General features: G+C 36.9%; 56 protein-coding genes and 1 pseudogene (2 of these 57 running past the window's edge). 42 read left to right on the top strand and 15 right to left on the bottom strand.

What is annotated here, in order from left to right; all coding sequences use genetic code 11:
* A protein-coding gene (locus J2Z82_RS01445) for a spore germination protein (RefSeq protein WP_209479010.1) crosses the window boundary here: on the bottom strand, nucleotides 1-1,284 show its 5' portion. 225 nt of this gene lie to the left of the window's left edge; the window shows 1,284 of its 1,509 coding nt (coding positions 1-1,284); it begins with the start codon at nucleotides 1,282-1,284; the stop codon falls past the left edge of the window.
* A 258-nt stretch (nucleotides 1,285-1,542) separates the two neighbouring features.
* Between J2Z82_RS01445 and J2Z82_RS01440 the strand changes: the two genes are divergently transcribed.
* Entirely contained in the window at nucleotides 1,543-1,788 is a 246-nt protein-coding gene (locus J2Z82_RS01440) for a hypothetical protein (RefSeq protein WP_209479009.1), read from the top strand.
* Between the two features lie 703 nt (nucleotides 1,789-2,491).
* Here the strand turns inward: J2Z82_RS01440 and J2Z82_RS01435 are convergent.
* The gene (locus J2Z82_RS01435; RefSeq protein ID WP_209479008.1) at nucleotides 2,492-3,451 is read right to left on the bottom strand and encodes a methyl-accepting chemotaxis protein; all 960 of its coding nucleotides are present in this window, start codon (nucleotides 3,449-3,451) and stop codon (nucleotides 2,492-2,494) included.
* Between the two features lie 466 nt (nucleotides 3,452-3,917).
* On the opposite strand from J2Z82_RS01435, the gene J2Z82_RS01430 reads away from it, so the two are divergent.
* The 5 genes from J2Z82_RS01430 to J2Z82_RS01410 all read left to right on the top strand — a co-directional run bounded on the left by J2Z82_RS01430 (nucleotide 3,918) and on the right by J2Z82_RS01410 (nucleotide 10,766).
* Nucleotides 3,918-5,666 (top strand): ABC transporter ATP-binding protein, encoded by a 1,749-nt coding sequence (locus J2Z82_RS01430; protein WP_209479007.1) that lies wholly within the window; start codon nucleotides 3,918-3,920, stop codon nucleotides 5,664-5,666.
* Nucleotides 5,666-7,699 carry an ABC transporter ATP-binding protein gene (locus tag J2Z82_RS01425; RefSeq protein WP_209479006.1) on the top strand — a complete coding sequence of 678 codons (2,034 nt, stop codon included), beginning with the start codon at nucleotides 5,666-5,668 and terminating at the stop codon, nucleotides 7,697-7,699. The genes J2Z82_RS01430 and J2Z82_RS01425 overlap by 1 nt, the downstream gene beginning before the upstream one ends.
* Nucleotides 7,700-7,723: 24 nt before the next feature.
* Nucleotides 7,724-8,539, top strand: coding sequence for a S1C family serine protease (locus J2Z82_RS01420; RefSeq protein WP_209479005.1), 816 nt, complete (start codon nucleotides 7,724-7,726; stop codon nucleotides 8,537-8,539).
* A 338-nt stretch (nucleotides 8,540-8,877) separates the two neighbouring features.
* Nucleotides 8,878-9,603, top strand: a complete 726-nt coding sequence (gene sigI / locus J2Z82_RS01415; protein ID WP_209479004.1) for an RNA polymerase sigma factor SigI — start codon at nucleotides 8,878-8,880, stop codon at nucleotides 9,601-9,603.
* Nucleotides 9,603-10,766, top strand: coding sequence for an anti-sigma-I factor RsgI family protein (locus J2Z82_RS01410; protein WP_209479003.1), 1,164 nt, complete (start codon nucleotides 9,603-9,605; stop codon nucleotides 10,764-10,766). Before sigI ends, J2Z82_RS01410 begins: the two co-directional genes overlap by 1 nt.
* Before the next feature lie 32 nt (nucleotides 10,767-10,798).
* Here the strand turns inward: J2Z82_RS01410 and J2Z82_RS01405 are convergent, their stop codons facing one another.
* On the bottom strand, nucleotides 10,799-11,035 hold the full coding sequence (locus J2Z82_RS01405) for a YhdB family protein (RefSeq protein ID WP_209479002.1): 237 nt from the start codon (nucleotides 11,033-11,035) through the stop codon (nucleotides 10,799-10,801).
* Nucleotides 11,036-11,194: 159 nt separating this feature from the next.
* Here J2Z82_RS01405 and J2Z82_RS01400 point away from each other — a divergent pair, with 159 nt between their 5' ends.
* From J2Z82_RS01400 to J2Z82_RS01365, 9 genes and pseudogenes are all read left to right on the top strand, one after another.
* Complete coding sequence (locus J2Z82_RS01400) at nucleotides 11,195-11,878, top strand: YhcN/YlaJ family sporulation lipoprotein (RefSeq protein WP_209479001.1); 684 nt, start codon at nucleotides 11,195-11,197, stop codon at nucleotides 11,876-11,878.
* A 283-nt stretch (nucleotides 11,879-12,161) separates the two neighbouring features.
* A pseudogene (locus J2Z82_RS01395) lies at nucleotides 12,162-12,734 on the top strand (class I SAM-dependent DNA methyltransferase); the annotation flags it as partial.
* Nucleotides 12,735-12,815: 81 nt separating this feature from the next.
* Nucleotides 12,816-13,283, top strand: a complete 468-nt coding sequence (locus J2Z82_RS01390) for an S-ribosylhomocysteine lyase (protein WP_209479169.1) — start codon at nucleotides 12,816-12,818, stop codon at nucleotides 13,281-13,283.
* Nucleotides 13,284-13,596: 313 nt separating this feature from the next.
* Nucleotides 13,597-13,728: a hypothetical protein gene (locus J2Z82_RS19505; protein WP_280922957.1), complete on the top strand. Its 132-nt coding sequence runs from the start codon at nucleotides 13,597-13,599 to the stop codon at nucleotides 13,726-13,728.
* A 76-nt stretch (nucleotides 13,729-13,804) separates the two neighbouring features.
* Nucleotides 13,805-15,175, top strand: coding sequence for a dipeptidase (locus J2Z82_RS01385; protein WP_209479000.1), 1,371 nt, complete (start codon nucleotides 13,805-13,807; stop codon nucleotides 15,173-15,175).
* A gap of 23 nt (nucleotides 15,176-15,198) precedes the next feature.
* Complete coding sequence (locus tag J2Z82_RS01380; protein WP_209478999.1) at nucleotides 15,199-15,957, top strand: (S)-benzoin forming benzil reductase; 759 nt, start codon at nucleotides 15,199-15,201, stop codon at nucleotides 15,955-15,957.
* A gap of 85 nt (nucleotides 15,958-16,042) precedes the next feature.
* Entirely contained in the window at nucleotides 16,043-16,171 is a 129-nt protein-coding gene (locus J2Z82_RS19500) for a YjcZ family sporulation protein (protein ID WP_209478998.1), read from the top strand.
* A gap of 182 nt (nucleotides 16,172-16,353) precedes the next feature.
* Nucleotides 16,354-17,106 (top strand): type I methionyl aminopeptidase, encoded by a 753-nt coding sequence (gene map / locus J2Z82_RS01370; RefSeq protein WP_209478997.1) that lies wholly within the window; start codon nucleotides 16,354-16,356, stop codon nucleotides 17,104-17,106.
* Nucleotides 17,107-17,128: 22 nt separating this feature from the next.
* On the top strand, nucleotides 17,129-17,902 hold the full coding sequence (locus J2Z82_RS01365) for a cobalamin-binding protein (RefSeq protein ID WP_209479168.1): 774 nt from the start codon (nucleotides 17,129-17,131) through the stop codon (nucleotides 17,900-17,902).
* A gap of 260 nt (nucleotides 17,903-18,162) precedes the next feature.
* Here the strand turns inward: J2Z82_RS01365 and nhaC are convergent, their stop codons facing one another.
* Nucleotides 18,163-19,524, bottom strand: coding sequence for a Na+/H+ antiporter NhaC (nhaC, locus tag J2Z82_RS01360; RefSeq protein WP_209478996.1), 1,362 nt, complete (start codon nucleotides 19,522-19,524; stop codon nucleotides 18,163-18,165).
* A gap of 461 nt (nucleotides 19,525-19,985) precedes the next feature.
* Here nhaC and J2Z82_RS01355 point away from each other — a divergent pair, with 461 nt between their 5' ends.
* The 3 genes from J2Z82_RS01355 to J2Z82_RS01345 are packed head-to-tail and all read left to right on the top strand — an operon-like array spanning nucleotide 19,986 to nucleotide 21,585.
* A complete protein-coding gene (locus tag J2Z82_RS01355) occupies nucleotides 19,986-20,714 on the top strand; it encodes an AzlC family ABC transporter permease (protein WP_209478995.1) in 729 nt (242 codons plus the stop codon).
* Nucleotides 20,711-21,004, top strand: a complete 294-nt coding sequence (locus J2Z82_RS01350; RefSeq protein WP_209478994.1) for an AzlD domain-containing protein — start codon at nucleotides 20,711-20,713, stop codon at nucleotides 21,002-21,004. The genes J2Z82_RS01355 and J2Z82_RS01350 overlap by 4 nt, the downstream gene beginning before the upstream one ends.
* Before the next feature lie 50 nt (nucleotides 21,005-21,054).
* The gene (locus tag J2Z82_RS01345) at nucleotides 21,055-21,585 is read left to right on the top strand and encodes a GNAT family N-acetyltransferase (protein WP_209478993.1); all 531 of its coding nucleotides are present in this window, start codon (nucleotides 21,055-21,057) and stop codon (nucleotides 21,583-21,585) included.
* A gap of 818 nt (nucleotides 21,586-22,403) precedes the next feature.
* Here the strand turns inward: J2Z82_RS01345 and J2Z82_RS01340 are convergent.
* The gene (locus tag J2Z82_RS01340; protein ID WP_209478992.1) at nucleotides 22,404-23,270 is read right to left on the bottom strand and encodes a cation diffusion facilitator family transporter; all 867 of its coding nucleotides are present in this window, start codon (nucleotides 23,268-23,270) and stop codon (nucleotides 22,404-22,406) included.
* A 352-nt stretch (nucleotides 23,271-23,622) separates the two neighbouring features.
* Here J2Z82_RS01340 and J2Z82_RS01335 point away from each other — a divergent pair, with 352 nt between their 5' ends.
* The 6 genes from J2Z82_RS01335 (at nucleotide 23,623) to J2Z82_RS01310 (ending at nucleotide 29,300) form a co-directional block, all read left to right on the top strand.
* Nucleotides 23,623-24,822 (top strand): MFS transporter, encoded by a 1,200-nt coding sequence (locus J2Z82_RS01335; RefSeq protein WP_209478991.1) that lies wholly within the window; start codon nucleotides 23,623-23,625, stop codon nucleotides 24,820-24,822.
* 86 nt (nucleotides 24,823-24,908) lie between these two features.
* Complete coding sequence (locus J2Z82_RS01330; RefSeq protein WP_209478990.1) at nucleotides 24,909-25,142, top strand: IDEAL domain-containing protein; 234 nt, start codon at nucleotides 24,909-24,911, stop codon at nucleotides 25,140-25,142.
* 105 nt (nucleotides 25,143-25,247) lie between these two features.
* A complete protein-coding gene (locus tag J2Z82_RS01325; RefSeq protein ID WP_209478989.1) occupies nucleotides 25,248-26,714 on the top strand; it encodes a methyl-accepting chemotaxis protein in 1,467 nt (488 codons plus the stop codon).
* Between the two features lie 120 nt (nucleotides 26,715-26,834).
* The gene (locus J2Z82_RS01320; protein ID WP_209478988.1) at nucleotides 26,835-28,133 is read left to right on the top strand and encodes an MFS transporter; all 1,299 of its coding nucleotides are present in this window, start codon (nucleotides 26,835-26,837) and stop codon (nucleotides 28,131-28,133) included.
* A 13-nt stretch (nucleotides 28,134-28,146) separates the two neighbouring features.
* Nucleotides 28,147-28,299, top strand: a complete 153-nt coding sequence (locus tag J2Z82_RS01315) for a hypothetical protein (RefSeq protein ID WP_209478987.1) — start codon at nucleotides 28,147-28,149, stop codon at nucleotides 28,297-28,299.
* A gap of 170 nt (nucleotides 28,300-28,469) precedes the next feature.
* Nucleotides 28,470-29,300, top strand: coding sequence for an MBL fold metallo-hydrolase (locus tag J2Z82_RS01310; RefSeq protein WP_209478986.1), 831 nt, complete (start codon nucleotides 28,470-28,472; stop codon nucleotides 29,298-29,300).
* A gap of 252 nt (nucleotides 29,301-29,552) precedes the next feature.
* On the opposite strand, the gene J2Z82_RS01305 is transcribed toward J2Z82_RS01310, so the two are convergent.
* Nucleotides 29,553-30,467, bottom strand: coding sequence for a zinc dependent phospholipase C family protein (locus J2Z82_RS01305; RefSeq protein WP_209478985.1), 915 nt, complete (start codon nucleotides 30,465-30,467; stop codon nucleotides 29,553-29,555).
* Between the two features lie 335 nt (nucleotides 30,468-30,802).
* Between J2Z82_RS01305 and fumC the strand changes: the two genes are divergently transcribed.
* The gene (gene fumC, locus J2Z82_RS01300) at nucleotides 30,803-32,188 is read left to right on the top strand and encodes a class II fumarate hydratase (protein WP_209478984.1); all 1,386 of its coding nucleotides are present in this window, start codon (nucleotides 30,803-30,805) and stop codon (nucleotides 32,186-32,188) included.
* 156 nt (nucleotides 32,189-32,344) lie between these two features.
* Complete coding sequence (locus J2Z82_RS01295; protein ID WP_209478983.1) at nucleotides 32,345-32,548, top strand: alpha/beta-type small acid-soluble spore protein; 204 nt, start codon at nucleotides 32,345-32,347, stop codon at nucleotides 32,546-32,548.
* Between the two features lie 130 nt (nucleotides 32,549-32,678).
* Here J2Z82_RS01295 and J2Z82_RS01290 read toward each other — a convergent pair whose 3' ends face one another.
* The gene (locus J2Z82_RS01290) at nucleotides 32,679-33,776 is read right to left on the bottom strand and encodes an ABC transporter ATP-binding protein (protein WP_209478982.1); all 1,098 of its coding nucleotides are present in this window, start codon (nucleotides 33,774-33,776) and stop codon (nucleotides 32,679-32,681) included.
* A 233-nt stretch (nucleotides 33,777-34,009) separates the two neighbouring features.
* A complete protein-coding gene (locus J2Z82_RS01285) occupies nucleotides 34,010-34,882 on the bottom strand; it encodes a PucR family transcriptional regulator (protein WP_209478981.1) in 873 nt (290 codons plus the stop codon).
* A gap of 157 nt (nucleotides 34,883-35,039) precedes the next feature.
* Between J2Z82_RS01285 and J2Z82_RS01280 the strand changes: the two genes are divergently transcribed.
* Nucleotides 35,040-35,402 (top strand): YlbF/YmcA family competence regulator, encoded by a 363-nt coding sequence (locus tag J2Z82_RS01280; protein WP_209478980.1) that lies wholly within the window; start codon nucleotides 35,040-35,042, stop codon nucleotides 35,400-35,402.
* Nucleotides 35,403-35,974: 572 nt separating this feature from the next.
* Entirely contained in the window at nucleotides 35,975-36,745 is a 771-nt protein-coding gene (locus tag J2Z82_RS01275; RefSeq protein ID WP_209478979.1) for an enoyl-CoA hydratase, read from the top strand.
* 115 nt (nucleotides 36,746-36,860) lie between these two features.
* Here J2Z82_RS01275 and J2Z82_RS01270 read toward each other — a convergent pair whose 3' ends face one another.
* Nucleotides 36,861-37,046, bottom strand: coding sequence for a YhzD family protein (locus J2Z82_RS01270; protein ID WP_209478978.1), 186 nt, complete (start codon nucleotides 37,044-37,046; stop codon nucleotides 36,861-36,863).
* A gap of 82 nt (nucleotides 37,047-37,128) precedes the next feature.
* Between J2Z82_RS01270 and J2Z82_RS01265 the strand changes: the two genes are divergently transcribed.
* From J2Z82_RS01265 to J2Z82_RS01235, 7 genes are all read left to right on the top strand, one after another.
* The gene (locus J2Z82_RS01265; protein ID WP_209478977.1) at nucleotides 37,129-38,028 is read left to right on the top strand and encodes an ABC transporter ATP-binding protein; all 900 of its coding nucleotides are present in this window, start codon (nucleotides 37,129-37,131) and stop codon (nucleotides 38,026-38,028) included.
* Nucleotides 38,021-39,268, top strand: coding sequence for an ABC transporter permease (locus J2Z82_RS01260; protein ID WP_209478976.1), 1,248 nt, complete (start codon nucleotides 38,021-38,023; stop codon nucleotides 39,266-39,268). The genes J2Z82_RS01265 and J2Z82_RS01260 overlap by 8 nt, the downstream gene beginning before the upstream one ends.
* Before the next feature lie 68 nt (nucleotides 39,269-39,336).
* The gene (locus J2Z82_RS01255; protein WP_245250983.1) at nucleotides 39,337-40,617 is read left to right on the top strand and encodes a metallophosphoesterase family protein; all 1,281 of its coding nucleotides are present in this window, start codon (nucleotides 39,337-39,339) and stop codon (nucleotides 40,615-40,617) included.
* 1 nt (nucleotide 40,618) lies between these two features.
* Complete coding sequence (locus J2Z82_RS01250) at nucleotides 40,619-43,585, top strand: ATP-binding protein (RefSeq protein ID WP_209478975.1); 2,967 nt, start codon at nucleotides 40,619-40,621, stop codon at nucleotides 43,583-43,585.
* An 84-nt stretch (nucleotides 43,586-43,669) separates the two neighbouring features.
* The gene (locus J2Z82_RS01245; RefSeq protein WP_209478974.1) at nucleotides 43,670-44,221 is read left to right on the top strand and encodes a GbsR/MarR family transcriptional regulator; all 552 of its coding nucleotides are present in this window, start codon (nucleotides 43,670-43,672) and stop codon (nucleotides 44,219-44,221) included.
* 90 nt (nucleotides 44,222-44,311) lie between these two features.
* Nucleotides 44,312-45,259 (top strand): 3'-5' exoribonuclease YhaM, encoded by a 948-nt coding sequence (yhaM, locus tag J2Z82_RS01240; RefSeq protein WP_209478973.1) that lies wholly within the window; start codon nucleotides 44,312-44,314, stop codon nucleotides 45,257-45,259.
* A 70-nt stretch (nucleotides 45,260-45,329) separates the two neighbouring features.
* A complete protein-coding gene (locus J2Z82_RS01235; protein WP_092493593.1) occupies nucleotides 45,330-45,527 on the top strand; it encodes a sporulation YhaL family protein in 198 nt (65 codons plus the stop codon).
* Nucleotides 45,528-45,570: 43 nt separating this feature from the next.
* On the opposite strand, the gene J2Z82_RS01230 is transcribed toward J2Z82_RS01235, so the two are convergent.
* A complete protein-coding gene (locus J2Z82_RS01230) occupies nucleotides 45,571-46,458 on the bottom strand; it encodes a peptidylprolyl isomerase (protein WP_209478972.1) in 888 nt (295 codons plus the stop codon).
* Between the two features lie 743 nt (nucleotides 46,459-47,201).
* Nucleotides 47,202-47,747, bottom strand: coding sequence for a DUF3267 domain-containing protein (locus J2Z82_RS01225; RefSeq protein ID WP_209478971.1), 546 nt, complete (start codon nucleotides 47,745-47,747; stop codon nucleotides 47,202-47,204).
* 186 nt (nucleotides 47,748-47,933) lie between these two features.
* Between J2Z82_RS01225 and J2Z82_RS01220 the strand changes: the two genes are divergently transcribed.
* Nucleotides 47,934-48,275, top strand: a complete 342-nt coding sequence (locus J2Z82_RS01220) for a DUF1878 family protein (RefSeq protein ID WP_245250982.1) — start codon at nucleotides 47,934-47,936, stop codon at nucleotides 48,273-48,275.
* A 10-nt stretch (nucleotides 48,276-48,285) separates the two neighbouring features.
* Here J2Z82_RS01220 and J2Z82_RS01215 read toward each other — a convergent pair whose 3' ends face one another.
* A complete protein-coding gene (locus J2Z82_RS01215; protein WP_209478969.1) occupies nucleotides 48,286-48,759 on the bottom strand; it encodes a GbsR/MarR family transcriptional regulator in 474 nt (157 codons plus the stop codon).
* 354 nt (nucleotides 48,760-49,113) lie between these two features.
* Here J2Z82_RS01215 and J2Z82_RS01210 point away from each other — a divergent pair, with 354 nt between their 5' ends.
* From J2Z82_RS01210 to J2Z82_RS01195, 4 genes are all read left to right on the top strand, one after another.
* A complete protein-coding gene (locus J2Z82_RS01210) occupies nucleotides 49,114-50,313 on the top strand; it encodes a quaternary amine ABC transporter ATP-binding protein (protein WP_209478968.1) in 1,200 nt (399 codons plus the stop codon).
* Entirely contained in the window at nucleotides 50,306-51,160 is an 855-nt protein-coding gene (locus tag J2Z82_RS01205; RefSeq protein WP_209478967.1) for an ABC transporter permease, read from the top strand. The genes J2Z82_RS01210 and J2Z82_RS01205 overlap by 8 nt, the downstream gene beginning before the upstream one ends.
* Nucleotides 51,161-51,227: 67 nt before the next feature.
* Nucleotides 51,228-52,136: a glycine betaine ABC transporter substrate-binding protein gene (locus J2Z82_RS01200; RefSeq protein WP_209478966.1), complete on the top strand. Its 909-nt coding sequence runs from the start codon at nucleotides 51,228-51,230 to the stop codon at nucleotides 52,134-52,136.
* A 65-nt stretch (nucleotides 52,137-52,201) separates the two neighbouring features.
* On the top strand, nucleotides 52,202-53,152 hold the full coding sequence (locus J2Z82_RS01195) for a glycine betaine ABC transporter substrate-binding protein (protein ID WP_209478965.1): 951 nt from the start codon (nucleotides 52,202-52,204) through the stop codon (nucleotides 53,150-53,152).
* 34 nt (nucleotides 53,153-53,186) lie between these two features.
* On the opposite strand, the gene J2Z82_RS01190 is transcribed toward J2Z82_RS01195, so the two are convergent.
* Both J2Z82_RS01190 and J2Z82_RS01185 read right to left on the bottom strand, forming a co-directional pair.
* Nucleotides 53,187-53,546 (bottom strand): YtxH domain-containing protein, encoded by a 360-nt coding sequence (locus tag J2Z82_RS01190; RefSeq protein WP_209478964.1) that lies wholly within the window; start codon nucleotides 53,544-53,546, stop codon nucleotides 53,187-53,189.
* A gap of 220 nt (nucleotides 53,547-53,766) precedes the next feature.
* A complete protein-coding gene (locus J2Z82_RS01185) occupies nucleotides 53,767-54,192 on the bottom strand; it encodes an HIT family protein (RefSeq protein ID WP_209478963.1) in 426 nt (141 codons plus the stop codon).
* A gap of 475 nt (nucleotides 54,193-54,667) precedes the next feature.
* Here J2Z82_RS01185 and J2Z82_RS01180 point away from each other — a divergent pair, with 475 nt between their 5' ends.
* Complete coding sequence (locus J2Z82_RS01180; protein ID WP_209478962.1) at nucleotides 54,668-55,411, top strand: ABC transporter ATP-binding protein; 744 nt, start codon at nucleotides 54,668-54,670, stop codon at nucleotides 55,409-55,411.
* Entirely contained in the window at nucleotides 55,404-56,615 is a 1,212-nt protein-coding gene (locus J2Z82_RS01175; RefSeq protein WP_209478961.1) for an ABC transporter permease, read from the top strand. Before J2Z82_RS01180 ends, J2Z82_RS01175 begins: the two co-directional genes overlap by 8 nt.
* Before the next feature lie 34 nt (nucleotides 56,616-56,649).
* Here J2Z82_RS01175 and J2Z82_RS01170 read toward each other — a convergent pair whose 3' ends face one another.
* Nucleotides 56,650-57,671: the 3' portion of a M20 family metallopeptidase gene (locus J2Z82_RS01170; RefSeq protein WP_280922956.1), read on the bottom strand. The gene runs 145 nt beyond the window's last position; 1,022 of the gene's 1,167 nt are visible here — the last part of the coding sequence; the start codon falls outside the window, past its right edge; its stop codon occupies nucleotides 56,650-56,652.

Here is a 57,671-nt window from a genome sequence, read left to right as displayed (position 1 = left end):
GCCGATTAGACCAAACATTCCTGCAAGTAAAATCATAGGGAAGCGAATAACCCTTACTGTAGTTCCCATTTCATAACTTGGAGCAGTGAACGATGCAAGTGCGCTGAAGGCGATTACGATAATAAGAATGCTGCTTGTCAATCCTGCTTGCACTACAGCTTGCCCAATTATTACTCCGCCCACAATACCAATTGTCTGACCGACTTTAGACGGCAGTCTCGCCCCTGCCTCTCGCAATAGTTCGATTAGAAATTCTAAAAATAAGGCCTCAATTATCGGTGGAAATGGTACGATGGCTCTTGATTGCCCTATAGTTATAAGCTCCCGAGGTGGAATAAGCTCATAGTGATAGGTTACTGCTGCAACGTAAAGTGGTGTTAGAATAAATGAGATAAACATAGCAATAAAACGCAGAATTCGTAGAAAGGATCCGGCATTCCAGCGCATATACATATCCTCTGTTGATTCCAAAAAACTAAAAATAGTAGAAGGTGCCAAAATTGCTTGTGGATTATTCTCAACTAACACACCTATCCGACCTTGTGAGACAGTGTAACTAAATCGATCTACAAGCTCGGTTAAGTAATATTGCGGAAAAATAGTAGAGGAGGAGTCCTCAATAAGTTGAGACAGTACATGGGAGTCATCAACTTTATCAAGGTCCAGATCCTGTAACCTTTGGCGCATTGTATTTATATGTTTATCGTTTACTATGGATTTCATATAAATTATTCGAACTTCTGTTTTAGCTCTCTTTCCTATCATTATCTTTTCCAGTACAAGATCTGTAGACCTAATACTCCAACGTACAACATTTAAATTTGTAATGAGTGACTCGCTAAAAGCAATCTGGGGACCTAATACAACAGATTCGTTTTCAGACTTTGAAATATCCCTTGATTCCTTTCTAACTATTAAGTAGAAAACAGCTTTATCCTCGTCTTCTACATATACAAAAACGTTACCTATCAATAAATCTTCAAGGATTTCTTCAAATGTATCTGTTGTAGACCCACCGCCTATAGGAATTTCGTTGAGGATGTTAGGGGTACTCAAATCGCTAATATTCAATAAAGGCTTTAATAAAAAGTTATCAAGTCTTTCTGTTTTAACTTGATAGGATAAATAAAATACACAAACATTTTTTCCACCGATTTCAAAAGTAGAAAAAATCAAATCTGGATTCTTCTCAAATTTATCTTTTAGAAGCTTTTCAAGTTTATCAATTTTTATAGGGAATATTGATTGAGTTTGTGTGTTTCGACGACGACGATTTTTTCTCATATGTACCTCCTGATGAAACAATTACTGAATGTTAGTATGTGAAAATATCGGATAAAATATTATAGCCATTGAAATATTTAAAAAGAGATGTGGCGGAGTGTTGTCTTAACAAGGTAATTGACCTATGCCTTCAAATGTATACAGGACTTTCAGCACGCAATAAGACTATAGTCTTATTTTTTAAAAAATTCAAAAATTTTATTGTTTGATTGTGTCGATTAGTGTAGAATGACCTTATTAGTCATAAGGGGTGAGTAAATGGGAGAATTTATTCGAAATTGCCGGTTATGTATGAAGCAAATGGAATCTGGCCCGTTTATGATGTGTACGACATGTTTGGTCGAAAGTGATCGAATAAGAAGTTTTATTTCAAAAAAGCCATATGTTTCAGTTGAAGAGATTTCGTTGGCCACAAATGTATCAGTGGAAAAGGTAGAACGAATGGTCGACCTTGGCGTTAATAAAAGTAATTATAAAAGAAAAAGTAAACTCAATAACATGTAGGAACTATAAACCAAATTTCGCGAGGAGAGGTTGGACATAACTAAAACTTTTATCCTAAAGACGAATAATAAGGATAGGTGTTTAGAGTGTTCATTTTAATGGTTGGATCTAATACGTAGTTGATATAAACTGCGACGTACTATTTAAAAAATTTGAGTGCTATGATGCCGCTTCGGAAATACACTTCGCTTTCCGTGGGCGGCTGATGAGCCTCCTTGCTCCTACGTCGCTGCGTAGTCTCATCTAGGCCTCAGCTCCCACAGGAGTCTACGTGTATTTCCTCCGCTGAATCGCTATAGAATAAATTTGTGACAGCACTAAAGTAGTCCGGGTGAGTGGAGGGAGGTGACTCCTGCGGGAATAGCACGTTCCGAAGACCCCACAGAGTGGTTTTCTCGAGGAGGCTGAGGTCGTGCCCGCGGAAAGCATCCGCCCGTAGCGAACCCCGGACGGCGGGACGAGAGTTTATAGATTTTATTCCTGCAGTTACTTCGTAGTTTATACCTAATCAGCAACATTAGAGAACTAGGCATTCACCAAGCTTTTGGTGAATGCCATAGTTGCACTTATGCAGTAAGAAAGTAGTTATACTTAACTGCAAAAAAAATCCGAACTAATTCGAATTCTATTTCAAGAATTTTGAATCATAGTTCGGATTTTACTTTGACTAAAACCCACTTTTGTCCGGGGCTTCTTATTGAGTTTACGAGGCTGAAGCTCCTTTAATTCCTTTAACCCCTGATGCTAGTTGCTCATCAACAACTTTTGCATCTTCAATATGCTGTGTTATAACTTGTTTAATCGTATCAAAGGAATCGTTTGTTTCCTCAATGTACCTTACCATTTCTTCTGTGAGTTCATTTTGATTATTTATATTTTGCAATACGTCCTGTGTGTTTGATTTAACAGTCTTTACGATTGAAGCCATTTGTTCTAACATATCCACTGTCTTGTTACTAATCTCTGTTGATGATCGCAATGTTTTCTGATTCTCATATGTGTCCTGTTCCGCTTCTTGGATTTTATGCTGAATCGTCGTTGTCACTTCATCAATGTGATGGGTGCTTTCTGCTGTGTTTTCTGCAAGCTTTCTAACCTCTGAAGCTACAACTGCAAAACCCTTCCCGTGTTCACCAGCACGTGCAGCTTCAATAGAAGCATTTAAGGCTAAAAGGTTTGTTTGATTCGCTATTTCACTTATTACTTGAACGACTTCCTTAATCGTATTGGAATGTTCTCCTAACTCTTGCATACTTCCAGCAGTTTTTGTCATCTGTACTTCTAAACGGCTCATAAGTTTTTGATTTTGCTCCATAATTTCTTGATACTCCTCTGATTGCTTCGAGAGAGTGTCAGAGGAATCAACAAGCCCATTCCCCTCTTCAACTAAACGTTTGGAATGTTTACTTGATTGTTCTCCAAGTGACTGAACTTCGTCAAATCGCTGTTTTATTCGAACAACTAAATTTTCCAGGTCGTAGTGCTGGCCATTCACATGTTCGTGCTGGTTGATTGTATGTAATAAATCTTCTTCAAATTGGTTTAAAAAAAGTGAGCTATCCTTCTTGATTTGTGCTTTTTCCTGCTCCAATTTCTGTATTTTTTGATTTGCTGTGTTCAATTGTTCTTCAAGATTATTGCGCTTTTTAGTTTTACCTAACAATGCTATTCCCCCTGCTGTTAATAGTGGCTGTTTTCTAAAAGCTTGTTGTGTCGCAGTTTTTCGAAATACCAACAACCGTTTAGAAAACAGCATATGCTTTTATATCGACTTTTCGGAGTGTTGTGTGAAGAACCTGGAAGGGAAAATAAAAAATATTTAAAAAAGTAATTGACTTTAAATTTTCTTAATACTATAATTATTGAGTATCTTAAAAAAGAGAGGAGGTCATATCGATGGAAAATAAAATGGTTCATGTAAAACAAAACTTTATATTTGGTGTGACCTTCTGGGCGGTAAAGAATTAACTAGCTATAATATTTTATTTTATAGTTATGAGGTCACGCATGTCTGTGGCCTTTTTGTACTATATGAGGGATATGATTTATCCCTTAAAGCACATGCCATAGGCGTGTGCTTTTTTAATTGCTCAGAAGGTTGCTGTTAGAGAGAGAAGTAGGTGATTAATATGTTTCAGGTTTTTAAGAAATTAGATTGGTTTTTTAAGCATTATTGGAAGAGGTATACATTTGCAATTATAGCCTTAATTATTTCGAGTGCAATTGGTTTGATTCCGCCAAAACTGGTAGGGTATATAATCGATAAAATACAATTTGAAACGTTAACAATGCAGTTATTAGTAATGGTTGTTGCAGGCTATTTAATTTTAACAATCGTTCATTATGGAATTTCATTTTTATGGGATTATACATTGTTTGGTGGAGCAGTCATTTTGGAGAGATGGACGCGGAGTAAGATGATGGATCATTTTCTGAAAATGTCGCCAACGTTTTATGGGAAATACCGTACGGGTGACTTGATGGCACGTAGTACAAATGATCTTAAGACAATTAACCTTACGGCAGGATTTGGTGTTCTGACACTTGTAGATTCAAGCATATTTATGTTGATGATAGTTGGAATGATGGGCTTTACGATAAGTTGGAATTTAACCCTGGCTGCCCTGTTTCCGTTACCTATCATGGCGATTGTTATGAATAAATATGGTGCTGCCATCCATGCTCGTTTCACCAAGGCACAGGAAGCATTTAGTGAAATGAATAATGAAGTGCTTGAATCGATTCGTGGTGTTCGTGTAATTCGTGCGTTTGTACAGGAGGAACAAGATGAGAAGCGGTTCTATTCCAGAACAAATGACGTCTATGAAAAGAACATAGAAGTAGCAAAGATAGATGCTTTATTTGAACCTACAATGAAAATTCTAGTTGGCCTATCTTATACGATTGGGTTAGGATATGGAGCATTGCTCGTATTTGAAAATAGGATAACGTTGGGTGATTTGGTCACGTTTAATGTTTATCTTGGAATGTTAATTTGGCCAATGTTCGCTGTCGGAGAGCTAATTAACATATTGCAGCGAGGAAATGCGTCGCTTGATCGTGTTAATAATACATTGGAATATCAAGCAGATATCACGAATCCTGAATATCCAAAAAACGTTCCTGCTATTGATACGATTGATTTTGAGGATGTCTCTTTTTCCTATCCATCAACTACTAATAATCAGTTGAACGATATTTCATTAAATGTGAAAAAAGGGCAGACGATTGGAGTTGTTGGTAAAACAGGAGCAGGTAAAACAACGCTATTTAAACTAATGCTTAGACAATATCCAGGTTTAGTTGGTGCCATAAAAATGTCCGGTATTGATATCAATTCAATAGATTTGGATAAAATTCGGGCATGGATTGGTTATGTGCCACAAGATCAGATGATGTTTTCAAAGTCCATTCGTGAAAACATTCAATTTGGTAAAGAAGATGCAACAGATAAGGAGATATACCGCGTGATGGAGCTTGCACATTTCCTGGAAGATATCAAGCAACTTCCAAATGGGCTAAATACGCAAGTCGGTGAAAGTGGAGTCACTTTATCCGGTGGTCAAAAGCAAAGAGTTGCATTAGCACGTGCTTTTATTAAAGACCCGGAAATTTTAATATTGGATGACTCGATGTCTGCTGTGGATGGAAAAACAGAGGCGAAAATAATCGAGCATTTACGTGATGAACGTAAAAATAAAACAACATTTATTGCTGCACATCGTATGTCGGCTGTAACACATGCAGATCATATTATTGTGCTTGAAGATGGAAAGATTGCAGAAGAAGGAACACATGAGGAATTAATGAAGATAAATGGCTGGTATAAAGAACAATACCAGCAGCAACAATTAGCAGACGGGGAGGTGTCCTCCTAATGAAATCAAAATCATCAACTGAAAAGCGACTGTTTCAGTATGCGTTACATTTCAAAAAAGGTATACTGATCGGATTAGCTTGTCTGATCGTTGCTGTTGCGCTTGAACTTGCTGGGCCATTAATTGCGAAAACGGTAATTGATGAACATATCCTGGGGGTAGAAGGTAAATGGCAGAAGGTAGAAAACAACGATGATAAATATACAGTTTCCTACAATGGTGAATTGTATAAACGGGCTGATCGTATAGAAAATTCGGATCATGAATTAGGTAGTGCTACTGTTTTTCAAGTAAGCCGCGATTATTATTTTGTAAATGAAACTGTTCCGTTACAAGGTAAGCGTAGTGCAGAGGGTGAAAAGATCACCATCACTACGGCAGATGAAACGCTGACATATGAAGGTGAGAAACTTTCCATGTCAGAAATATACCCGTTTTTCAAGCCTGAACAAGGACCAATTATATTTCTATTGGTTTTATATATGGTTTTACTTGTTATCGCAGGGTTCTTTCAATTTTATCAGACATTTCTATTACAGAAATCGTCAAATCAGATTGTGCAAAAAATGCGTAATGATATTTTTGCGCATACACAACGAATCCCAATTAACTATTATGTGGAGCAATCTGCCGGGAAGATTGTGGCACGTGTTACGAATGATACGGAAGCAATACGTGATTTGTACGAAAGAGTCTTATCAATTGTTGTAACAAGTATTATATATATGACAGGAATTTTCGTGGCGTTATTTATTCTGGATGTAAAGTTAGCCGCAATGTGTTTAGTGCTTGTTCCTTTAATTATTGGATGGATGAAACTATATAAACATTTTGGAACGAAATATAACAGGGTTGTTCGTGCTACGATTAGTGAGATTAATGGAAACATCAATGAGGCAATTCAGGGAATGCCAATTATTCAAGCATTCAGCAGGGAGAAGAAGACGAAGGACGATTTCGAAGTATTGAATGAACGACACTTTACTTATCAACGTAAACTGGTTAAGTTAAGTGCGTTAACGTCATATAATCTTGTAACAGTTTTTCGTAATTTGGCATTTGTTGGCTTTATTTGGTATTTCGGCTCCTTTTCATTAGAACCGGGAAGTATTATTTCAATCGGAGTGCTTTATGCATTTGTTGATTATTTAACTAGGCTGTTTGAGCCGATGGAGGATATTGTCAATCAGCTTCCATTAATCGAACAGGCGCGAGTTGCCGGAAACAGGGTATTTGAATTACTGGACCATGACGGTGAGAAGGTTATCAATGATAGCGTGGATCGATATCAAGGTAATATTTATTTTGATCATGTATCGTTCGCGTATAACGATGTGGATTATGTGTTAAACGATATATCTTTTGAAATAAAATCAGGGGAAACAGCAGCATTTGTAGGGCATACGGGATCTGGAAAAAGTTCGATTATGAATTTACTTTTCCGATTTTATGACCCGCAAAAGGGAACAATTACAATTGATGGGCATTGTACACAAGAATGGTCACGACAACAAGTTAGAGGGCACATGGGAATAGTGCTCCAAGATCCATTTTTGTTTTCCGGAACAATCCTTTCAAATGTCACGATGAGCGATCCTGGAATTACTCGAGCTAGCGCAGTTAGTGCGTTAAAAGCCGTTGGAGCAGACCGTTTCATAGAAAAACTCCCTGATGGATACGATGAAAAGGTGTCTGAAGGAGGTACGACTTACTCGCTTGGTGAGCGTCAATTAATTTCCTTCGCTCGAGCACTTGCTTTTGATCCGGCAATTCTTATATTGGACGAAGCAACAGCTAATATTGATACCGAGACAGAAAGTATCATTCAAAATGCCTTGGAGGTTTTAAAAAAGGGAAGAACTACACTTGTTATTGCACACCGTTTATCGACAATACAGCAAGCTGATTCTATTTTTGTACTAGAAAATGGTACAATAAAAGAAAGAGGTAACCATCATCAGCTTATTGGTGAAAAGGGCTTATATTATCATATGTACCGAATGCAACAAGGAAAGTCCAAACGAGCAGTCTAGGTATTCAGCTGTGTGAGGTGTGTTATGACAAAAGAAAGAAATGACCATGATGTGATTGATGAAGATTTATATGAAGAGTTTGACGAAGAAGAATTAAAGGAACTCGTCGAAATCGAGCGCCAAAAAGCATTAACAAAGGCACAGCAGGAAAAAGACCCAAAACCAAAGCGTCCATTTCCAAAGTGGGCGTTCTGGTTAATTGCACTTGTAATGTTATTTAATGTGGTGGCACTCCTTCCTAAAACGTTTTCGGTTCCTGCTGTTAACTTTTTAGTAACATCAGCAAAATTGTCAACTCAGGACAATATCCAAACTTATAAAGAAGCAGTTGTAACAATCGAGACAGGTGATAGCAAAGGTACTGGTTTTGCAATTACAGCTGACGGAACAATCTTAACCAATAACCATGTAGTTGAAGGGAAGGATTCTGTTACGGTTGCTTTTCCCGATGATGGGTTATTTTCAGCCGACATTGTTGATACATTTCCATCAGTCGATTTAGCAGTTCTTAATATAGATGGTGAGGATCTGCCGCATTTACAATTAGCTGACAAGACAACATTCCAGCCGAATGATCCGATTTATTTTATAGGTAATCCACTGAGTTTTAATGGAATAGCGAACAAAGGAACAATAATAGACTATACGTCATTAGGTAGTTGGGAAGAGCCGGTTTTAATGATAGATGCCCCAGTATACCGTGGGAATAGCGGAAGTCCAGTTATTAACCAGGATGGCAAAGTTATTGGAGTTGTTTTTGCAACATTGTTTCATGATACGCATGGACGTGTTGGACTTTTTGTACCTATAGATTATTATTATGAACATAACAATGAATGATTTTCGTTTAATATACAATAAATTGATGCCTTGTGAAGGCATCAATTTTTATTTAGCAGTTATTTACTACAAAATAATGATAATAAGCCGTTATACTAGATAAGTAATGAATATTTAAACAAACTGTAATTATTTTGAGATAGCAACATATTAGCTAGTACGATAAGCTTAATTTAGGTAATTTTTATGCAAAAATATATAAACAAAGATGGTGGTTTCATCATGCAAAATAATATATTAACTAATAATGAAGTAATTTATAATAAATCCTTATTAACTACACCCAAAAAGCGTAATGATATAACGAAATCTATAATGACTGGGGGTGCTTCAGTCTAATGATGAGTCAGTCTGTAGAAGAAATGCCCCTTGATGAAATGATTGCCTCAGTCCAGCGAGGGGATCGAACGTTACAGAACTATCTTTTGAAGTCATATCAGCCGTTTATTGCAAAATGTGTTTCAGAAGTTTGCAAACGTTATATTGACCCACAAAAAGATGATGAATTCAGTATTGGTCTTGCTGCATTTAATGAAGCAATTTTATCCTATTCTCCTGATAAAGGCAGTTCATTCCTCTCCTTTTCAAAGTTAGTTGTGAAGAGGAAAGTGATTGATTACATTCGGTATGTTCAAAGGACACCTGCTGCAGTATCACTAGACGAAAGTTTTGATGAAGAGCAGATGGAGAACCCTACCGAAATTGTTGCTGTGAAAGAAATTTATCAGCAGGAACAAGAAGCATGGCATCGCAGGGAAGAAATAATAGATTTTAAAGAGAAGCTGCGTGTCTATAAATTGTCACTGGTTGAGCTGACAGAGGCTTCACCAAAGCATAAGGATGCACGGGAATCAGCAGTTGCAGTAGCCAAAAAGCTTTATAATGATCCTGACCTTCGGGAGTATGTGTACCAAAAGAAGAAACTGCCGATTAAGGATCTAGTAAAAAAAGTGGATGTAAGCAAGAAAACGTTAGAACGAAACAGGAAATTTATTTTGGCTATTTTTGTTGTTTTAAATGAAGATTATATGTATCTTAAGGAGTATCTTAAGGGGGTGGGTTAGTGAAAAAAGGAATCGTAATGGAAAAGCATCGCCGCTATACAATTGTTATGCAAAAAGATGGTGCATTCCAAAAAGCTCTTCCGATTGAAGATGCTGATATTGGTACTGAAGTTTATTTTCAGCCAAAGGAATCAAAAATGAATTCATTATTTTATCTATTTTCGGGCAGAAATAATTCAGTTCCTGTTCGCTTAATTGCAATGACATGTATGGTACTTTTACTAATAATGCCTTTTTACTTTATCATGAATTCAAATGAAACATATGCATATGTTAACATCGATATTAATCCAAGTGTTGAATTGGAAGTTAATGAACAACTAAAAGTACAATCAATCAATCCATTGAATGGCGACGCTGAGATTCTCATTAATAAGCTTTCCAAATATAAAGGAAAAGAATTAGAACACGTCATCGATAACATAATGAATACAAGTGAAAAGGCAGGCTTATTAAAAAATGGCAAAAATATGCTTGTTGGGGTCAGCTACATTTTGGACGGACACAAAACTTCAGTTGTTGATACAGTTGACAAATACTTCTCAGACCACAATACGGACTGGAAAATAGCTACATTTCAAGTACCTAAAAAAATACGTATACAGGCTAAGGAAAATAAACAGACAATGAATGAACTAATGGCGACATCACTTGCTGAATCAAACGAAACACATGATGTTTCTAAGGAAGATAATATGGATCAAACAACACCTGTGAATGATGAGGAAGAAGCAATGATAAATTCTTTTTATAATAAAAACCAAAATCATTCTGAATCCATTAAATCGAATAAGAGTAATAGTGATGAGTCTGCCCAATCATTAAATAATAATGATTATGAAGAAAAAGGTAATAATAAACATCCAAGTGAGCTGAAAGAAAAAAATGGCGAAATAAATGCAAATAAGAAAAATGTAGGAAATAATACCCAAAAGGGTAAACTGGAAAAGGATAATGCTAAAGATAAAAATCGTAAGGCTCGCGGACACCAAAAAGATAAACATAAGAATCATGACAACGGAAACCATGGTAATAATGGAAATCATTGGACTAATGGTAATGAAAAAGATAATGGCAATAATAAACATAAAGGAAATAACGGCAATAACGGCAATAACGGAAATCACGGAAATAAAGGGAACGGAAATCATAATAAGAATTAAAATGAAAATGCACCAGTTCTGGTGCATTTTCTTTATACTTCCATTACTGCTGTGGGAGTGTACTTCATAGCGTGGTCAATATAATATAGAAGGGTATCGTGTGATTCGACTACTTTTGTTTGATCAAGTGAGTAATGATAAGCGTGCAGGAATATTTGGATTTTTTTGGATAACATGTCATCATTTGTACGGACCATTAATACAAGCAGGTCATCCCATTGTCCCCACAATGTGTAATACAAGGCTTTATCATAATCGGGTATTTCCATTCTTTGCCCTCCTTTAATTGTAAAGGGTTATTTGTAGTTTCCCCGAATTACTTTTTTATTGTCTGCAACAAAAATGGTGTGCTTGCCAATTTGTGTTAAGAGAATAAATTCACCTTACTGTTACATACTAAAGGCAAAATAGTAAGGAGGATATATAAAATGAAGTGGAAACTATTAAGCCTTTTAGTGGTAATCTCGTTAGCACTTGTAGCATGTCAGGGGAACAATGGAAATGAAGAAGGTCAGAACGGCAATGGAAATAATGTGGAACAAACCCGTTATAACGCCACAGATAATATGAACAATGATCAAAATAATGGAAACAACAATGGCAATGCTCAACAAAATGGTAATAATGAGTATGAACTAGCAGAAAAAGCTGCAAATAAAATCTCTGATCAGGTTAAGGGAATTGACAATGCTTATGTACTAAAAACAGAGAATAATGCATATGTTGCTGCAGAATTAGATAATGGTAACGATAATGGAATGAATAATGGCAACGCAGGTAACACTGGCAATACTAATGACATGAACAACGGCAATGGAAATAACATTGATAACACTAATGGTGAAAACAACGGACTCACGAATAATGGGAGTGCTGGACAAAAGGGAAACAATAATGGAAATGAGCTAACTGACGAGGTGAAGCAAGAAATCTCAAAAATAGTTAAGTCAGTCGATAGTGATGTTGACAATGTGTATGTTTCGACTAATCCTGACTTCTTTGATTTAGCTAATAACTATGCAGATGATGCAGGTAATGGTGATCCTGTTGAAGGTTTATTTGATCAAATGGGTAATATGATTGAACGTATTTTTCCGCAAAACAAGGATTGACAATTTATCTTTTTTTATATGACGAGTGCACACCTATATGTGAGCACTCGTCTTTATTTTTGCTTAGAAAACTAATCTCAGGGAAAAGGAAGATCGACTAAGACCGCCGCTTTGCGCGGCAACGTGACCTACCCGCGATGCGCTGAGCACAGTCCATACGGCGCTGAGCAGGCGCTTGCGCTTTTGTTATGATGTAAGAGTAAACATATGTAATCCTTATACATATAATTCGTATTAAACATAGTTGTTTACTATGAATTGATATATTATGGAGTTGGAATAAATGGGGCGTGAGTTTTTAGATGTATTTGATGAATGGGCAGACTCATATGATAAAAGTGTAGAAGGTGTTGACCCTCAATATAAGGCAGTCTTTGCAAATTATGATGTGATTTTGGATGAAGTAAGCAAATGTTCTTACGGAAACGTTTTGGAATTTGGTGTTGGTACAGGGAATTTATCAAAGAAATTAATGGAATCAGGTTATAGTGTTACAGGTATTGAACCATCGCATTCAATGCGGCAAAAAGCTGCTGAAAAGTTACCTGATTTACCTTTATATGAAGGTGACTTTATCGATTTTCCTCAATTCTCAAAGCAGGTTCACACAGTTGTAAGTACCTATGCCTTTCATCATTTAACAAATAAAGAAAAAGATACTGCTATTCAGCAATTTTCTAGGCTTCTTCCTTCCATGGGAAAGATTGTATTTGCGGATACTGTGTTTGAATCAAAAGAGCACAAGGAAATTATGATAAAGAAGGCCTATGAACAGGGTTTTACGGACCTGACTGAAGATCTGCAACGAGAATATTATACAACAATAGATGAACTGCAACGTATTTTTACAGCAAATGGGTTTCATGTTAAGTTTGAACAAATGAATAATTTCGTTTGGTTAATTATAGCTGTAAAAAATAAAAAGGAGCGATTTATTATGGCACAAAAAATGAATGTAGAAAGTTTCAACCTTGATCATACAAAAGTAAAAGCACCATATGTACGATTGGTTGGTGTAACATCGGGTTCGAATGGTGATAAAGTTTATAAATATGATATTCGATTCAAACAACCGAACAAGGAACATATGGATATGCCTGGTCTGCATTCCATTGAGCATTTAATGGCGGAAAATATCCGGAATCACATGGACAATGTTCTGGATATTGGGCCTATGGGGTGTCAAACTGGATTTTATCTCGCTATTTTAAATAATGATAATTATGACCAGGTCCTTGATGCGTTGGAAAAAACACTTCAGGATGTCTTGGAAGCAAAGGAAGTACCTGCATGTAATGAAGTACAATGTGGCTGGGCAGCTAATCATAGCTTGGAAGGGGCAAAAGAAATTGCCAAAGATATGGTGGCAGAAAAAGATGATTGGAACCAAGTTTTTGCAGAGTAAGAGGCGAAAGTTATGGCGATACCATTCGATTGTTCAGTTAGTCGGAAAAAACACTATTTTGGAAGACAGATGACAGAGCTGGATATTAACGATTAGTACACTTAGCAGTTGATAAGCATAGAAATAGAAATTTTTTGCAAAGGACAGTCTGAGAGGCTGTCTTTTGTTGTTGGCATGAACTGATGGGGTGGGAGTCGGTATTGGGTTTATTTTTGTGTTGATGCAGAAAAATTTTCTCTGTTTTTAATGTTGATGATTCTGTTTAATCGAGAGGCGAATAAACAGTAGAGGACGGAGCATCAACAGAAGAGCAATGGACATCGACAGAAGAGCGGGAACATCGACAGAAGAGCAGGAACATCAACAGAAGAGCACGGAACATCGACAGAAGAGCGGGAACATCGACAGAAGAGCACGAACATCGACAGAACACAGTAATAATTAAGTAAGGCAATCTGCAAAGTTCGTTTTAGGGGCTTGGAATATGCTAAAATAGAAAAAAAGAACTGGAGGAATGTGACATGAGCGAAAAAGCATTGAGCTATTTAACTGAAAATCGCGAGCAGCTGTTATCAAAATTAAATGACTTTCTATCAATTCCAAGCGTGAGCACCGATAGTATACATAAAAAAGATATTAATAAAGCGGCAAGTTTTCTGGAAACATATCTAAATGATATTGGATTTGACAAAGTAGAGCAGCAGGATACTGGTGGACATCCACTCGTTTATGCTGAATACAATCAAGCTGGACCTGATGCACCAACGGTTTTATTTTATGGCCATTATGATGTTCAGCCTGTTGACCCCATTGATCAGTGGAAAAGTGACCCGTTCAAACCAGAAGTGCGTGATGGACGATTATATGCTCGTGGATCAAGTGATGACAAAGGGCAAGTATTTATGCATCTTGCTGTTTTTGAAGCATATATGAAAACAGAAGGGAATTTACCTTTAAATGTAAAAGTTTGTATTGAAGGGGAGGAAGAGATTGGCAGTGAGAATCTTTACCGTATCCTTCATGACAAACAGGATCAATTCAATGCAGATTTTGCTGTTATTTCAGATTCAGGGATGATTGCTGAAAATCAGCCTACCATCTTATACGGTTTAAAAGGGTTTACTGGAATTGAAATAAACGTAACAGGACCTGATCATGACATGCATTCAGGAATGTATGGCGGGGCAATTCGAAACCCAATTATGGCGCTCAACCATATACTATCATCGATGAAAAATGAGGATGAAGTTGTTACAGTAGATGGATTTTATGATGGAGTTGAACCATTAACCGATAAGGAACGAGAATTAATTAAACAAGTCCAGGGTGAAGATTATCGTTCAACAGCTGGGGTTAATGAGACAGCTTCAGAAAAAGGATACACTGCAAAAGAACATACAATGGCTCGTCCAACTTTTGAAATTAATGGAATGTATGGTGGCTATCAGGGGGAAGGAACCAAGACAATAATTCCCTCATCAGCTACAGCAAAAATCACCTGCCGTCTGGTTCCCGGGCAAGATCCTGATCAAGTTCAGCAATTGCTGGAGGAGCATGTTTATAATGTTGCGCCATCTGGTGTAGAAGTAGAAGTTGTAAAGGAAAAGCTTTCTGCAAAAGCATATAAAGTAGAGCCAAACAATCCGCTTATTGAAAAGGCAGCAAAGAGTTATACAAAAGCATTTGGTAAAGAAACGGTATATGTTCGCATGGGAGGCTCTATACCGGTTGTTGAATGGATTGAGAATATATATAAAATGCCAATCGTTCTATTAGGATTCGGGACGCCAGATGATCGTTTGCATTCACCGAATGAAAGTTTCCCTCTCGACAGCTTTGATAAAGGAATGGAAACATTAGTTCATTATTGGTCGGAAATAAATAAAAAATAAATATTTTAAAAGGAGGGTTATTGATGAGGTTTGCAGTAGTTACCGGAGTATCAAAAGGGTTAGGCGAATCAATTGCTAAAATAATGATGGAATCCGGAGTAAATGTTGTTGGTATCTCCCGTAGTAAAAATGATTCACTGCAAACGTATGCATCCCAGAACAATGTGACCTATCAGCACTTTGTCTGTGATTTAGGAAACCTGGACAGTATAGAGCATACATTTGATCAAATCAGCAAGGAGATATTTGAGCCAGAACCGGCAATTGTTTACTTAATAAATAATGCAGGTGTTCTTGACCCAATCGATAAATCCATGAATATTAAAAGTTCTGATTTAGCATACCATGTACAGGTGAATACAGTAGCTCCAATGGTATTAATGAATTTATTTCTGAAAAAAGCCACTGATATGGAAGTACAGTTTATTGGTACTACAATTTCTTCGGGTGCGGCAGAGAGACCAGTATATGGATGGAGTGCGTATTGCAGTACGAAGGCAAGCATTAATATGTATACAAAAACCGTTGCATTGGAGCAGGACGAACTGAAAACTCAAAATAAAGTTATTGCGTTTAGTCCTGGAGTAATGGATACACAGATGCAAGCGAAAATCAGGGAAAGTAATAAAGATGAATTTATTGAAGTTGATACCTTTAGAAGTTATAAGAATAATAACTTGTTAAGAGAAACTGATGCCGTTGGTGGAGTACTCGTTAATATTTTAACTGACGAATCAAGTGTTGAAAATGGAAAAATATATAGTGTAAAAGATTATCTCTAGAGTGACTAATACAAGCAGTCGCCCTTCCCAAACCTATTTCAAGTGCATAAATTATAGTAATCTTGAAAATGAGGAGGGAATTTTAATGAGTAGAGGTGGCTACGGCTCAGGCTTTGCGCTAATAGTCGTGTTGTTTATATTGTTGATCATTATTGGTACTGCTTATGTAGATGGTGGCGGTCACGGATATGGTGGCGGCTTTGGCGGCTATTAATTAAGGTGAAGTGCAGAGGGCTAATTTGCTCCTCTGCATTTTCTGCGTTATAGTCAATTTGGAGCGCTTATTCTCATAAAATGTTATTTATATGATACAATTTGTGGTGATAGAAATAACCGTGATGTTTTAAATGCTACATCATATATATTTTATTACTAACGTTGAAGGGAAGAAGAAATATGATTACACGAAAAAGCAAACGGGAAATCGAAAAAATGCAGCAAGCAGGTGATTTGCTCGTTAAATGTCATAAAGAAGTTGCTAAAATGATAAGACCAGGTATTACAACTTTGGAAATTGATACATTTGTTGAAAAATTTCTAGCTAAGCATGGTGCCACTCCGGAACAAAAAGGATATAGTGGCTATCCATATGCGATTTGTGCCTCAGTTAACGATGAAATTTGTCATGGTTTCCCACGAGAGGAAAAGCTTGTGAATGGTGATATTGTAACGGTTGATATGGTTGTTAACTTAAATGGTGGGCTTGCTGATTCCGCATGGACATACCCAGTTGGAAATATCGATGAAGCAGGTCAAAAGTTATTAAATGTATCAAAGACATCTTTATACAAAGGGATTGAACAGGCACAAGTTGGAAGTCGAATTGGTGATATTGGTCATGCAATACAAACCTATGCAGAAGGAGAAGGGTTTGCAGTTGTAAGAGATTTTACTGGTCATGGGATTGGACCAACAATACACGAAGAACCACATATTCCACATTTTGGCCTGCCAAATAAAGGGTTACGTTTAAAAGAAGGAATGGTAATTACAATTGAGCCAATGATAAATGAAGGCAGCTGGCAAAGTAAAATGGACTCGAATAATTGGACAGCCCGTACAATTGATGAAGGGCGGTCTGCTCAATACGAACATACCGTTGTAGTCACAAGAGATGGTCCATTACTTACTACTGACCAGGACAGATAATGTTATCAAGGGGGAGATGATGATTCGAGTCGTATCCATTTGTCCGAGTAATACGGAAATCGTGGAATACCTTGGAAAAATTGATGAATTAGTAGGTATTGATAATTTTTCTGACTGGCCAGATCAGGTACTTGATTTACCTAAAGTTGGTCCAGATCTTTCTATTAATATGGATAAAGTAGAAGCATTAAATCCAGATATAGTCCTTGCCTCATTAAGTGTTCCGGGAATGGAAAAAAATATAGAAGCACTTGATGAGAAGGGTTTGTCATATATTATTTTAAATCCTAATTCATTAGATGAGATTGCAGATGATATTGAAAAAGTCGGTAAGGCGTTAGGTGAGGAGCAGCTTGGTCTAGATAAAGCGAAAGAGTTCCGTGATGAAATAACTGCTTTGCGTAGACAAGCGGCACAGCGAGCAAATAAGCCCACATTATACTGGGAATGGTGGCCAAAACCAGTTTTTACTCCTGGAAATGTTAATTGGCTTACAGAGATAAGCAACTTAGCTGGAGCAAGAAATATTTTTGATACAGAAGATGTAGCCAGCGTTCAGACAGATTGGAAGGACGTGTGGCAGCGTGACCCTGACCATATCTGCATGGTTTGGGTAGGTGTGAAAGAATCAAAGATGAAACCCGAACTTGTTATGAAACGCCCCGAATGGGATGGAATGAAAGCAGTTCAACAAGGTAAGATTCATGTGTTAGAAGAATCACTTTACTGCAGGCCTTCGCCGAGATTGCTTGAGGGTTTACGTAAATTGGTGTCTATACTAGAAAACTCCACTTAATTTGGGGTTTTTTTTAGTTTGGTAAGTACAACTAGGTTTTTTAGCAGTTAAGAAAGTATAAATCCTTTCTTACTGCATAAGTGCAACTAAGGCACTCGCCATTAGCCTTGGCGAATGCCAAGTTTTCTAACTGTTAGGGCACTCAATATTAAGGCTTGGTGATGCGACAATACTTAATAATTTGGAATGAGGGTCCGTATTAATTAGCAATCGGACCCTCATTCCGCTAAATGACAGATTGGAATACAACCATTGCCTTTTTACCTCAATGCTTTCCCGCCAAATAGAATCGTTATAACTGGACTTATTAAGCAGAAGAATGCAAACGGTAAATAGGTTACAACTGGAACACCAAGTACATCAGCAATGAAGACACCACAAACACTCCATGGTACAAGCGGGTTAATCACAGTACCAGCATCTTCAAGTGTTCTGGAAAGCGCCTTATTGGATAATCCAGCCTCTTGATAAACACCTTTATATGTCTCACCAGTGAGCATTATGGAAAGGTATTGCTCCCCAATAAGTACATTCACACCAATTGCTGTAGCTGCAGTTGAAATTATGATTGTTCTCACCTTCTTTAATTTTTCCTGAAACGATTGAAGTATCGATGGAACAATTCCCGTGACAAACAATAATCCGCCAAATCCGAGCGCCAGAATAACAAGTGATATGGTGAACAGCATGCTGTTTATACCACCCTTGGTTAATAAACTATTAACAGGTTCAAAGTTAGTATTTGCTGTGTAGCCATTAAACCAGATTGACCATATATCTGACCAAGCAAGTCCACTTGTTATACTTGCGAGGATTGTTGCCACTACACTGCTTACACCAATAGAAATAAATGCTGGCATTTTAAAAATAGTAGCCAAAACCAGAACGGCCAAAGGAATCCATGATGTCCAATGAATTAATCCAGTTGCATCAAGACTTGATTTGTAGGCTTCGAGATTTTCTACGGTTATAGCTTCATTGGGTGATAAAAACACAAATAATATAAATGAAATTATAAATGCTGGTATGGTAGTTAAACTCATGTGCTTTATATGTTCAAATAAATCCACTTGAACGATTGTTGAAGCTAAGTTAGTCGTATCAGACAATGGTGACATTTTATCACCGAAAAACGCTCCGGAAACAATTGCTCCTGCTGTTATTGCCATTGAAGCATCCATCGCACTTCCCATCCCGATAAACGCTACACCGATTGTGGCGGTCGTAGTTAACGAACTTCCAAGTGAAACACCAACAATTGCTGTAATTGCAAATACAATAGCATAAAACCACGTTCCACCAATTAGTGAAAAACCGGTACTGATCAAGACTGGGATAGTACCACTTATCATCCAGCTGCTAATTAAAATGCCGATCAGTAAAAACAGAAAAATCGCACCCATACCGGACTTAGCTCCAGCAGTTATGCCTTCTTCCAAATCTTGAAACGCTATATGCTTCAATAACCCGTATAAAACAAGTATAAAGATTGCAATCATGATAGGGATATGCGGCTTTGTTCCAAGGCCAATAAGAAAATAACTGATTAGTCCTATTGTAAAGATAAAAAATAATATTGACTCGCCAAGTGAGGGGTTGTGTTTTGGGTTTATTGGAAACATAGTAATCCTCCTTTTTATTAGATAGCTTGGCTTATCGCCAAACTTTATTATAGATAAGCCCTAATTGTATTTATTTAGTAAGAAAGGAATGCTTTCTTATCTGCTAAAATAAAAAAAGCCTCATCCCTTAATAGGGACGAAGCTTTTATCTCCGCGTTACCACCCTGATTGATGAGTGCAATTATATGCAATCTCATCCTCTCATGAAAAATCCGCTAAACCGAATGTGTAATTTGAATTATTTCCTGCCAGAGCTTTCACCTGATGCCCTGTCTCTTGTTGCTGCCTGGAAAAATTCTACTTCGCATTCCTGGATATGTTATTCAACTTAAAATATTAATCTGACTATACATTGTTAAATCATTAATTGTCAATACTTTATTTTTCCGATTTAAATTCTTTGTAAAATTAAGAATATGCGTTATAATAGTTTCAATTTTCAAGTTGAGGGTGGAAGTGCAATGACTACTAAAGCTATACATAAAAATAACACATCATCATCGGTATATATGATCAAGAGAGGTATAGCAGTGGGGTTACCAATCATGCTGGGATACTTGCCAATTGCAATAACATATGGTGTATTGGCGAAGCAGGCTGGAATGTCACTGACAGAATTAACATTAATGAGTGTCATGGTTTTCGCTGGTGCAAGCCAGTTTATGGGTGCCAATATGATTGCTGTTGGTGCTGGAGCTGTAGAGATTATTGTGGCTACATTTGTTCTCAATTTCCGTCATTTTGTAATGAGTTTATCGTTTATGAATCGTTTGCGAGGAATTGGACGGAATTGGAAAGTTCCTTTATCATTGGGTTTGACGGATGAAACGTTTGCGGTATCATCCTTACATACGAAAGAAGCTAAAATGGAAAAAGGTGTTCTTTTCTATACAGCACTCATTTTAACTGCATATTTTTCATGGGTTATGGGCTCGTTTTTAGGAGGAGTCCTTGGAGAAGTCATTCCAGAGCAACTAAGCCAAAGTATGGGGATTGCATTATATGCCATGTTCATAGGTCTTTTAATTCCATCGGTCAAAAAGGAATTGCGAATTGGGATTATAGCTATTATTGCGATGCTTATAAATACGATTTTTAACCAATTCATGAGTGAGGGCTGGGCAATTGTGTTTGGTACGGTTCTTGGTGGGTTAAGTGGCGTATTTTTGCTGAAGGAGGACCAATCATGATATTTGCTATTATAATTGGAATGGCACTCGTAACAATGATTCCAAGAGCTATACCCGCATTTATTGTGGATAAACTGCAGTTTAAAGAATGGGTGAATCGCTGGCTTAATGCAATACCTTTTGCAGCATTAGGGGCCCTTATTTTTCCAGGTATATTAAACGTTAAGCCAGATCAGCCGCACATTGGATTAATTGGCGGAGCGGTCGCTGTCGTATTGGCTTATTTAGGCCTGAATGTCATCGTAGCAGTGTTAGGAGCTATTGTGACTGTCTTTCTCTTTACCATGTAAAAACAGATAAAATGGGTAGAATGTTTTTGACGATAACAGGGGGTTATCACATGTTTTCAATTCGTAAGGCTGTTTACGATGATGCTGCAGCGATTGCAGATATTCATGTAAGCAGCTGGAAAAATACGTATGCCGATTTACTTGATGAGCAGGATATATCCAATATTACATATGAAAATCGTAAAGCATTATGGGAAACTATATTACGTATCCAAAAAGAAGAGCAATGCACACTTGTCATTCACAACGACGACAAGATAGTTGGTTTTGTTTCTGGCGGACCGGAGCGAACTAAACGGTTTGACTATGATAGTGAAATCTACACGATTTATCTATTGAATGAATTTCAAAGGAGGGGTTTAGGTGGCAGACTTCTAAAGGCTTTCAGTGAAGAAATGCATGGAATGGGGCATAAATCTCTCCTTGTCTGGATTCTTAAACAGAACCCTTCCAGTCGCTTTTATGAACGATTCCAAGCTGAACCTGTTGGGGAAGAAGAAACAACCATTGGTGAAGGAACATATCAGGAAACAGCATATGGCTGGGAAGATATTGATAAACTGCTGGAAAGACTATCTTAAGTTAAGTACCGTACAAACATAAGGGTGACAAGAATAAGATAATAACTAAAAAAACATATATAGTCTGGTTAATATCTTCTCATATTAGTCATGTTAGATATTAGTGGCTGGGACAAAAATTTTTAGTCAAAGTAAAATCCGAACTATGATTCAAAATTCTTGAAATAGAATTCGAATTAGTTCGGATTTTTGCAGTTAAGAATGTATAACTACTTTCATAAGTGCAACTATGGCATTTACCAAAAGGCTTGTTGAATGCCTAGTTTTCTAATATTGCAGATTAGATATAAACTGCGAAGTAGACTGAATGTAAGTGTTGTTCTCTAACCACGCAGTTGGAATATACTCGCGCACCTAGGGCTCACCACGAGCCTCCGACGCATAGGACGTGCTAGTGCAGACGTTGCGTGGCGTACTTAGTCTGCCTCGCTCGCAAAGAACGCTCCCTGTGGGGTCTCTTAGGATCGCTGTCCCACAGGGGTCTCGCATATTCCAACTGCTAGTTTAGTGGTATAAAATCTTGTTTTTTAAGTTCTAGTGAGCAAAACCCAGCGGAGGAAATCCACGTAGACTCCTGTGGGAGCTGAGGCCTAGATGAGACTACGCAGCGAAGTAGGAGCAAGGAGGCTCATCAGCCGCCCACGGAAAGCGTAGTGTATTTCCGAAGCGGCATAATAGCACTCAAACTTTTTAAAAGTATGTCGCAGTTTATATCAATTACGTATTAGATTCAACCATTGATAATGAACGTTCTAAACAACTTATCCTATATTATTCGTCTTTAAGGTAGAGATTTTTAGTTATGTCCCAGCCTCTTTCTATTGATATGGCTCAATATGAATATGAGCATACGGAATATTATGCTCTTGATCGAGTAGTGTTTCGATTTTCTCTGTGATAGCATGGCTTTCTTTTACATTCAATTGAGGATCAACAAGAATGGTAATATCTATAAAAGATTGATTGCCATGTACTCTTCCTTTAATATCTACCACTTCTTTTACCTCAGAAACTTCTGCAATGCTTGATTTTATTTTCATAATCTGCTTTTCGTCAAATCCATCTGTTAATGTATGTGTCGAATCTTTAAAAATATCCCAAGCAGTTTTGCAGATAATAATACCAACAACTAAACCAGCTAATGGATCCAACCAAAAAAGTCCTAGTTGTGCACCGATAATTCCCACAAATGCTCCGATACTTACAAAGGCATCTGAACGGTTGTCCTGTGCAGCGGCGTACAATGAACTGCTTTCTACCTTTTTGGATAAGGAAAGATTATATCGATAAACCATGAACATAATGACAGCAGCACTTAATGCTGTCCAAGCTGTTAGCATATCAGGCTGCGTTGTTTCGCTCGTAAATAATTTACTGAATGTATCAATTATTACCTGTATCCCAACTGTCATCATAATAAAAGCTGCGAACAGGGATGCAATAGTTTCTGCACGATAATGCCCATAATGATGATCTTCATCAGGGGGCTTTCTTGATATTTTTAATCCAATTAACACGGCAATCGAGGCTATTACATCGGTGGAGTTGTTTAATCCATCTGCACGCAACGCCTCTGAACTACCGATATAGGCGATTATTAACTTAGAAATAGAAAGGATAATGTAAGCAATAATGCTAATCCATGCGCCCTTTTCACCTTTTTTTAGATTATCTGCATGCCCCATGAAATGGCCTCCCATTTATTCACTGCATAAGTACAACCAAGGCTCTAGCCATAAGATTTGCACTCTAAAGATAAGCGATTCTAATACAAATTACACTTTCATAAGAATCCCTTTAACGAATGCCAACTTTCCTAACATTTTATTCCAACGAATGTCAGCTATAACAGTCTACCAAAGCATTGTCCAGTAAGTCTAGAGAAAAAGTAAAGGATACGGTTATATGTTTTGCGAGTTATAAAATAAGTTTCGTTAGGTAAAAAATGACTATCATCTTAAACGAGAATAAATATCTTGCTTAGGAGAATAGTAATTTTAGTGATTATTTTACAAAAAGAAGGACTGTGAATGTAATATGACGAAACAGAATGATGCTCATGATAAGCGCTGGGCAGTTATATCATTAGCATCTATTCCACTAATTATGACTTTAGGAAATTCGATGCTTATTCCAATATTACCTTTAATGGAAAAAGAACTTGATATTTCCAAACTGCAATCAAGTTATATTATTACGATGTATTCAATTGTAGCTATTTTTTTCATCCCATTAGCAGGCTTTTTATCAGACCGATTTGGCAGGAAAAAGGTAATTATTCCTTCATTAATTATTACTGGATTGGGGGGGTTAGTTGCGGGATGGGCTTCCAATAGTATGAGTGATCCGTACCTCATGATTATCGTTGGCAGAATTCTGCAGGGGATAGGTGCATCAGGTGCTGCCCCAATTGTACTTCCGCTTGTAGGCGATATGTTCCGAGATGATAAAGAAGCGAGCACAACGCTTGGCATTATTGAAACATCCAACACAATTGGCAAAGTGTTAAGTCCGATATTAGGTGCTGTCCTGGCAGCATTTATTTGGTTTTTGCCGTTTTATTCAATTCCGGTATTTTGTGCTGTATCCGTCCTGATGGTTGGATTTCTTGTGAAAAACAAGGGAGGGGAGGAGGAACATACAAGTTTTAAGAAATACTGGGGTTTCGCTAAAGATACTATGAAGAAACATGGGAAGTGGCTAATTGCCATATTCCTTATTGGAGCTATATTAATGTTTATTTTGTTTGGATTTTTGTTTTATCTTTCAAGCATTCTAGAAGATAAATATGATTATAAAGGTATTTGGAAAGGGGTGCTACTGGCTATTCCTTTACTGGCCTTATCGATTGCCTCATTTATTGCGGGAAGGAAAATAAATGATAACTTAAAAATAATGAAATGGATAACTTTTATAGGCATTATACTTACTGGGGCTTCAGTTGCGGTGATTCCTTTCATGGATCATCCAGTTTATCTTTTATCTATTTTCCTTATATGTGGAAGCGGGATAGGGATGTCACTGCCTTGTATGGATGCATTAATCACTGAGAGCCTGGAAAAAGATGTGCGAGGTGTGATCACATCCATTTACAGTGCTATGCGTTTTATTGGGGTTGCAGCAGGGCCGCCAGTAATTGCAATTATGATGAAGGGAAATATTATTTGGATGATAAGCCTTTTAACTATTTTTGCACTGGGAGCAGGTTTACTTGCGTATCGAAACATTAACCCCTAAAAAAATATTGCAGCACACAAATATTATTGTTGCAATTATTCGTAAATTTTAGGATAATAGAAAAAAGGAACAAAGGGGCGTGTTCCATGAAAAAGCAGAAATTAATTTATCGATACGTAAGATATGATGGAAAACCACTTGACGCCAAAAGGGAAGTTTCATATGAGTTAAAGCTTTCATCACGGATGTTACTGGATGAGTTATGCTTTAATTGGAATAAGGAGAGACTGGAAACAGCGATAAACAGCTCTATTGACACTGGAAATAAAGAAAAGTTCTTACAGTTAAGTAAGGAATACAGACATTATATTTGGGAGTAATCCCAATTTGCATCAAGATTGCCTTACCTTTGTTTGGTGAGGCTTTTTTGATGGGATATATATAGTTCTTTTTACATAGAAGCTAGTCATATTGGGGGAGAATGAATGGAAAAAAATAATAACTCTATAGTACATAAACAAAACCGTATTTTGTTTTATATTTTGTTATTTTCGTTGTTTTTAGGTGTAGGGGCAGAGCTTGTTGTCGGGGCACCAACAGAAAATCTTATTGCACTTGGTATTGGCGGAGGAGTTAGTGTAGCACTAATTGGGTTATTTCATTATAAACAGATATTTACCAAGGCAGTTCCTTATTTAGCAATAATAAGTCTATCTGGAGTCGCATTTATTATTATTTTAAGTTCTGATTATGTAACGAATATGCTTTTTACCTTTTATGTTCTGGCTGTAGCAGCGATATCTCTTTCGTTAACAGTTTTAGTTACAGGAGGTTTCTTTGGACTGTCATTATTAACCTTTTTTGTTATTTCAAAAGGAGCAATAATTGGATTCGATGCAAGGGCTACTGCTATTACGATTGTATTTTTTGTCCTGGTATTCGCAGTTTTAGTGATCCAAGTAAGGGTAGCAAGGAAGCTGCTTACAGATGCCCAGAGTGCTTTAACTGAGAGCGAAAATCACTCCGAATACCAAAGGAAACAAGCTGAAATCGTAGAAGTAAGTGCAACTAATGTTAGGTCACAAATGACCATTATTGAGCAGGATAGCAATTTAAACTCACAATCGATGCGAGAGATGAGCCAGGCATTTCAGGAAATCACAAAAGCCAGTCAGTCACAGGCTGAATCTGCAACTACCATTTCAACTACAATCGAAAAAACGGGTGAAAAATTGTCCAAAATGATTCATTCTTTCTCGCAGAGTACTGCAGATGGAGAAGAATTAAAAGAATTATCGATGGAAGGTCAACAATCCATGGAGAACCTCTCGGCCACAATGAATGGGTTTCAGCAATCCTTTGAACAGCTGGGCACAAACATGAATAATCTTGTTCATAAAATGCAAGAAAATAATACGTTTACAGAAAAAATCCAGGACATAGCGGCACAGACTAACCTGTTAGCATTGAATGCAAGTATTGAGGCAGCAAGAGCCGGAGAGTCAGGAAAAGGTTTTGCTGTCGTAGCCGGAGAAGTTCGTAAGTTGGCTGAAGTCTCTCAAAACACTGCACAGCAAATTAGTCAGAACCTGCAAATTATTGAAGATGATGCAAGACAAGCGCAGCAGGAAGTAAACGATAATAAGGAGCAGCTGCAGAAGAGTGCCATAAGTGTACAAGAAACCAAAGCTAATTTTGAAAAAATCACTGAACAGCTAATCAACTTTATTAAGTATTTAGGTTATCTAGCAAAACAGGCTAATGATATACAAGCATCATCTGAAACCATAGATGGGTCAGTCAATCAATTAGCTTCTTTAATTGAAGAAACTACGGCCACCATTCAGCAGTTGGAGGCGATGCTTGAAGAACAGGTTGACCGTATAACTAATTTGGTTTCTGCTATTGAAGAAACAAATGAAGTTGCAGCAACTTTGGAAAAAGCAAAATAAACAAGAGCTATTATACGAGGAAGTGCATATTTTAATATGACATTTCCTCGTTATTTAATTATTTTTTTGTCCTATTATTTAAAATTATTTGATATGCTTAAGTCATAAGGGGGGATGTATATGAAGAAGAAGACTGTCTTTAGTTGGATGTTATATGATTTTGGTAATTCGGCATTTGCAACTACCATAATGGCAGCTGTTCTTCCTGTTTTCTACTATGATGTAGCGGCAGTTGGTGTAGACCAATCACTTGCTGATAGTTACTGGGGATATTCACAGTCAATTGCTGCATTAATTGTTGCTGTGATGGCACCCTTTTTGGGGGCAATCAGTGATTTTTCAGCAGCTAAAAAGAAATTTTTGCGTTTTTTTGCTTTTATGGGGATTGTTGCAAGTATTTTACTAGCCTTTGTTGGTGAAGGAGATTACATATTTGCTTCTCTTTTATTAATAATTGGAACAGTTGGTTTTTCGAGTGCCAATATTTTTTATGATGCTTTTTTACCTGAAATAGCTGATGAAGAAGATATAGATAAAATTTCTTCCTACGGGTTTGCATTCGGCTATATTGGAGGCGGTGTTTTATTAGCCATAAATATCTTAATGATTCTTAAGTACTCTTGGTTCGGTATGCCCAATGCAGCAGTTGCAAGCCAAGTATCATTCGTTACGGTAGGGGTATGGTGGTTTATATTCTCACTGCCGTTACTAAAAAATATTAAGGAAGAAAAGAAAGTAAAAACAAAGCGTGATCGGTCTTATGCAGCGATAGGATTTTCAAGAGTAACCAATACATTTAAGGAAATTAAGCAATACAAGCACTTATTAATCTTTTTACTAGCTTTCTGGATGTATAATGACGGAATATCCACCATTATAAAGATGGCAACTATCTATGGACGTGATATTGGAATAGATTCCAATTCATTAATTGTTGCTTTACTAATCACACAATTTGTTGGTATTCCATGTACTTTTTTCTTTGGATGGCTGGCTAGTAAAATTACTGCCAAAAAGGCACTGTATATAACGTTGTACGCTTATCTTGGTATCGTGATTTTAGGCTATTTTATGTCATCCGCACTACACTTTTATTTACTGGCATTCTGTGTTGGCTTAGTACAAGGTGGGGCACAATCACTCAGCAGATCTATCTACGGAAGGATGGTGCCGGCTAATAAACATGCAGAGTTCTTTGGTTTTTATGGAATTTCGGCAAAGTTTGCAGCCATCTTTGGGCCGTTTTTATTTGCGATAGTTGGGCAGTTAACAGGCTCAAGCAGACTTGGTATCATTTCGCTTGTCATTTTCTTTATCGTAGGGATTGTTTTATTGCGGTTTGTTAATATTGACCAAGGAGTACTGGAAGCTAAACGGCAAACAAATCAAGCTGAGAAAATTGATATAAAACCACAATAAGAGGTGAAAAACTATGCGCATCAATAATATACGCAAAGCATTATATGGAATTGCCAAAGTTTTAGGTGATGTGAATGCTGTTAAGAAAGGCAAAGTAGGTAAAAGGGTTGGGCGAAGAGTAGCAGGAAAAGGAACCGGAAAATTATTAGGTAAGTTGTTTAAGTAAAAGGTTCTTTTAGTAACGTAACGGGGTAATTAGAAATACAAAATGTACGTCTGGGGGTTTTATTACCTGGACGTCCTTCTTTTAATAGAAGTTTAATTATAGGTGAATGAATAGCCATTCATTCTGTGTTATAGTTTAACAAAGAGGAGGTTATGAGGAGGCTACACTTTATGTTATTAAAGAAAAATTTTAAACAACAGACGATAAATGCAGTTCAAATGGGAAACGGTACAGTAGCATTTCAAGGGATAAAATTAAATGTTCATTGCTTCGTTGTGGATGGTGTTTTAATTGATACGGGTGCAAAATCATTAGAAAAGGAATTTAAACCATTTTTTAAACAACAAGATATAGATCAAGTGGTAATCACGCATTATCATGAAGATCATACAGGCTGTGCAACGTTTTTACATAAGGAAATGCAGCTACCAGTTTATATGAATAGTATTATGCTTGATTCTTGTAAAGAGAACCCTAAATATCCAATGTATCGAAAATTATTTTGGGGCAAGCGCAGCCCTTTTCATGCTAGGGCTATTGGAAAAACTTTTTCATCTCGCAATGCAACATGGGACGTGATTGAAACACCTGGTCATGCTGTCGACCATTTAGCATTTTTAAATCGTGAAACCGGTCAACTTTTCACTGGGGATTTGTATTGCCAGGAGAGAACAAAGGTCGTTTTACGTGAGGAAAGCATTCCAAACACTATTGAGTCCTTAAAGAAAGTATTATCCTATGATTTTGAGGACGTGTTTTGCAGCCATGCCGGCTATTTAGAGGATGGACGTGCTGCTTTACAAAGAAAGCTGGATTATTTGTTCGACATCGAAAGAAAAGTTATCAAGTTCTACGAAGATGGGTTGTCACCAAGTCAGATTAGCAACACCCTTTTTCCAAAAAAATATCCGATCACCTTTTTTTCTTCGGGAGAATGGAACTCTTTGCACATTATAAATTCGATTATTCAAGAACATATAAAAAATCCCTTGTCAGTTTAAAAACATCAAATCATTATTCTTCAAAAACCGGGCAAGATTGTTCAGGTAGGGAATTTTTTCTGGAGGTTGGCTATTAATTATGTTTTATAATATAAAACAAACGTCCAGAGTTGTTCTGGGCGTTTGCTATTAGTCAAAATCAACCATATATTAATTACTTTCTAAGACCGCGCCGCTTTGCGCAGCATCACCGAACCACCCACGAAGCGCGGGCACAATCCATACACCACTAAATGATGCTTACATCAATATTTATACGATTGGTTCACTATATTTATTTTCCAGGTTTAGCTCAAGTGGTTTCCCGGTATCATATGATACATTACCAATTAATCCCCTCAGTTTTTCCCGAGCAGTATTATCCCTGGATTGCCAATAGGAAAGCACTTCTGTCATAATTTCAATACCCTCCATACGTCCTTGTTCATATAAATCAATAAAGCTTTTAGAAGAAGGATCATTTGTTGCTGGATGGTACCATGTTGTATGTTGCAAATTTAAATAATCCACGTTACTTTTAATTGGCTGATGGGAATAAGATGAAATCAATGGTTTTAATAGTACAATTTTCCATCCATGTGGGTCAGCTAACAATTTTAGTGCCAATTTCATATCCCGGTAAGCTTTTTGGATGTAAGAAGTGGAACTACGATTGACCTCCGGATAATGTCTTTTAATGGCTGTATGCAGTAAATTAGTTATATTCTCATTAAATGAATACCCGATATCGATTTCTTTATAAACTGGTGCCTTCCACGTTTTTAAATTATGATATTTTTCCATCATCAATGTATCAATGAGTACTTCAAGCTTTTGATGATTACTTCCATCATAGCCAGCACGATAATGAATATATGGATGTGCATTACGGTCAAGGATATGGTGTGTGACAAATCCAAATACATATGCTTGAACACGTCCGTCCATATCTTTTGCCTGTTCAATTAAATCCATTAAAAATGCACCGCAATTTTTCTTGTGCAAAATCATTCCAATGTCATGTACAGGCTCTTCTTTTATCCATGGCCAAAAATTATAATAGAAAAAGGGATCTGGCCCTTGAGCACCTAATTTCATATATGACTCATATTGTGAAAACGGATATGGATTTTTGATTGTATCCACAACATCTTCACAAAATAGCATATGTGTCCAAATATTTGGCATAGTGAAATCCTCCTTACATTAAGACGCATTTAGAAGACTTCTGCTTATTAATGTATAGTAATTGCCGATTCTATAGAGTCTTTCGCCATTAAAACTTGGCTTATCACCAAGCTTTAATGTAGATGAGCCTTAGTTGTGCTTCTGCAGTAAGAAAGGTTTTATCCTTTCTTATCTGCTAAAATAGTCTTTTATAGTATTATAAATGAAAAGCAACTGTATTTGTTAGTAAAATACGTACTATTTTGTGACTTCTACTTACTGTAAGCAACAATATTTCCTTTAATTTTGTTACAATGGTAAAAGATATGATTATGATATACAAGGAGGCAACAAACATGGAATACCGTGTAGAAAAAGATACGCTAGGAGAAATAAACGTACCTGCCGAAAAGTATTGGGGTGCTCAAACACAGCGAAGTAAACAAAACTTCCCAATTGGTGATGAAAAAATGCCTGCTGAAGTTATCAAAGCATTTGCTATTTTGAAGAAAAGTGCAGCGAAGGCAAATAGTGATTTAGGTTTGCTTGATAAGAAAAAAGCAGACGCAATTGGCTTTGCAGCCGATCAAGTTATTACAGGTAAGTTAGATGACCATTTCCCATTGGTTGTATGGCAAACAGGAAGCGGTACACAATCAAATATGAATGTGAATGAAGTAATTGCTTATGCGGGCAATAAATGGCTTGAGGATGAAGGCAGTGATTTAAAACTTCACCCAAATGATGATGTTAATAAATCACAAAGTTCGAATGATACATATCCGACAGCAATGCATATTGCCTTTGTTTTGAAGCTTGAGGATAAGGTCATTCCTGCGCTGCAAACTTTAAAGGACACATTTAAAATTAAAATGGATGCTTTTCAAGATATTGTAAAAATAGGTCGTACACATTTGCAGGATGCTACACCACTGACATTAGGTCAGGAAATAAGTGGCTGGCACCGCATGCTCGAAAAGTCGGAAGTTATGATTTCAGAAAGCGTTCATCATGTGAAGGAACTGGCTATTGGTGGTACTGCTGTTGGCACAGGTCTAAATGCACATCCGGATTTCTCTGAAGCTGTTTGTGAAGCAATTAATGAAGTTACCGGTAAGGACTTTATTTCCTCCCCTAATAAGTTCCATGCTCTAACAAGTCATGATGAAACAGTACATGTACATGGCGCGCTAAAAGGATTAGCAGCTGATTTAATGAAGATTGCAAATGATGTACGCTGGTTAGCAAGCGGACCGCGTTGTGGAATAGGTGAAATTACCATTCCGGCAAATGAGCCAGGTAGCTCGATTATGCCTGGAAAAGTTAATCCAACCCAAAGTGAGGCAGTTACGATGGTCGCAGCCCAAGTAATGGGGAATGATGCTACGATAGGATTTGCAGCAAGTCAAGGGAATTTTGAGCTAAATGTATTTAAGCCTGTAATCGCTTATAATTTTCTTCAATCCTGCGAAATTCTTTCAGATAGCATATTATCATTTGATGAACGCTGTGCTAAAGGTATCGAACCGAATCATGAACAAATTGAAAAATATTTAAATGATTCTTTAATGCTTGTTACCGCACTAAATCCACATATTGGCTATGAGAATGCAGCGAAAATTGCAAAAAAAGCTTTCGAGAATAATTCAACTTTAAAAGAAACTGCAGTAGAATCTGGGTTTCTAACTGAAGAAGAGTTTGAACAATATGTAAATCCAAAAGAGATGACATATCCAAAATAATAATATTAAAAGAGCTTATTACTATGTAATAAGCTCTTTTAATTGTGAGCGATAGAGCCGAACACACTTAATTGGGTAATTAAGCAACAATTACCAACTGTATTCCGTGATAAGTTTTATAAATTTGCTAAAACTATGCTTACAGGAGGTGATAACATGGCTAATAACAACTCAAACAACTTAGTAGTACCTGGCGTACAACAGGCACTTGATCAAATGAAGACCGAGATTGCACAAGAGTTCGGTGTTCAATTAGGCCCAGACTCTACTTCACGTTCAAATGGCTCTGTTGGTGGTGAAATTACTAAACGCTTAGTTCAATCAGCACAACAGCAGTTTAGTGGACAACAACCTAAATAACCTATGGCTTAAAGGGATGCCCCCTTTAAAGAACTGATAGTTAAGAGGGAAGTCATTATGACTTCCCTCTTAAATTTAGCCTCAGTTGGTATTATTTTCAATATCAATTTTAATATACATCTAAATAGATCTAACGAATTCGTTGTTCTGTTTCAGTATCAAAGAAATGTACTTTATTCATATCAAATGCTAAATCAACTTCTTCACCGCCGTTGATGTCCGATCGAGAGTCAACACGTGCAACAAAGTCCTGATCATTTACTTTTGAATATAGGTAAGACTCTGCACCCATTAATTCAGCTACTTCGATTGACGCTTTTATTTTTGTATCTGGGGTCGAATCGATGAATAGTGGCTCATCATGAATATCTTCAGGACGAATACCGAGTGTAACGTCTTTATCCAAATAACCTTGTTCACGTAAAACTTTCATTTTGCCTTCAGGGACTTTTACTTTTGTATCTTCCATTACGAAAAAGCCATCTTCCAATTTTCCGCTTAAGAAGTTCATGGAAGGAGATCCGATAAATCCTCCAACAAAGATATTTTCTGGTTTGTCATAGACATCCTTTGGTGCTCCAACTTGTTGGATATACCCGTCTTTCATAACAACCAGGCGTGTAGCCATCGTCATTGCTTCTGTTTGGTCGTGCGTTACATAAATAGTTGTTGTTTGAAGACGCTGATGCAGTTTTTGAATTTCTGCACGCATTTGGACACGTAATTTTGCATCAAGGTTTGATAAGGGTTCATCCATTAAAAATACTTTTGCATCCCGCACAATTGCACGTCCTAATGCAACACGCTGTCGCTGTCCACCAGACAATGCTTTTGGTTTACGATCTAGGTATGCTTCCAAACCTAAAATATTGGCAGCATTATTGACACGTTGTTCTATTTCATCTTTTTTAAACTTACGCAGTTTTAATCCGAAAGCCATATTGTCATATACATTCATATGCGGGTATAATGCGTAGTTTTGGAATACCATTGCTATATCACGGTCTTTTGGTGCTACATCGTTCATTTTCTTGTCATTAATATAAAGTTCCCCATCAGTAATCTCTTCTAGGCCAGCGATCATTCTTAGTGTTGTTGATTTTCCGCAACCAGAAGGTCCGACGAATACAATAAATTCTTTATCTTTAATTTCTAAGTCAAAGTCATCAACAGCGATAGCCTTTTTGTCATATGACTTCTTAATGTGTTCTAGACGTAATTCAGCCATTATTACTCCTCCAATTATGTAAACGTTTTTATAATATAATTGTAGCTAATACTTGGTCTACCCGTAAATGGAAAAAGTGCACAAAGAATTTGAATTCTTTTGTGCACTTTTTTAAGATACAACTGCAACACTGATGCATGTTCATTACCGCCGCATGGATAGAGCGCCGCACCAGTTGTCACGAATCAGATACCCTTAGTCTGTGGCGCAAGAGAGCTATATTTGAAAAGAGTTTATTTATTTATATATATTGCTAGTAGTACAGTCATTGCCTGGTGAAATTGCCTAATATCGATACCTGTTTTTTCGGTAAATTTATCAAGCCGGTATTGTAAACTATTTCGGTGCATGTACAATTCTTTTGCGGTAACTGACACATTTAAGTTACAAGCAATAAACGTTTCAACTGTTTTTAACAGGTCCTGGTCATGTATCGCTTCACCCAATACAGAATCAATTATATCAGTGCGGGTATCACTTTCTATTTGATCAATAAGTATAAATGGAACAGCATCAATGTATGTGGATACGCTCTTATCGGAATAAGAGAAAATTTTATTAGCCCCGTCAATTAATATCTGATGAGTTCTTTTAGCTTTGGATAATGTATAAAGATAAGGTCCAACTACGAATTTAATTTTTACGTACAAGTCACTCATTAGTACATCGATTATTTGCTCATACGATATGTCTTCATTTGGATTTGTTTCTACAATAATTCCTTCATGATCGTTTTCAAAAAGTATTGGAACTTGTCTTGCATAAAACTCATTTATTGCCTCTTTAAAAGATTCAGGTTCAATTTGGAATGGCTGATATGAAAAATAGATAAAACGATATGTTAATGAATTAGTGTTATCTGAGATTTCGGTACTTATAGATGTTTTCCATTGTTTTTCTTCTGCTGTCATTTCAGGAATGGAAAAATTATAAGGATGTAAGAACATATGCAAAAGAGTTGAATCTTTTTCAGTAAGCTCTTTTCTATCAATGCCGATAACCTGTCCACCGTCTGTCATATACCATTTATATTTATCTCTAGATTTATCGGATATTTCATTATATAATACTAATGTCGAAAAAATTTTGCGAAGTTGTTTTATCATTAAAATGCCTCTTTCTATAGGGCTTTCTTCCATTATAGCAGTATAAGCGGAATGGAAAAACCAATTTTGCATTTTTAGCTATATTTCGAAATGGTATACATGCACCTAAACGTTTGTTATAGTTATTTTAGTTAGAAAATGAAGGAGGATATATAACGTGCCTAATATTTATGATAGTGCGTATGACCTAGAAAAATCAATTCGTGAAAGTGATGAATTCAAAAGTTTAAAAGAAGCATATGATGCAGTAATGAGTGACGAATCTGCAAAGCAAATGTTTGATAATTTCAGAAATACTCAAATGGAATTACAAGAAAAACAAATGCAAGGTCAGGAAATCTCAGAAGAGGAAGTTGAACAAGCACGTAAAGTTGTAGAAACAGTTCAACAGCATGAGGACATTTCAAAATTGATGGAACAGGAACAGCGCTTAAATCTTGTGATCAACGAAGTGAGCCAGATTATTACGAAGCCATTAGAAGAACTTTATGGTACTTCTGAAGAGGAATCAAACGAATAATTAAGTAAAAGTCCGCATCCTAAATGTTGCGGACTTTTTTTATGGTTTAGGAAATTATAAAATTTAAGTGCTGTAGATAACTGGACTTCTGAATCAGCGACGTCTAGCTCCGACGTACAGGACGTACTAGTGCCGGTGACGCCACAGGACGTGGCGTTCTCACCGGCCAGCGCCTAGCGCCTAGTGGACTTCCCTCCCCGTGTCTACGATAAGAAATAAAGGATGTTCGACTAAAACCACCACATCCTGTGGCAACGTCGACCTACCCCACGTCCTGTGGGGCAGCTTACGCTCTTCGTGTATCCTTTATCTCAGGGAAAAGGAAGATCGACTAAGACCGCCGCTTTGCGCAGCAACGTCGACCCACCCGCAGCGCTGAGCGCAGTCCATACGGCGCTGAACAGGCGCTTGCGCTTTTGTTCTTTTAAGCCTTTTTAGGGAATTTTGTTGCTCTTTAACCCATACAGTTTTTATCTGGTGTACCAAAACTTCAATCTTTTATAGAGGATTTTGTCTATAGATGGCGAATTATATATTATGATAGAAATTTCTTAAAAAAAGGGGATACCGCGATGAGTACTGTTTTATTTGAAAGCAAGAATAATATAACTTATATTACTTTAAATCGGGCTGACCGCTACAATGCACTGGATAAAGATATGCTTATGGAATTACATGATGTGCTGGAGCAAGTTGAAAAAAATGATGATAAAATTGTTATTCTTAGTGGAAAAGGAAAAGCATTTTGTGCAGGCGGAGACATTGGAATGATGACGGAATTTAATGATAAGAACTATTATGACCACATAATGAAAATCATCGAAGCAATTGCCTTAAAGCTGTACATGATGCCCAAGATTGTTATATCGGCTGTTCAAGGGTCAGCTGTTGGCTTAGGGTTAAGTCTTGCGCTAACGGCAGATTATGTTGTTGCTCAAAATGAATCCAAACTTGGTATGCTATTTATAGGAATCGGGTTAGCTCCAGATGGGGGTGGACACTTCCTGTTGCGCGAACGTATCGGTACACATAAGGCAAAACAATTTATCTGGGGTAAGCAGCAATTAACAGGGGCCGATGCAAAGGCAATGGGTCTAGTAGATGTGCTTACGGATAAGCAAACGATCGATCACGCAACCGAGATGGCCAATCAGATGTTAACTGCACCAATTATGGCAATGCTGAAAACGAAAATGATGTATCATCAAAGAAATGAGAGAGAATTAACTTCCTATATGGAAGCTGAACGAAAGTCACAATGGGAACTTCGAAATACGGAAGACCACCAGGAGGGTGTAAGTGCATTTTTAGATAAGCGAAAGCCCTCATTTAAAGGACAATAACCTATTCTTATTATTACAATCGTTTCTGAATGTAAAAAGGTGGCATTAAAAATAATTATTTTTTTAATGCCACCTGTTTAAGCTAGGATTCGAATGTAGTTATGAACACATTGGTTCACCTGTGAAATAGGATTAACTTTGCATCAGGAGATACACAACGATGTGTATGTTCACTGTATCCTTCTTCATCTAATTTTGCTTGTCCAATTTTTTTGGCCTCATCATTACTGGTAGCCTCAAAGGACTCATCGAGCAACTTTTCCCCGGATTTGTCAAAGACTGTTAATACGTAAGTTCGCATTTTAGGTTCCTCCTAAAATTAAAAATTATGAAACTATTAGATAATGTAAACGTACCATAAAACGGGGAAGGAGAGAAGAAATTTGACATTAAAAATTAAAAATGTGACGAAACGATTTGGAAGTACTACTGCAGTGGATCATCTTTCCATTGAAATTCCTGAAAAAGAAATGTTCGGTTTTTTAGGGGGAAACGGTGCGGGTAAAACAACAACTTTTCGAATGATTCTTGGGTTATTGGATATTACGGAAGGCGATATTTCATGGAATGGCGAATCCATCGGCTATGATAAAAGTCATTTAATTGGTTATTTACCTGAAGAACGAGGGCTATATCCTAAGCTGAAGGTTCGTGACCAATTAATTTATCTTGGAAAACTTCGTGGTATGAGTAAAAGCGAGGTAGTTACAGAGCTTGAAGGCTGGCTTAGTCGATTTAAAGTACCAGAATATATAGATAAAAAAGTGGAAGAACTGTCAAAAGGTAATCAGCAAAAAATCCAGTTTATCTCTGCTGTTATCCATAAACCAAAGCTGCTTATTCTTGATGAGCCATTTTCTGGGTTGGACCCAATCAATGTTGAAATGTTAAAAGAAGCTGTTGTAAACCTTAAGGAACAAGGAACTTCCATAGTGTTTTCATCACATCAGATGGATCATGTTGAGGAACTTTGTGAACATTTATGTATCTTACATAAAGGAAAACCAGTTGTTCAAGGGTCACTAAGGGAAATTAAGAAGTCGTTTGGGAAAAAGAATTTAATTGTCCATGCAGATTTCCTAGTAGATTTTTTGAAGGATTATGCCGGTGTTATGCACTATAAACCTGTGACAGAAGGCTGTGAGCTTCAGATTGAAAGTGAGACAGTCGCACAAAAGCTGTTTGAAGCACTCCATGGGAAAGGATTCGTGCGAAAATTTGAACTTGAAGAGCCAACTTTAAGTGATATATTCATTGAGAAGGTAGGTGCTTCCTATGAATAAATTTTGGATTATTTTATCCCATACGTATATGACGAAATTTAAAACAAAATCATTTTTAATCAGTACCATTGTTTCGTTAGTATTTATCTTTGCCATCTCAAACATCCAGACGATCATGGAAACATTTTCTGGAGAGACAGATAAAATTGCTGTGATCGATGAAGCGGGAGAGTTATTTACACCTTTAGAAGAAAGTGTCGAAGGGGCAACAGATGAGATGGACCTGATTGCGTATGATGGGGCAGAGGAAGAAGGCAAAAACGCTGTACAGGATGAAGAATATGCCGCGTTGATTTCACTGTCGATAGACGCTGAAGGATTGCCAGAAGCAACATATTTTGCCAATAATATTGCTGAAGCAGGGGAACAGTCAGTTATTCAGCAGCAACTGCAGCAATTAAAGGTTGCAGCTGCGACACAACAAGCTGGTGTTGACCAGGAAACAATCACCGAAATATATTCACCAGTAACCTTCAATAAGGTTGCTTTAGATGATACTGCAAAAACCGCAGAAGAATTGAATCAGGCAAGGGGTATTGTTTATGTCATGCTTTTCCTGTTGTATATATCTGTAATCACCTATGGAACAATGATTGCCAATGATGTCGCTACTGAAAAGTCCTCACGGGTTATGGAAATTTTAATTTCAAGCGCATCACCAGTTACCCATATGTTTGCGAAGATTATCGGTATTGCTTTATTGGGTCTCACGCAGGTTGGAATCATTATCGGTGTAGGCTATTCCCTTATTATGTCCAAACAAAATGAGCTAACTGGAGGCGTTTTTGATTACTTTGGTATTCAGAATACATCTGCTTCCGTGTATGTATATGCAATTGTATTCTTCCTGCTTGGATACTTACTGTACGCAACATTAGCTGCCATGCTAGGTTCGCTTGTAAGCAGAACAGAGGATGTCCAGCAAATGATAATGCCAATGATATTCCTGGTTATGATTGCATTTTTTATTGCTATGTTTGGACTCGAAGCGCCGGATTCATCATTTGTGACGGTAACTTCCTATATTCCATTTTTCGCACCGATGCTTATGTTCCTGCGTGTTGGGATGCTTGAAATTCCATTTTGGGAAGTTGCATTATCAATTGGGATTCTAGTAGCAACTATTTTACTTTTTGCTGCAATTGGCGCACGAGTTTATAAAGGTGGAGTCTTAATGTATGGCCGTTCAAGCTCACTGAAAGATGTGAAAAAGGCAATAGCCTTATCCAAAAAAGAATAGTATAGAAAGGTCACTTTCACGTGGCCTTTTTTAATGGCATTATACGAACGTGCATTCGTACGTAATTTTTGGTAAAATGGAAATATAAATTCTATTTAAAAGAGGGTGGTCATATCACAGAACAAATTTCATTTATTCATGCGGCAGACTTGCACCTGGATAGCCCGTTCAAGGGGCTTGCACATATTCCCGAACATATATTTAAGAAAGTAAGAAATAGCACATTTAATGCCTTAGATCGATTAGTTCAAGCTGCAATTGATAATAAAGTTGATTTTGTGCTGATTGTTGGTGACTTATTTGATAATGAAAAACAGAGCCTAAAAGCACAGGTCCATTTACGAAGGGCATTTGAACAATTGCAGCACCATGACATCAATGTTTATTTATCCTATGGGAATCATGATTTTATTAATGGGAACATCCATCCTGTTACATATCCGGATAATGTATTTATTTTCCCAAATGAAAAAGTGTCTCATTTTACATTTGAAAAAAATAATGAAATCTGTGCGGCTATTTATGGATTCAGTTATGAAAATCGGTCCGTGTTATCAAAAAAGGCACAAGAATATCAACGACTTCCAGGAAAAATTCCATTTCACATTGGGATGCTTCATGGAAGTTTACACAGTAATACAGACCACGACTTATATGCTCCATTTTATTTATCGGATCTAACTGAAAAGAACTTTGATTACTGGGCGCTTGGCCATATTCATCAGCGAGAAGTATTAAAAGAGAACCCCTTTATTGTTTATCCCGGGAACATTCAAGGACGGAACCGCAAAGAGACTGGGGATAAGGGATGTTACCATGTTGTATTATCGGAAACAGATACAGCAATGACATTTATACCACTGCACTCACTTCAATATAATGCTTTAACTATTGATGTTTCTGATTGTGATGAGCTTCATCAGTTAGAAACGAAAATACAGAGTGAAATAAGTAAATACACAAAGGATTTAGGACCACAATTACTTCAGCTATTATTTAAAAGCAATCAGGATAATCTGCAAAATTGGGCCGATGAACAATTGATGGATGAAGTAATTGAGCTCGTTAATGAAACTATTCTCCACCAGGCAAATTGGAAATATATTTTTCGTTATCAGGTTGAACGTCTGTATTCTATAGACAATGAACTGGCACAGGGAGAGCACTTTGTAGGGGAACTAATTCGCCATTTTGACGAGGTATCCATCCAATCATATTTAAAGGAATTATACCAGCATAAACAGGCGAGGAAATACATGGAGCCGATTATTGGTGAAGATGAACTCCGTATTAAACACCAAGCAAAGCATATGCTGGTTCATGAACTTTTAAAGAATGGAGGTGATTAACTTGCAAATAAGAAATGCAACCATTTATGGTTTTGGGAAATGGGTTGATGACACAATTGACTTTTCAGCTGGGTCATTTGTATGTGTATATGGAGAGAATGAATCGGGGAAATCTACTTTACAGCATTTTATATTATTTATGCTATTTGGATTACCTCCAAAAAAACGGGCATATTTTCAACCCAAAACAAGTGGGAAAATGGGTGGAAGACTAACGATATTCGACGCTGATTATGGTGAATTTACGATTGAACGGATTGATGGAATACAGAACGGGTCAGCTACATGTTACACAGCAGATGGTCAATCCCATGGAGAGGATTGGCTGCAGGAACGGTTGAACGGTATGACACAGGCAACATACCAATCCATTTTTTCCTTTTCTGCTGCTGATTTAATGAATATAAGAAATATGAAGGAAGATGAACTTGGTGAGGTATTGCTTGGAGTTGGGTTGACTGGTTCTAAAAATATTTATGCAATCGAAAAGCAACTCGACAATAAAATTGGTGAACTGTTTAAACCTTTCGGAAAGAAACCTGAAATTAATCAGCAGCTGGAAACGCTGGATGACTTGTTTACCTCATTACAAAGCTACCAGGAGACAGAATCCGCCTATCGGGATAAAAAAGCAAACGTATTAGCTATTTCTGATGCAATCGAAAGGTATCAAGATCAACTGGAAAAGGCGAAGAAGGATCTCCTTTTTACTGAAAAGAAACAGCAAGCCCTTCCAATTATTAAAGCGTACCAACGTGAGAAGGAACAACTCGCCACTTTTCCTGCTGATATGATATTCCCTGAAAATGGAGTTGAACGATTTAATACACTAAAGGAAAAATTACTGCCTTTAAAAAGTGAATTATCCGTACTACAGGATAATCAAGTTAAATATAAAGAAAAGAAGGATACGCTCCATTCTAGTTTGTATGATGAAGTCGTATATGAAGATGCAGAAGCAATTATTCAGCAAAAACAGCATTACCTAGAGAATAAAAGAGAGCAAGACAAGCAAGATAAGTCAATAAAGAAAATGGATATACAAATTGAGACAGAATTAGATCAATTAAATATTGGACTTACACATGAGGATCTAACTGCAATAAACCTCCCATTTCATATTGAAAAATCGTGGAATCAGCTTAAGAATGATTTGGATCAGGTAATGCTAACAGAGGAACATATACAACAGGAGTACAGGCAATTAAAGAAAAATCGTGATTATTTAATCAGCCAGCAGTTTGAGCTCACTGATTCACTTCTTAAAGAGAACTACATTAGTGAGTTATCGAAACGAATCAATGATTATCAACATCAGGAATATCTAAAGAAAGCAAGAGAGGAGAACATTGAACAACAAAAAAACTGGAAGAAAGTTAAGGAGAAAAAAGAAAGTCGCGCAAAACTATCGTTGATTGGAAGTGCTGTTGCTGCATTCATCTTAAGTATTTTTGCGATCGTTCAGGGGCAACCAGCATTATTTGGCGTGTCAGCCCTAATTCTTGCTAGCGGGATTATACAACAGGTAGTCAGTCGGAAGTCCATGCGTGATATGGAAGGTATGTTGCAGAATAAAAAAGTAGTTTCCGATCAAGTAACTGCTGAAGAAAGCTCTGAGGCAGAACAATTACTTGAAGCAAATGATCAAAAGAAAAACGATCTAGCCTCCTTAAAGGATAGATTAAGGTCAATCGATATTGAGTTATTACAGTGGGAAGAAAAGAAAAATGCCTTACAGCAAAAGAAAGATCGTTTAAATAAGATGGTAATCTCTCAGCATGAGCAATATCCGTTTCTTAAGCAAATTGAGACAATGTATTGGCCAGAGTTTTTTCATACATTGAAACAGTTAATTAACTTTGATCGGGAAAGAAATCAATTAAGAAGCCAACTTAATGCCTTAGAGAAAGAAATAACCGATTTTCATGAGCATCTGACTGCGTTTTACCAGGAAAGGAATTGGGAAACGGGTAATACAGTTGAAGAAAAACTTGAAAAAATAGAGGACTTATTGACTGAATATCAAAGCGTAATTGGATTATTAGAACAATATGAAACGTGGATTGCTGATAATGTCGACCAACAACGAGTGACGAAACAACAAATGCACGTATATGAACAGGAAATAGCAGATTTAATTTCTTTTGCCAACACAAAAACAGAAGATGACTTTCTAAAAAAAGCAAAGCAATTTGAACAAAAGCAGAAACATGATACTGAAATGAAACAGCTTAAAGAACAGATTGCACGGATTCTGCAAAATAAAGAAGAGTTTAAAGCGTTGCTGGAACAAGAAGGGACTCAGGAAAGTGAGTTGGTAGTATACCAGGAACAAGTAACATCACAGATAGAAAAGCTCGAAAAAGAAATAGATCAGATGCGACAGGAACGAGCAGATATAGATGCCGACCTTTCAAATATGGAGTCCTCTGAGACGCACTCAGAAGTATTGCATCGATTTAATATGGAGCAGGAGCAACTCGAAAAATTAGCAGAAGAATGGTCAGTTTATAAAACCGCTAAGGAAATGTTAGTTGAAACAAAAGGTAATTATCGCGACAAATATATGGGGGTAGTAATTGAAAAGACAACAGCTTATTTTAGAGCACTGACAGCAAATAAATATATACACATCTATGCTCCAACAACCAACATTCCATTTCAGGTAGAATCCACTGATGGTATACGCTATCAGGCCCAAGAATTATCACAAGGGACAGTTGATCAACTGTATGTTTCTCTGCGATTGGGAATAAGTGATGTTATGAGTGAAAAACATCGTTTACCTTTCATAATTGATGATGCTTTTGTCCACTTTGACTTGAATCGTACGAAGCGGATAATACGAATGCTGTCTGATTTTTCCAGAAACCAGCAAATTATTCTGTTTACTTGCAAGAAAGACGTCGCGGAATTCGCTGGCAATACAAACGTGGTTAACCTGAGAAATTCTGTTAGCATAAATTAGTCATTAATGATAAACTATTTTCAGATAACTGAGTCAGAATTTGACATCATTTAAGGACGAATATTGCAGTTGGAGGGAAATGCATTGCCTAATGAAAACACGCCAAACGACATAGAAAAATATGAAGAAACAATCGAAAAGTTTATTCAGGTAATTGCTAGAAACATGAATCTATATGGAATTACTTCCTCTGTAGGACGGTTATATGGTGTTTTATATTTTTCAAATCAGCCAATGACATTGGATGATATGCGAGATGCATTAGAAATGAGTAAAACCAGTATGTCCACAGGCGTTCGTGCTTTATCTGATATGAAAATGGTTGAATCTACATTTAAAAAAGGAATACGAAAAGATTTATACCAATCTGAAGAAGACTGGTACAAGTCGTTTACGTCGTTATTCGGAAATCGTTGGCGTCAGCATACGGAAACAAATATTGAAGAGGCGGACGAGGCAATTGCAGAGCTAAATGAGATTTTACAAGAAACTGCTGATAACGATTTAAAGCGGAAGATCCATCAGGATATTGACAGGCTTCGATATGCACAAAATTATTATGAGTGGCTCATGCAAGTTATTCAATTGATCGAATCAGGAAAGATTTTTGAATATATTCCAAAAAATGATAAATAAAAAACACCGAGATGAGATGGACATAAAAATGGCGTGACACCTTGTTATGCCCTTTGTCGGTCTCTTTTCAGTCTACGGGGGAGGATGATTATGAAGAACGGAATAGGAAATTTTAGTATAGGTGATTCGTTTGAAAATTTTATTTTAATAAAAGAATCCTCACGTGGAGTTACAAGTAACGGTAAACCGTTTCTTACATTAATTTTACGTGATGCAACAGGTGAGATAGAAGCAAAACTTTGGGATACCAACAAAGAAGATGAGGAAATTTTTGTACCAGAACAGATTGTTAAACTTACTGGAGAAATTAATCAGTTTCGAGGGAAGGCACAATTAAAAATTACTTCTATTCGGCCGGCACAATCAACTGATGGTGTACAAGTTTCTGACTTTGTGGCTAAGGCTCCAGTTGAAAAAGAAGTTTTAATGGAAAAACTAACGGAAACTATTTTTGAAATGAAAAATCCATCTATGCAGCGAATCGTTCGTGCTTTTATTAAAAAGTATCAGGAGGCACTATTAACGTATCCTGCTGCAAGCAAGAATCATCATGAATATGTTTCTGGTTTAGCACACCATATTGTAAGCATGCTTGCGTTAGCAAAAGAGCTTCATAAACTATATCCGGAGTTAAACAAAGATTTACTATACGCAGGCATCATACTACATGACCTTGGTAAACTTAAAGAATTATCTGGTGTAGTTACGACTTCATATACTATAGAAGGTAAATTGCTAGGTCATATACCTATGATGGTTGAGGAAATAGGACATATATCTAAGGAACTGGAAATTGAAGGGGAAGAAGTCCTGATATTACAGCATCTGGTATTATCACATCACGGAAAAGCAGAGTGGGGAAGCCCTAAACCTCCGTTAGTCCGGGAAGCAGAGCTACTACATTTAATCGATTTGATAGATGCAAAAATGAATATGCTAAATCGTTCGCTGGATAAAGTTAAACCTGGGGAATTCACAGAGCGAATGTTTGCAATGGATAATAGAGCATTCTATAAACCACTTTTCGAAGAGAACTAAGGAGTAAGTCATTTTTTTGCTGATTTGTTCATATACATCTGATAGATTGATGGACAAGGAGGGCTAAATCGTGATAGTTGGAGTACCTTGGTGGGTTTTTATGCTGATTATTTTTATTTTTCTTAGTGGTTATATGGCTTTTAGAGCAATGCGTGCTGAAAAGCAACTGGAACACCAATTTATTGAACGTGAAGGCAAAATCTATATGGATCGCTTGGAAGAGGAACGCAAACATAAACAAGATAGGGAGCAGCATGTATCCCAATAAAAAATCGGCTAGTCCATACAATGATGGATTAGCCGATTTTGTTTTATCCTTGAGGATTACTTGGTTGAGAATTAAGGATATCTTCTAATCCTTCTACTTTAATATCAACTTCAGCATCTTCAATTAATTTATTAATTTTCTCTCTTGCTTTTTGTGGATCCATACGTTGATTCAAGATACTACGACGAATGTCCTGTTTATTATCTTCGAATGACCCGATATCTTCTTCTTTTTCACGCTTGTCCGTCACTTTAATAATATGGAATCCATGCTCTGTTTGGACTGGGTCACTAACTTCACCAACCTCCATATTGTAGGCGGCATCTTCAAATGCAGGTACCATTTTACCAGATGAGAAGTATCCAAGTTTTCCACCATCTTCTGCATTGGAAGTATCTGTTGAATATTCCTTAGCCAACTTGGCAAAATCTCCTCCATCAGATAACTTCTGCTTCACTTCTTTTGCCGTCTTTTCATCTTCTACTAAAATATGCTGTGCCTGTACTTCTGTTTTCATACGCTCATATTGTTTTTTAAGATCTTCTTCTTTAATCTCAATATCTTCAGCTACAGCTGCTTCCTGTAGGAGACTAATACGTAACATCTTACGGAACGCCTCTTCATCTTTGAAACCTTGTTGCTGTATTGCTTGTTGAAACTGATCACCTAATTGGTCCTTTACACTTTTAAGCTCTTTATCTACTTCTTCTTCGGAAACATCATATTTATCATTTAGTACTTCGACAGTTACTAGTTGCTGCAGTACACTAGCACCATTAGTATCCTTTAATTCCTGATAAAATTCTTCTTTTGTAACGTTCCCAGCTTTTGTTTCTGCAACAACTTCTGAATTGTCACTTTCATCAGAATTACAGGCCGTCAAGCCTAAAATAGTAGCTGAAAGTGTGACAGCGATTGCTAGTTTTTTCATGTGTGAACACTCCTAATCATTTTGTTTCAATAAATTTTACAACTATTGCATTAATATAACACTTTTATTGCAAAAAAAATAGGTAGTAATTATTTATATCTCAGGTTATTACATTTAACACTTTTACGTAAGAAGTTATTAGCAATATGAGAACCATGATATTAATGACTCGGAACACTGTGGATTGCTTTTTTTCTTTCATCTCCATTTTCATGCAGAATTGATGTGTTAGAGAATTAAAAACTAATAATATAAACACTGCATAAACAGGAAAAAGAATACTCATATAAAAAACCCCCTTAAGAAGCATACAACATAATTCATACTTAACTGTATCAAAATATGAACATGATGAACAGTATTAAATCGTTTATTTCTATGAACAAAAGCGCAAGCGCCTGTTCAGCGCCGTATGGACTGTGCCCGCGCATCGCGGGTAGGTCGACGTTGCCGCGCAAAGCGGCGGTCTTAGTCGATCTTCCTTTTCCCTGAGATAAAGGATACACGAAGAGCGTAAGTGATTCGATGTTGACTTATCGTAGACACGGGGAGGGAAGTCCACTAGGCGCTAGGCGCTGGCCGGTGAGAACGCCACGTCCTGTGGCGTCACCGGTACTAGTACGTCCTGTACGTCGGAGCTGGACGTGGCTGATTCGGAAGTCCGATTATCCATAGCACTTAAATTTTATAGTACGCTAGATAATTAAAAAGGACCTGACTCTTTATGTCAGATCCTCTACAAATTAATTTTGTTGTTTCACTAAAATTGCAAATTCATCATTGCTATTCTCGACATAGGATCGTTTAGGTGCTTTTGAGATATTGATTAAATATAAAAAGTCTGTAAAAGTCATTGCTATATGGATCGATGTGAATAAGAGAAAGTATACATAATAATCGACGAACATATAGGTTGCCATTCCAGCTGGTATCGTAATGAACAATGTTGGTGCAATTGCGACTAGTAAAGAAACTTTTTTTGTCAATGGTTTTTTTGTATAATAATTAATAATAGGAAAGAATAAGTTTTTTCGTTTATAAGTTAATCTTACTCGTTTATACATCATAATTAATGGTAAGATATGCATAAACGAATGAACTGTTGGTAAAAAGAGCAATGCTATAATTAATGGAATAATCCCAAATTCGTTTAAATTTACTGTACCGTGTATAATTGAAAATGGTACATAAAGAAATACGAATGATACTAGGCCAATCAAAAATGATAGAAGATATAACCTATTTATTCCATAGTCTTTATTAAAATTAATGGTTTTCCAGCAATTCATTTTTGATCCCTCCAGTAAAATAGCTCGCTAAAATCATGACCAATCCTTCAAGCATAATAGTACGTTTCACCATAAAAAGCAATAGTTTTTTTGTAAAAAAAATAGCCTTTTTTTATAACCCTTATCATGACTGATGTGCCAAGGGATAAAAGAGTTAAAATAAATTATTTTGGGAGGTCATTTTTATTGGAACATTTAGATCAAAATGAAGCAACGGCCTTTCATCTTTGTTTATTAGCAAAAGTTATTAATATTGAGCAGTTTCCTTTTATTAAGTTGCTTATCCAAAAAGATATTTCACGAATGGAATTTGATGAGACAATGGAGCTTTTGAAAATGTTGGATAGTCAATTCGAGGAACAAAAAGAAGAAGGTTTTTTGAATTTTACTAGTTTACTTGTTCACTTCGCTGGTATGCTTAGTGAAAAGCTGTATCCAAATGAAACAATTTATGCTTTAAAAAAAGAAGGATACTATCCTTCTTTAATGAATGAATTTATACGGATTATAGAAGAAAATGAAAAATAGCGTTTAAAGATTAACTTTGATTTATGTTTCGAAACGTTGATTCTACCTGTTTGTGAAAATTTATAATCTTTAGGAGCTTTTCGTATGTATCGGGTTCTTGCTCAGTCCCATGTTGCTCAAGTTTTTCAATTAGTTCTTCCAATGAATCTTTCTGATGGTTAACCGCATCGAACCATTTATTTACGTAAAAACTCATGAAATTTTTAAAAAGCTCAGTATTGGCTTCATATAAATCCTTTCGTACTCCTTTCTTCCATACACGGGTTACAAGGTTTAAATCAGACAAACTTCGGATACTAGTACTCATAGAGGTTTTACTTTTACCTAATCCGTCACTCATTTCATCTAATGTCATTGGTTTTTCTGCTAAGTACATATAAGCAAATAGTCTTGATTCCAATGGAGTTAAACCAAACATTTCGATTGTTTTAGCGAATTCTATTAATATTCTATTTGTTAATTTTTCTGTCGATGGTTCAATCATAAAATCCTCCTTGCACACTGCTACATAAAGGTTACACTAAAGTTAATTTTATTTAAAATTAGTGATAGGATAGTAAATAGGAGGAAATGGGAGTAATTTTAAGAATGAGGACGCAAAACTTTATACAGAATAAACTGTACGAAAAATATATACAAAATTAATGGTACTTAATGTTTGAAATATAGCTGTAATATATATATAGTGTTACAAGTGAGTGATGCTGTTCGGATCTAAAAATTTTAGAAATCAGTTTCATAAAATACATGTGTGTGGAAAACCTAAGAAAAAAGTAGTAATACAAATTTCCTGGTTCACAGTGGGAAAAGTATCATTTGAAAGAGAGAGGTGAATATTGTGCCTGTAATTGATGTTAAAGGCTTATCAAAAGTGTTTGGAAGAAACCCTAAACAAGCTTTAAAGCTTTTGGATGAAGGGGTGTCTAAAGACGAGATTTTAAAGAAAACCGGTAATACAGTTGGGGTTAATCGCGCTACGTTTTCTGTAGAAGAGGGCGAAATATTTGTTATTATGGGTTTATCTGGTAGTGGAAAGTCAACCTTAGTTAGATTAGTTAACCGATTAATTGAGCCTACTGAAGGTAGTGTTCTAATCGATGGTGATGATTTGGCAACAATGGATATGAAGTCACTTCGCAAAATTCGAAGAGAAAAGTTAAGTATGGTTTTCCAACGTTTTGCATTGTTTCCTCATAAAACAATTTTGGAGAATGCAGAATTTGGGTTGGAAATTCAAAATGTTCCTACAGAGGAAAGAAAGAAAAAGGCACAGGATGCATTAGAAATGGTCGGACTAGGTGGGTATATCCATCAGACTCCAGGTCAGTTATCCGGTGGTATGCAACAGCGTGTCGGTTTGGCGCGTGCACTTGCTAACGATCCTGAAGTTCTGCTAATGGATGAAGCTTTTTCAGCTTTAGATCCACTTATTCGTAAAGAAATGCAGGATGAACTTATTGATCTGCAGGAAAGTATGAAGAAAACAATTTTATTTATCACACATGACTTAGATGAAGCATTAAGATTAGGTGACCGTATTGCATTAATGAAAGATGGTTCCATTGTTCAAATTGGAACGCCAGAAGAAATTCTGGTTAATCCAGCAAATGACTATGTAGAAAAGTTTGTTGAAGATGTTGATCGTTCTAAAGTATTGACGGCACAACATATTATGAAACGTCCAGAAACCATAAACATAGAAAAGCATGGTCCGCGTGTAGCATTAGAACGTATGCGTGAAGAAGGCCTCTCAAGTATCTTAGTGGTTGATGGCAAACGTAATCTTAAAGGTTATGTAACAGCTGATGATGCGTCTGAAGCAAGAAAGAGTGAAGTTCGTGATATTAAAGAGATATTACGCACTGATATTGAAAAAGTGGATAAAGAAACTTCAATGAATGAGATATTTAATGTTATTCATGATTCACCAGTTCCTGTTGCAGTCGTTGAAAACGATAAACTTGTTGGAATTGTTGTCCGTGGAGCTGTTATAGCTGCACTTGCTGGAGATGGCGAGGTGAATATAGGAGATGCTTAATAACATATTAGAATTTGTACCGAAGATAAAAATAGCAGAAGCAACAGAAAAGTTTACTGATCTGATTACAGATACATTTGCATTTCTGTTTGATCCAATTAAAGAGCATTTTGGCGAATTTATGGAGTGGTCTGCAGATACTTTAATCCTTATTCCGCCTGTAATTATTATTTTAGTTGTCGCCATAATTGCATTCTTTATATCAGGTAAAAAACTCGGTTTGGCAGCATTCAGTGTTGTAGGGTTATGGCTGATTTATAATCAGGGATTCTGGGAGCATCTGATGAATACATTTACATTGGTTTTAATATCAAGTATTTTATCAGTAATTATTGGTGTTCCTTTTGGCATCTTAATGTCTAAGAGTAAAGCTGCGGAAGCGATTATTACACCAATACTCGACTTCATGCAAACAATGCCAGCATTTGTTTACTTGATACCAGCAGTTGCGTTTTTCGGTATAGGAATGGTGCCAGGTATATTTGCATCATTAATATTTGCAACACCACCGACAGTACGTTTCACGAATTTAGGTATTCGTCAGGTTTCCAAAGAATTGGTGGAGGCGTCTGATGCATTCGGTAGTACCGGGGCACAGAAGTTATTTAAAGTAGAATTACCAATGGCAAAGGCAACCATTATGGCTGGTATTAACCAGACAGTTATGTTAGCTTTATCAATGGTAGTAATTGCATCTATGATTGGTGCACCTGGACTTGGAAGAGAAGTTCTATCGGCACTGCAACGTGCACAAGTTGGAACAGGATTTGTAGCAGGTATTGGTATAGTAATACTTGCAATTATTATTGATCGATTCACACAAACAGTGAATTCGAAGAGTGATTAAGTTGGTACCTTTTCTTACGAAGAGTTTCCATATATATAAATAATAGAAAAAGGGGAGTTTTATAGTTATGTTAAAATTTAACTGGAAACGTCTAGGCATTGCTGCCGGACTTTCATTATCATTAGTAGCTGCAGGTTGTGGCTCTGATGGAGAAACAACAGACGACGGAGGATCCGATGATGGTTCAGCTAAAGTCGGTGAAGGTAAAGAAATTGAATTAGCTTATGTAGAATGGGACACTGAAGTTGCATCTACAAATGTTGTAGGAAAAGTGTTAGAAGACCTTGGTTATGATGTTGAATTAACACCACTTGATAACTCAGTAATGTGGGAAGCTGTTGCAAATGGAGAAGCAGACGCTATGGTTGCTGCATGGTTGCCAGGAACACATGCTACACAGTATGAAGAGTATTCAGACCAACTTGAAGAGCTAGGTGTTAACCTAGAAGGCGCGAAAATTGGTGCAGTTGTACCAGAATACATGGATGTTAACTCACTTGCAGATCTTGACGCACAAGCTGACCAAACAATCACAGGTATTGAGCCTGGAGCTGGTGTTGTAGCTGCAACAGAAGACGCTGTAGAGACATATGAAAATCTAGATGGATGGGAAGTTCAGACATCCTCAAGTGGTGCAATGGCAACCGCTCTAGGTGAAGCAATCGATAATGAAGAAGAAATTATTGTTACTGGCTGGTCTCCACACTGGAAATTCCAAAAATATGACTTAAAATATTTAGAAGATCCAGAAGGTGTATATGGTGATGCTGAAACAATCGAAACAATGGCTCGTAAAGGACTTAAAGAAGATCTACCAAACGCATATAAAGTACTAGATGCCTTTAAGTGGGATTCTGCTGATATTGAAAGTGTAATGCTGTCAGTTCAGAATGGTACCCCTGTTGAAGAAGCAGCCGCAACATGGGTTGAAGAAAATCAAGATAAAGTAGATGAATGGACTTCAGAAGTAGAATAAAACAAATGTAAAGGCTGATACTAAAATGTATCAGCCTTTAATATAACCAAGGAGAGTGTTATCAAGTGATCAAAAACTACCATAGATGGACAAAATTCACTTTTATTTTAGGTCTACTAGCAATACTTATTGCGGCGGGTTGTGGATCCGGAGGCAATGAGGACAATTCAGGCAATAATGAAGAGAATACAGGTAGTGAGGGCGAAACCAATTATGGTGAAGCAGTAGAGCATACTATTACCGGTATCGAGCCGGGAGCAGGGATATCAGTAACAACAGAGAAAGCCATTGAAGAATATGATTCGTTGAGTGGATGGGAAGTAAACTTATCTTCCACTGCGGCAATGGCGTCAGAACTGGATAAAGCAATTAAAGACGAAGAGCCAATCATTATTACTGGCTGGAACCCCCATTGGACATTTGCCAAATACCCTGATATGAAGTATTTGGATGACCCCAAAGGTATTTATGGGCAGGAAGAAGTAATCAAAACGATTGTCAGACAAGGTTTGAAAGAGGAAAAGCCAAATGCTTATAAATTGGTTGACCAATTTAAGTGGGATGTAAAAGATATGGAGAGCATTATGTATGAATCCCAAGAAACTGGTGACGACATTGAAACAGTAGCCAATCGCTGGGTAGAAGATAATCAGGATAAGATTAGCGAATGGACAAAGGGTGTAGAAGAGGTTGATGGAGAGTCGTTTGAACTTGTATCAACACCTTGGGATTCCGAACGTTCTTCAGCGTTTGTGGTGAAAGCTGTAATGGAGAAATTAGGTTATGATGTCACGGTTACACCAGTAGATGTTGCAGTTGTATTTGAATCAATTGCAAATGGTGATGGTGATGCATCACTTGCTGCTTGGATGCCAGTAACACATAAAGATTTTTATGATAAGTATTCTGATCAGTTTGAAGATCTTGGTGCAAATCTTGAAGGCGCAAAAATTGGTCTAGTTGTACCATCATATATGGATATAGAGTCAATAGAAGATCTGGAACCAGCAGAATAGAAAAACAGGCTATCAACTTTGATAGCCTGTTTTTTCATTCTTTTTTTAGTTTAGTTTCTAAGTCTTTTAAGCTTGATTCAATTTGTTCCAAATATTCATGGATACTTTCTCGATGGGGTTCAACCGTACCTTTCCACTCCTCAACAGAACTTTTCATTTCCTGAGTTAGTTCTTTGATTAGGGCAGCACCTTCTTTTGAAGTCTCTGAAATTTGCTTTTTCAAGCGTAGTCCATCAAGTTTAATATTTTCAAGCATACTTTTCCATTCCATACTTTGTTCTTTTGCACGATAGCGAAAGTCTCTTCCTGATGAGGGTGTACTCAGTAAAGTTGCGGTGGCACTGACAGCTCCCCCGACCATGATCCCGAGAATTAGTGATTTTCCGTTTGCCATAGAGAATACGCTCCTTTCAACTCTTGTATATCTTTTCCTTTTTTGAGGTTACTATGAAACGTGTTTTTTAAAGAGTTGGGTAAGTAAAAAAATTCTTACTGCATAAATCCTCTGACAAGCTGTGCCAGAGGAGTAATATAGTATTAATTAACACAATAATATTATATCAAATAGCAGACAAAATAAAAAGTATTAATTTTCAGATTTATTCTGAATGTGATTAGACTTCTTGACCAATTTCTTTTGCAATTTGCTGGAGGTCTTCTGAAGTATAGTCCTTTTCATGTGTTACCCATTTTGATGAAAATCCGTCATTGTCACCATAGCGCGGTATGATATGAATATGTAAATGGAACACTGATTGATCTGCCGGCTTTTCATTGTTATTCAAAAGATTCATCCCGATTGGCTGATACGTTTTTTTTATAGCGTTTGCAATTGTTGGAATTCTTGCAAATAGCGAACTTGCAACTTCTGGTGGTGTTTCATAAATGTTCTTTGTGTGTGTCTTCGGTATAACTAGCGTATGCCCTTTTGTTACCTGGCTAATGTCAAGGAATGCATAGACATAGTCATCTTCATAAACTTTAGCTGATGGAATTTCCCCATTTAATATTTTACAAAAAATGCAATCTTCATGTGGCATGCAAATCACTCCTAATCATTTTACTTTATTGTATATAGGAATAGGGGAGAATGTAAAGCTTTTACAATTAAATAAACAGGTCAGGCCCACGCTAATGGACCTGCCTGCTTTAAGAAGTATGAGGATGCTATACACTCTAACGTTGGGGACTTTGTAATTAATGTTAAATCGCATGCTGCTACTTAACGTGATTACAAAAAACCTTTTTGTCAGCATCTCAAGTTATTGAGACGCCCTGGCAAAAGGGTTTATTTCATTAGATTGTCGATCACAGAATTATCGATCACAAACACCTCATTTGTGTGCAATACGAAATTTTATGATAGTGTTAGATCCTCATGACTTCATTTGTTAGTGTGAACGGATTAAGAAATTTTATACACAATTTCTGTCGAAAACTGGTGAATAGTTTGTTTTGGCTTTGCCCGTTAAACATGGTAAAATTTTAGCTAAGTGAATACTAGGAGGAAATCTCGTGGAACCTTTGTTACATATTGATAATCTGTATGGTGGTTATACACATAAAAACGTTCTGCAAGGCATTTCATTTAATGTCTTTCCAGGCGAAATTGTAGGACTTATTGGCTTAAATGGTGCCGGAAAGAGTACCACAATTAAACATGTTATTGGATTAATGCATGCAAAAAAGGGCAAGGTTGCTGTGAATGGCAAAACTTTTCAGGAAAACAGGACGACTTATCGAAATCAAATGGCCTATATACCTGAAATGCCGATTTTATATGATGAGTTAACATTATATGAACATCTTCAGTTGACTGCAATGGCTTATAATATACCTGAAGATGTATTTGAAAAAAGACTGCCTCCATTGTTGAAAGAATTTCGAATGGAGAAAAAATTAAAATGGTTTCCTGTTCATTTTTCAAAAGGGATGCGTCAAAAAGTCATGATTATGTGTGCTTTCCTGATTGAACCGCCATTATATATTGTTGATGAGCCGTTTGTCGGGCTGGATCCGCTTGGGATTAAGTCTTATTTACAGCTAATGGACAAAATGAAGGCCAATGGTTCTGGTGTGCTGATGTCAACACATATTCTTGCAACCGCAGAGCGCTATTGTGATCGGTTTGTAATTTTGCATGATGGCGAAATCCGGGCAATTGGCACGTTGGATGAACTGCGGCAGAAATTCAACATGCCTGAATCAACACTTGATGACTTATATGTGCAATTAACAAAGGAAGATAGCCATGTTTAATGCACATGAATTTTTTAAGAAACGGTTTGCTGCGCATATTAAGGAGACAAGCCGCTATTTACGTTATATTTTCAATGGGCATATTGCTTTTGCAATGCTATTTTTTGTCTCAGCCCTTGCCTATTATTATCAGCAGTGGTTAACAGCACTTCCGGAAAATTTTCCGACAGCAATTATTATCGGTGTTGTATTTGGGCTGCTGGTTAGTTATAGTCCGGTCAGAACATTGTTAAAAGAACCAGATTTAGTTTTCCTAATAACAGCTGAAAATAAAATGGGGCCCTATTTTCGGAATGGAATTGTGTACAGCTTCGTTATTCAGCTATATTTAATCTTACTCTTAGGAGCTATGTTTGGTCCGTTATATTCTGCTACATATCCTGATCGTGCCGGCAAGATTTATTTACTAACGTTGCTAGTTGTTCTAGTTTTCAAAGGCTGGAACCTAATGGCGAATTGGTGGATGCTGAAAATACGCGAACCAGGAATTCGTCAGGTTGATTTGCTTGTACGAACCTTACTAAATATTGCGGTATTTTATTTTATCATTCAAGGTGAAATGCTGTTAGCAGGGATTACGACATTATTATTTACACTTGTGTTCCTGTATGATTTGAATGTATCAAGAAAACAGGCAGGAATTTTGTGGGATTTATTAGTTGAAAAAGATCGAAATCGTATGCATTCTTTTTACAGACTAGCAAATATGTTTACGGATGTTCCGCATTTGAGAAATCAAGTTAAAAGCAGGCACTGGCTCGTATCACTGTTTAATAAGGTGCCTTTTGCCAATAAACATACATTTGATTATTTGTATCGAATTACCTTCATCCGCAGCGGTGATTATCTGGGTATGTATTTTCGTTTGATTTTTATTGGCGGACTATTTATTTACTATGTACCAAATATATGGATGAAGTTAATTTTCGCCCTGTTATTTTTGTACATGAGCAGTTTTCAAATGATGACACTTTATCATCACCATCGAACGGTTATGTGGCTAGACTTATACCCTGTCGACTTAGAGATTCGTCAAAGATCAATGATTAAATTGCTTTTTCAATTAACAGTTATTCAAACTGTGATTTTCGCTCTTTTATTTTTAGGGATGGGCGAGTTTATTGGAGTACTGACTGTTCTGGTTGTGGGGGTAATATTTAATTATTTATTTATAAACGGTTATGTGAAAAAGAAGATGGAATAATAAATACCCTTCAAATGCTGAAGGGTATTTATTATTACTCTTGATAATCAAAATAGGCTTGAATTAATGTCTTGGCTGCTACTGGTAAAGCGCGTTCTTCAATATCAAATTTTGGATGATGATGCGGGAATTCATTGCCTTCCTTTTGAGCCCCTGTAAAAAAGTAAGCACCAGGCTTTTTCATTGTATAATACGCAAAGTCTTCGCCACCCATTACAGGCAGCACTTCCTCAGCAGTATGAATTTCCTTAATCTTTTCACTGGCGTTCAGGACAAGTTCAGCCTCCTCAGCATGGTTAACTAGTGGCGGATAGCCCTTTACATAATCGAATGAATAGGAAGCGTCACTCGACACACATACTCCTTTGATTACTTTTTCCATTTCTTCGATGACTTGCTCTTGAACAGCTGTATTTAAAAATCGTACCGTACCGACAATCTTTGCTTTATCTGCAATTACATTAAAAGTCGTACCTGCTTCAAATACACCAATTGTAAGCACTGCCGTTTCCAGTGGATCTAATCGTCTGCTTACGATTTGCTGAAGCTGTGTTATCAGCTGTGAACCAATTACAATAGCATCCTTGGTTTCATGTGGATATGCGCCATGACCGCCTTGACCATGGATCGTTATTGTGAAGCGGTCTGTCCCTGCCATAAATACATCTTTGGTCGTTTGCAGCACACCGAATGGAGTAGTGGCCCAAAGATGTGTCCCAAATACTGCATCAACATGATCAATTGCTCCAGATTCAACAATTGGTTTAGCCCCACCTGGTGCATACTCTTCAGCATGCTGATGCAGGAAGACGATTGTTCCGGGTAAATCCTCCTGAAAGGACGTCATTGTTTTTGCGAGCATGAGTAATGTTGCCGTGTGTCCATCATGTCCACACGCATGCATCACGCCATCTACTTTTGACTTATATGGAACATCTTTTTCATCCTGGATTGGCAGGGCGTCAAAGTCTGCTCTTAATGCAACTGTCTTGCCAGGCTTATCACCTTTCAATGTTGCAATCACACCATTTCCACCAACGTTCGTCTGGTATGGGA

It is taken from the genome of Virgibacillus litoralis, from assembly GCF_017873675.1.
Lineage (GTDB): Bacteria > Bacillota > Bacilli > Bacillales > Amphibacillaceae > Lentibacillus > Lentibacillus litoralis.
Note: the sequence above shows the minus strand (reverse complement) of the source record. Positions and strands in the feature narration are given on the sequence as shown.

Bases quoted from the DNA above. Each gene is read 5' to 3' on its own strand.
- J2Z82_RS01440 (WP_209479009.1), top strand. From the start codon at position 1,543: ATGGGAGAATTTATTCGAAATTGCCGGTTATGTATGAAGCAAATGGAA.
- J2Z82_RS01430 (WP_209479007.1), top strand. From the start codon at position 3,918: ATGTTTCAGGTTTTTAAGAAATTAGATTGGTTTTTTAAGCATTATTGG.
- J2Z82_RS01425 (WP_209479006.1), top strand. From the start codon at position 5,666: ATGAAATCAAAATCATCAACTGAAAAGCGACTGTTTCAGTATGCGTTA.
- J2Z82_RS01420 (WP_209479005.1), top strand. From the start codon at position 7,724: ATGACAAAAGAAAGAAATGACCATGATGTGATTGATGAAGATTTATAT.
- sigI (WP_209479004.1), top strand. From the start codon at position 8,878: ATGATGAGTCAGTCTGTAGAAGAAATGCCCCTTGATGAAATGATTGCC.
- J2Z82_RS01405 (WP_209479002.1), bottom strand. From the start codon at position 11,035: ATGGAAATACCCGATTATGATAAAGCCTTGTATTACACATTGTGGGGA.
- J2Z82_RS01400 (WP_209479001.1), top strand. From the start codon at position 11,195: ATGAAGTGGAAACTATTAAGCCTTTTAGTGGTAATCTCGTTAGCACTT.
- J2Z82_RS01390 (WP_209479169.1), top strand. From the start codon at position 12,816: ATGGCACAAAAAATGAATGTAGAAAGTTTCAACCTTGATCATACAAAA.
- J2Z82_RS19505 (WP_280922957.1), top strand. From the start codon at position 13,597: ATGGACATCGACAGAAGAGCGGGAACATCGACAGAAGAGCAGGAACAT.
- J2Z82_RS01385 (WP_209479000.1), top strand. From the start codon at position 13,805: ATGAGCGAAAAAGCATTGAGCTATTTAACTGAAAATCGCGAGCAGCTG.
- J2Z82_RS01380 (WP_209478999.1), top strand. From the start codon at position 15,199: ATGAGGTTTGCAGTAGTTACCGGAGTATCAAAAGGGTTAGGCGAATCA.
- J2Z82_RS19500 (WP_209478998.1), top strand. From the start codon at position 16,043: ATGAGTAGAGGTGGCTACGGCTCAGGCTTTGCGCTAATAGTCGTGTTG.
- map (WP_209478997.1), top strand. From the start codon at position 16,354: ATGATTACACGAAAAAGCAAACGGGAAATCGAAAAAATGCAGCAAGCA.
- nhaC (WP_209478996.1), bottom strand. From the start codon at position 19,524: ATGTTTCCAATAAACCCAAAACACAACCCCTCACTTGGCGAGTCAATA.
- J2Z82_RS01355 (WP_209478995.1), top strand. From the start codon at position 19,986: ATGACTACTAAAGCTATACATAAAAATAACACATCATCATCGGTATAT.
- J2Z82_RS01350 (WP_209478994.1), top strand. From the start codon at position 20,711: ATGATATTTGCTATTATAATTGGAATGGCACTCGTAACAATGATTCCA.
- J2Z82_RS01345 (WP_209478993.1), top strand. From the start codon at position 21,055: ATGTTTTCAATTCGTAAGGCTGTTTACGATGATGCTGCAGCGATTGCA.
- J2Z82_RS01340 (WP_209478992.1), bottom strand. From the start codon at position 23,270: ATGGGGCATGCAGATAATCTAAAAAAAGGTGAAAAGGGCGCATGGATT.
- J2Z82_RS01335 (WP_209478991.1), top strand. From the start codon at position 23,623: ATGACGAAACAGAATGATGCTCATGATAAGCGCTGGGCAGTTATATCA.
- J2Z82_RS01330 (WP_209478990.1), top strand. From the start codon at position 24,909: ATGAAAAAGCAGAAATTAATTTATCGATACGTAAGATATGATGGAAAA.
- J2Z82_RS01325 (WP_209478989.1), top strand. From the start codon at position 25,248: ATGGAAAAAAATAATAACTCTATAGTACATAAACAAAACCGTATTTTG.
- J2Z82_RS01320 (WP_209478988.1), top strand. From the start codon at position 26,835: ATGAAGAAGAAGACTGTCTTTAGTTGGATGTTATATGATTTTGGTAAT.
- J2Z82_RS01315 (WP_209478987.1), top strand. From the start codon at position 28,147: ATGCGCATCAATAATATACGCAAAGCATTATATGGAATTGCCAAAGTT.
- J2Z82_RS01310 (WP_209478986.1), top strand. From the start codon at position 28,470: ATGTTATTAAAGAAAAATTTTAAACAACAGACGATAAATGCAGTTCAA.
- J2Z82_RS01305 (WP_209478985.1), bottom strand. From the start codon at position 30,467: ATGCCAAATATTTGGACACATATGCTATTTTGTGAAGATGTTGTGGAT.
- fumC (WP_209478984.1), top strand. From the start codon at position 30,803: ATGGAATACCGTGTAGAAAAAGATACGCTAGGAGAAATAAACGTACCT.
- J2Z82_RS01295 (WP_209478983.1), top strand. From the start codon at position 32,345: ATGGCTAATAACAACTCAAACAACTTAGTAGTACCTGGCGTACAACAG.
- J2Z82_RS01290 (WP_209478982.1), bottom strand. From the start codon at position 33,776: ATGGCTGAATTACGTCTAGAACACATTAAGAAGTCATATGACAAAAAG.
- J2Z82_RS01285 (WP_209478981.1), bottom strand. From the start codon at position 34,882: ATGATAAAACAACTTCGCAAAATTTTTTCGACATTAGTATTATATAAT.
- J2Z82_RS01275 (WP_209478979.1), top strand. From the start codon at position 35,975: ATGAGTACTGTTTTATTTGAAAGCAAGAATAATATAACTTATATTACT.
- J2Z82_RS01270 (WP_209478978.1), bottom strand. From the start codon at position 37,046: ATGCGAACTTACGTATTAACAGTCTTTGACAAATCCGGGGAAAAGTTG.
- J2Z82_RS01260 (WP_209478976.1), top strand. From the start codon at position 38,021: ATGAATAAATTTTGGATTATTTTATCCCATACGTATATGACGAAATTT.
- yhaM (WP_209478973.1), top strand. From the start codon at position 44,312: ATGAAGAACGGAATAGGAAATTTTAGTATAGGTGATTCGTTTGAAAAT.
- J2Z82_RS01230 (WP_209478972.1), bottom strand. From the start codon at position 46,458: ATGAAAAAACTAGCAATCGCTGTCACACTTTCAGCTACTATTTTAGGC.
- J2Z82_RS01225 (WP_209478971.1), bottom strand. From the start codon at position 47,747: ATGAATTGCTGGAAAACCATTAATTTTAATAAAGACTATGGAATAAAT.
- J2Z82_RS01215 (WP_209478969.1), bottom strand. From the start codon at position 48,759: ATGATTGAACCATCGACAGAAAAATTAACAAATAGAATATTAATAGAA.
- J2Z82_RS01205 (WP_209478967.1), top strand. From the start codon at position 50,306: ATGCTTAATAACATATTAGAATTTGTACCGAAGATAAAAATAGCAGAA.
- J2Z82_RS01200 (WP_209478966.1), top strand. From the start codon at position 51,228: ATGTTAAAATTTAACTGGAAACGTCTAGGCATTGCTGCCGGACTTTCA.
- J2Z82_RS01190 (WP_209478964.1), bottom strand. From the start codon at position 53,546: ATGGCAAACGGAAAATCACTAATTCTCGGGATCATGGTCGGGGGAGCT.
- J2Z82_RS01185 (WP_209478963.1), bottom strand. From the start codon at position 54,192: ATGCCACATGAAGATTGCATTTTTTGTAAAATATTAAATGGGGAAATT.
- J2Z82_RS01175 (WP_209478961.1), top strand. From the start codon at position 55,404: ATGTTTAATGCACATGAATTTTTTAAGAAACGGTTTGCTGCGCATATT.